At 72.9% G+C, this 57479-nt stretch carries 47 protein-coding genes, 3 pseudogenes and 1 riboswitch (2 of these 51 cut by a window edge); of the genes and pseudogenes, 18 read left to right on the top strand and 32 right to left on the bottom strand.

What is annotated here, in order from left to right:
- Both ACZ573_RS10225 and ACZ573_RS10220 read left to right on the top strand, forming a co-directional pair.
- Positions 1–1443: the 3' portion of an MFS transporter gene (locus ACZ573_RS10225; RefSeq protein WP_471301656.1), read on the top strand. 42 nt of this gene lie to the left of the window's left edge; only the last 1443 of its 1485 coding nucleotides appear in the window; its start codon lies beyond the left edge, outside the window; it ends in the stop codon at positions 1441–1443.
- A gap of 91 nt (positions 1444–1534) precedes the next feature.
- On the top strand, positions 1535–2329 hold the full coding sequence (locus tag ACZ573_RS10220) for a peptidoglycan recognition protein family protein (protein ID WP_471301654.1): 795 nt from the start codon (positions 1535–1537) through the stop codon (positions 2327–2329).
- A 33-nt stretch (positions 2330–2362) separates the two neighbouring features.
- Here the strand turns inward: ACZ573_RS10220 and ACZ573_RS10215 are convergent, their stop codons facing one another.
- The 8 genes and pseudogenes from ACZ573_RS10215 to ACZ573_RS10180 all read right to left on the bottom strand — a co-directional run bounded on the left by ACZ573_RS10215 (position 2363) and on the right by ACZ573_RS10180 (position 9344).
- Entirely contained in the window at positions 2363–2812 is a 450-nt protein-coding gene (locus ACZ573_RS10215; RefSeq protein WP_471301651.1) for a hypothetical protein, read from the bottom strand.
- Complete coding sequence (locus ACZ573_RS10210; RefSeq protein WP_471301649.1) at positions 2799–3269, bottom strand: Ohr family peroxiredoxin; 471 nt, start codon at positions 3267–3269, stop codon at positions 2799–2801. The genes ACZ573_RS10215 and ACZ573_RS10210 overlap by 14 nt, the downstream gene beginning before the upstream one ends.
- 75 nt (positions 3270–3344) lie before the next feature.
- A riboswitch (guanidine-III (ykkC-III) riboswitch) is annotated at positions 3345–3407 on the bottom strand.
- 74 nt (positions 3408–3481) lie between these two features.
- Entirely contained in the window at positions 3482–3676 is a 195-nt protein-coding gene (locus tag ACZ573_RS10205; protein ID WP_471301646.1) for a hypothetical protein, read from the bottom strand.
- Between the two features lie 291 nt (positions 3677–3967).
- The gene (locus ACZ573_RS10200; RefSeq protein WP_471301643.1) at positions 3968–5152 is read right to left on the bottom strand and encodes a vWA domain-containing protein; all 1185 of its coding nucleotides are present in this window, start codon (positions 5150–5152) and stop codon (positions 3968–3970) included.
- A 12-nt stretch (positions 5153–5164) separates the two neighbouring features.
- Positions 5165–6370: an AAA family ATPase gene (locus tag ACZ573_RS10195; protein ID WP_471301641.1), complete on the bottom strand. Its 1206-nt coding sequence runs from the start codon at positions 6368–6370 to the stop codon at positions 5165–5167.
- On the bottom strand, positions 6367–8064 hold the full coding sequence (locus ACZ573_RS10190; protein ID WP_471301638.1) for an ankyrin repeat domain-containing protein: 1698 nt from the start codon (positions 8062–8064) through the stop codon (positions 6367–6369). Before ACZ573_RS10190 ends, ACZ573_RS10195 begins: the two co-directional genes overlap by 4 nt.
- Positions 8061–9197, bottom strand: a complete 1137-nt coding sequence (locus ACZ573_RS10185) for a leucine-rich repeat domain-containing protein (RefSeq protein ID WP_471301636.1) — start codon at positions 9195–9197, stop codon at positions 8061–8063. The genes ACZ573_RS10190 and ACZ573_RS10185 overlap by 4 nt, the downstream gene beginning before the upstream one ends.
- Positions 9198–9271: 74 nt before the next feature.
- A pseudogene (locus tag ACZ573_RS10180) lies at positions 9272–9344 on the bottom strand.
- 387 nt (positions 9345–9731) lie between these two features.
- Here ACZ573_RS10180 and ACZ573_RS10175 point away from each other — a divergent pair.
- From ACZ573_RS10175 to ACZ573_RS10150, 6 genes are read left to right on the top strand one after another with little or no spacing between them, the layout of a single operon-like run.
- Entirely contained in the window at positions 9732–10790 is a 1059-nt protein-coding gene (locus ACZ573_RS10175) for a 3-oxoacyl-ACP synthase III family protein (RefSeq protein WP_471301634.1), read from the top strand.
- A gap of 9 nt (positions 10791–10799) precedes the next feature.
- Positions 10800–11654 (top strand): beta-ketoacyl-[acyl-carrier-protein] synthase family protein, encoded by an 855-nt coding sequence (locus tag ACZ573_RS10170; RefSeq protein WP_471301631.1) that lies wholly within the window; start codon positions 10800–10802, stop codon positions 11652–11654.
- 5 nt (positions 11655–11659) lie between these two features.
- Complete coding sequence (locus ACZ573_RS10165; protein WP_471301629.1) at positions 11660–13732, top strand: fatty acid CoA ligase family protein; 2073 nt, start codon at positions 11660–11662, stop codon at positions 13730–13732.
- Positions 13717–14877: an NAD-dependent epimerase/dehydratase family protein gene (locus tag ACZ573_RS10160; protein WP_471301627.1), complete on the top strand. Its 1161-nt coding sequence runs from the start codon at positions 13717–13719 to the stop codon at positions 14875–14877. The genes ACZ573_RS10165 and ACZ573_RS10160 overlap by 16 nt, the downstream gene beginning before the upstream one ends.
- On the top strand, positions 14874–18158 hold the full coding sequence (locus ACZ573_RS10155) for an amino acid adenylation domain-containing protein (RefSeq protein WP_471301624.1): 3285 nt from the start codon (positions 14874–14876) through the stop codon (positions 18156–18158). The genes ACZ573_RS10160 and ACZ573_RS10155 overlap by 4 nt, the downstream gene beginning before the upstream one ends.
- Positions 18155–18874 (top strand): formyl transferase, encoded by a 720-nt coding sequence (locus ACZ573_RS10150; protein ID WP_471301621.1) that lies wholly within the window; start codon positions 18155–18157, stop codon positions 18872–18874. The genes ACZ573_RS10155 and ACZ573_RS10150 overlap by 4 nt, the downstream gene beginning before the upstream one ends.
- A 79-nt stretch (positions 18875–18953) precedes the next feature.
- Here ACZ573_RS10150 and ACZ573_RS10145 read toward each other — a convergent pair whose 3' ends face one another.
- The 3 genes from ACZ573_RS10145 to ACZ573_RS10135 form a co-directional block, all read right to left on the bottom strand.
- Positions 18954–19154 (bottom strand): hypothetical protein, encoded by a 201-nt coding sequence (locus ACZ573_RS10145; RefSeq protein WP_471301618.1) that lies wholly within the window; start codon positions 19152–19154, stop codon positions 18954–18956.
- Between the two features lie 791 nt (positions 19155–19945).
- Positions 19946–20392 carry a hypothetical protein gene (locus tag ACZ573_RS10140; RefSeq protein WP_471301615.1) on the bottom strand — a complete coding sequence of 149 codons (447 nt, stop codon included), beginning with the start codon at positions 20390–20392 and terminating at the stop codon, positions 19946–19948.
- A 189-nt stretch (positions 20393–20581) separates the two neighbouring features.
- Entirely contained in the window at positions 20582–22027 is a 1446-nt protein-coding gene (locus ACZ573_RS10135; RefSeq protein ID WP_471301799.1) for an amidase, read from the bottom strand.
- A 132-nt stretch (positions 22028–22159) separates the two neighbouring features.
- Between ACZ573_RS10135 and ACZ573_RS10130 the strand changes: the two genes are divergently transcribed.
- Complete coding sequence (locus ACZ573_RS10130; RefSeq protein WP_471301612.1) at positions 22160–22753, top strand: TetR/AcrR family transcriptional regulator; 594 nt, start codon at positions 22160–22162, stop codon at positions 22751–22753.
- Positions 22754–22771: 18 nt separating this feature from the next.
- Here the strand turns inward: ACZ573_RS10130 and ACZ573_RS10125 are convergent, their stop codons facing one another.
- Entirely contained in the window at positions 22772–23716 is a 945-nt protein-coding gene (locus tag ACZ573_RS10125; protein WP_471301610.1) for a 5'-nucleotidase, read from the bottom strand.
- Between the two features lie 140 nt (positions 23717–23856).
- On the opposite strand from ACZ573_RS10125, the gene ACZ573_RS10120 reads away from it, so the two are divergent.
- The gene (locus ACZ573_RS10120; RefSeq protein WP_471301607.1) at positions 23857–24552 is read left to right on the top strand and encodes a hypothetical protein; all 696 of its coding nucleotides are present in this window, start codon (positions 23857–23859) and stop codon (positions 24550–24552) included.
- A 103-nt stretch (positions 24553–24655) separates the two neighbouring features.
- Here the strand turns inward: ACZ573_RS10120 and ACZ573_RS10115 are convergent, their stop codons facing one another.
- On the bottom strand, positions 24656–26011 hold the full coding sequence (locus ACZ573_RS10115) for a YhgE/Pip domain-containing protein (RefSeq protein ID WP_471301604.1): 1356 nt from the start codon (positions 26009–26011) through the stop codon (positions 24656–24658).
- Between the two features lie 140 nt (positions 26012–26151).
- On the opposite strand from ACZ573_RS10115, the gene ACZ573_RS10110 reads away from it, so the two are divergent.
- Complete coding sequence (locus ACZ573_RS10110; RefSeq protein ID WP_471301601.1) at positions 26152–26835, top strand: MerR family transcriptional regulator; 684 nt, start codon at positions 26152–26154, stop codon at positions 26833–26835.
- Between the two features lie 113 nt (positions 26836–26948).
- Here the strand turns inward: ACZ573_RS10110 and ACZ573_RS10105 are convergent, their stop codons facing one another.
- From ACZ573_RS10105 to ACZ573_RS10055, 11 genes and pseudogenes are all read right to left on the bottom strand, one after another.
- On the bottom strand, positions 26949–27764 hold the full coding sequence (locus tag ACZ573_RS10105) for an ABC transporter ATP-binding protein (protein ID WP_471301599.1): 816 nt from the start codon (positions 27762–27764) through the stop codon (positions 26949–26951).
- Positions 27761–28765 (bottom strand): FecCD family ABC transporter permease, encoded by a 1005-nt coding sequence (locus ACZ573_RS10100; protein ID WP_471301796.1) that lies wholly within the window; start codon positions 28763–28765, stop codon positions 27761–27763. Before ACZ573_RS10100 ends, ACZ573_RS10105 begins: the two co-directional genes overlap by 4 nt.
- Positions 28766–28860: 95 nt before the next feature.
- Entirely contained in the window at positions 28861–29847 is a 987-nt protein-coding gene (locus ACZ573_RS10095; RefSeq protein WP_471301596.1) for an ABC transporter substrate-binding protein, read from the bottom strand.
- Positions 29848–29910: 63 nt separating this feature from the next.
- Complete coding sequence (gene tsaD / locus ACZ573_RS10090; RefSeq protein ID WP_471301593.1) at positions 29911–30981, bottom strand: tRNA (adenosine(37)-N6)-threonylcarbamoyltransferase complex transferase subunit TsaD; 1071 nt, start codon at positions 30979–30981, stop codon at positions 29911–29913.
- Positions 30982–31050: 69 nt separating this feature from the next.
- Positions 31051–31539 (bottom strand): annotated as a pseudogene (locus ACZ573_RS10085) (ECF transporter S component); the annotation flags it as partial.
- 15 nt (positions 31540–31554) lie between these two features.
- The gene (locus ACZ573_RS10080) at positions 31555–34011 is read right to left on the bottom strand and encodes a SpoIIE family protein phosphatase (protein ID WP_471301590.1); all 2457 of its coding nucleotides are present in this window, start codon (positions 34009–34011) and stop codon (positions 31555–31557) included.
- A gap of 61 nt (positions 34012–34072) precedes the next feature.
- Positions 34073–35155 (bottom strand): PP2C family protein-serine/threonine phosphatase, encoded by a 1083-nt coding sequence (locus ACZ573_RS10075; protein ID WP_471301588.1) that lies wholly within the window; start codon positions 35153–35155, stop codon positions 34073–34075.
- 149 nt (positions 35156–35304) lie between these two features.
- Positions 35305–35394, bottom strand: a pseudogene (locus ACZ573_RS10070) (VOC family protein); the annotation flags it as partial.
- 222 nt (positions 35395–35616) lie between these two features.
- Complete coding sequence (locus tag ACZ573_RS10065) at positions 35617–36804, bottom strand: D-alanyl-D-alanine carboxypeptidase family protein (RefSeq protein WP_471301585.1); 1188 nt, start codon at positions 36802–36804, stop codon at positions 35617–35619.
- A gap of 174 nt (positions 36805–36978) precedes the next feature.
- Positions 36979–38403, bottom strand: a complete 1425-nt coding sequence (locus ACZ573_RS10060) for an amino acid permease (RefSeq protein WP_471301793.1) — start codon at positions 38401–38403, stop codon at positions 36979–36981.
- A gap of 222 nt (positions 38404–38625) precedes the next feature.
- Entirely contained in the window at positions 38626–39606 is a 981-nt protein-coding gene (locus ACZ573_RS10055) for a hypothetical protein (protein WP_471301583.1), read from the bottom strand.
- Positions 39607–40009: 403 nt separating this feature from the next.
- On the opposite strand from ACZ573_RS10055, the gene ACZ573_RS10050 reads away from it, so the two are divergent.
- The 5 genes from ACZ573_RS10050 (at position 40010) to ACZ573_RS10030 (ending at position 46122) form a co-directional block, all read left to right on the top strand.
- On the top strand, positions 40010–41449 hold the full coding sequence (locus ACZ573_RS10050) for an FGGY family carbohydrate kinase (protein ID WP_471301791.1): 1440 nt from the start codon (positions 40010–40012) through the stop codon (positions 41447–41449).
- Positions 41446–42870: an FAD-dependent oxidoreductase gene (locus ACZ573_RS10045; RefSeq protein ID WP_471301581.1), complete on the top strand. Its 1425-nt coding sequence runs from the start codon at positions 41446–41448 to the stop codon at positions 42868–42870. The genes ACZ573_RS10050 and ACZ573_RS10045 overlap by 4 nt, the downstream gene beginning before the upstream one ends.
- Entirely contained in the window at positions 42867–44066 is a 1200-nt protein-coding gene (locus ACZ573_RS10040; RefSeq protein WP_471301578.1) for an NAD(P)/FAD-dependent oxidoreductase, read from the top strand. Before ACZ573_RS10045 ends, ACZ573_RS10040 begins: the two co-directional genes overlap by 4 nt.
- Positions 44067–44772: 706 nt before the next feature.
- A complete protein-coding gene (locus ACZ573_RS10035; protein WP_471301575.1) occupies positions 44773–45282 on the top strand; it encodes a nucleoside deaminase in 510 nt (169 codons plus the stop codon).
- 93 nt (positions 45283–45375) lie between these two features.
- A complete protein-coding gene (locus tag ACZ573_RS10030; RefSeq protein ID WP_471301572.1) occupies positions 45376–46122 on the top strand; it encodes a lysostaphin resistance A-like protein in 747 nt (248 codons plus the stop codon).
- Between the two features lie 17 nt (positions 46123–46139).
- On the opposite strand, the gene ACZ573_RS10025 is transcribed toward ACZ573_RS10030, so the two are convergent.
- The 6 genes from ACZ573_RS10025 to ACZ573_RS10000 form a co-directional block, all read right to left on the bottom strand.
- Positions 46140–47819, bottom strand: a complete 1680-nt coding sequence (locus ACZ573_RS10025) for an alpha/beta hydrolase (protein ID WP_471301570.1) — start codon at positions 47817–47819, stop codon at positions 46140–46142.
- A gap of 61 nt (positions 47820–47880) precedes the next feature.
- On the bottom strand, positions 47881–49656 hold the full coding sequence (locus tag ACZ573_RS10020) for a SulP family inorganic anion transporter (RefSeq protein ID WP_471301567.1): 1776 nt from the start codon (positions 49654–49656) through the stop codon (positions 47881–47883).
- A gap of 13 nt (positions 49657–49669) precedes the next feature.
- Entirely contained in the window at positions 49670–52414 is a 2745-nt protein-coding gene (locus ACZ573_RS10015; RefSeq protein ID WP_471301565.1) for a cation-translocating P-type ATPase, read from the bottom strand.
- A 63-nt stretch (positions 52415–52477) separates the two neighbouring features.
- Positions 52478–53449 carry a polyphosphate kinase 2 family protein gene (locus tag ACZ573_RS10010; protein WP_471301563.1) on the bottom strand — a complete coding sequence of 324 codons (972 nt, stop codon included), beginning with the start codon at positions 53447–53449 and terminating at the stop codon, positions 52478–52480.
- Between the two features lie 31 nt (positions 53450–53480).
- Positions 53481–53798: a three-helix bundle dimerization domain-containing protein gene (locus ACZ573_RS10005; protein ID WP_471301561.1), complete on the bottom strand. Its 318-nt coding sequence runs from the start codon at positions 53796–53798 to the stop codon at positions 53481–53483.
- A gap of 158 nt (positions 53799–53956) precedes the next feature.
- The gene (locus tag ACZ573_RS10000) at positions 53957–54499 is read right to left on the bottom strand and encodes a MarR family winged helix-turn-helix transcriptional regulator (protein WP_471301558.1); all 543 of its coding nucleotides are present in this window, start codon (positions 54497–54499) and stop codon (positions 53957–53959) included.
- A 166-nt stretch (positions 54500–54665) separates the two neighbouring features.
- Between ACZ573_RS10000 and ACZ573_RS09995 the strand changes: the two genes are divergently transcribed.
- A complete protein-coding gene (locus ACZ573_RS09995; protein ID WP_471301556.1) occupies positions 54666–55730 on the top strand; it encodes an alkene reductase in 1065 nt (354 codons plus the stop codon).
- Between the two features lie 53 nt (positions 55731–55783).
- Positions 55784–56233 (top strand): ribosomal maturation YjgA family protein, encoded by a 450-nt coding sequence (locus tag ACZ573_RS09990; RefSeq protein WP_471301553.1) that lies wholly within the window; start codon positions 55784–55786, stop codon positions 56231–56233.
- Positions 56234–56255: 22 nt separating this feature from the next.
- Here ACZ573_RS09990 and ACZ573_RS09985 read toward each other — a convergent pair whose 3' ends face one another.
- Positions 56256–57404: an RNA polymerase sigma factor gene (locus ACZ573_RS09985; RefSeq protein WP_471301788.1), complete on the bottom strand. Its 1149-nt coding sequence runs from the start codon at positions 57402–57404 to the stop codon at positions 56256–56258.
- A gap of 8 nt (positions 57405–57412) precedes the next feature.
- Positions 57413–57479, bottom strand: partial view of a YciI family protein gene (locus ACZ573_RS09980; RefSeq protein WP_471301552.1) — the end only. Its footprint extends 341 nt past the window's final position; only the last 67 of its 408 coding nucleotides appear in the window; the start codon falls outside the window, past its right edge — the gene reads right to left on this strand; it ends in the stop codon at positions 57413–57415.

The raw sequence follows: 57479 nt of genomic DNA, 5'->3' as shown, positions 1-57479 counted from the left end.
ACCACGGGCACGGTCACCACAGCCGTGCCGGCCCGTCTCGACCGTCTGCCGTGGTCCCGGTGGCACTGGATGATCGTGATCGGTCTCGGTACCGTCTGGATCCTCGACGGTCTGGAGGTCACCATCGTCGGCAATGTCGCCGGCCGTCTCGCCGAGGAAGGCAGCGGCCTCGACATCACCGCCGCCCAGGTCACCGGTGTCGCAGCCGCCCTCTACGTGGCGGGTGCCTGCTCCGGGGCGCTGTTCTTCGGCTGGCTCACCGACCGCTACGGCCGCAAGAAACTCTTCATGGTGACCCTGGCCGTCTACCTGGGCGCGACCGCGATGACCGCGCTGTCGTTCGAGTCCTGGTGGTTCTTCCTCTTCCGCTTCCTCACCGGCTTCGGTATCGGCGGCGAGTACGCGGCCATCAACTCGGCGATCGACGAGCTGATTCCGTCCCTCTACCGGGGCCGGGTCGACCTCATCATCAACGGCAGCTACTGGCTGGGCGCGATCGGCGGCGCCCTGCTGTCCGTGGTGATGCTGGACACCGACATCTTTCCCCAGAACCTCGGCTGGCGCCTCAGTTTCGCCCTCGGGGTCGTCCTCGGCCTGGTCATCCTGCTCGTACGCCGGCACGTTCCGGAGAGTCCCCGCTGGCAGTTCATCCACGGCAGGGCGGAGGACGCCGAGGAACTGGTGTCCTCCGTGGAGCGACGGATCGAGGAGGAGAAGGGCGAGCGGCTCCCGCCGCCGGCCGGTGAGATCACCATCCACCAGCGCAAGAGCGTCGGCTTCGGTCTCATTGCCAGGACGGTCTTCGGCCGCTACCCGCGCCGCGCGGTCCTCGGCCTGTCGCTCTTCATCGGGCAGGCATTTCTCTACAACGCCATCACCTTCGGCTTCGGCACCATCCTCACGACGTTCTTCGACGTGCCGACGGGACACACCGGCTACTACTTCGCCGTGATCGCCGCCGGCAACTTCCTCGGCCCCCTGCTGCTCGGGAAGCTGTTCGACACGGTCGGGCGCCGGATCATGATCTCCTCCACGTACCTGCTCTCGGGTGTGCTCCTGTTCGGGACGGCCTGGCTGTTCGACCGGGCTTCGCTCACGGCGACGACGATGACGGTCTGCTGGTGCGTGGTGCTGTTCTTCGCGTCGGCGGGCGCCTCCAGCGCGTACCTGACCGTCTCGGAGGTGTTTCCCATGGAGACCCGCGCCATGGCCATCGCTTTCTTCTACGCCCTCGGTACCGCGGCGGGAGGGATCAGCGGCCCGCTGATCTTCGCCGACCTCACCGAGTCAGGCGTGGTCGGCGACACGGCGCTCGCCTTCCGGATCGGCGCCGCACTGATGTGCGCCGCCGGTCTCGTGGCGGCGTTCCTGGCGGTCAAGGCGGAGCGGCGCTCGCTGGAGGACATCGCCGAGCCCCTGTCGGTGGCGAAGCCGGCCGGGTGACAGCCGGATACGGCCGCTCGGGACACTCCCGGGGGGGTGCACGGTGTGTCTGCGCGACCGGCGGAGGGGCAGTCCCCTTCAATGGCGCCGCATGACCTTCTCCGCACTGCACCGGCCGCCCGCGCGCGCCGCCGCCCCGTACACCCGCCGGTCGGTCCTCACGGGAGCCTTCGCCCTGGCCGCCGCCACGGCACTGCCGCTCGCCACGGCCGGGCGGGCATACTCCGCAGCCACCCCGGACATCATCGGCTGCGCCGCCTGGGGTGCGCGGGCGGCGTCCGAACCCGTCGTCGTCCTGGACAACCGCCCGGAGCGGATCATCGTCCACCACACGGCGACGGCGAACGTGACGGACTACTCGAAGCAGCGCGCCTTCGCCCTCGCCCGCGCGATCCAGACGTACCACATGGACGCGCAGGGCTGGATCGACACGGGCCAGCACTTCACCGTCAGCCGCGGGGCCTTCGTGCTGGAGGGGCGCCACAACAGCCTCGCGGAGCTGCGCGCCGGCACCCGCCAGGTGCGGGCGGCGCACTGCGTCGGCCAGAACACCGTGTCGATCGGCATCGAGAACGAGGGCACGTACACCTCGCAGGACCCGCCCGCGGCCCAGTACGCGGCCCTGGCCGACCTGTGCGCCCACATCTGCGACCGGTACGGCCTGCCCGCGTCGGAGATCTACGGCCACCGCGACTTCAACGCCACCTCCTGCCCCGGCGACCACCTCTACGCTCTGCTTCCGATCCTCCGCAAGGACGTCGCCGCCCGCCTCGGCACGCCCGCGCCGGAGGAGGCGGTCGACCCCATCGAGGACCTGGTCCGCCAGGCCACCGGCCAGCAGGCGGGCCAGTACGCGGAATACCTCCCGGCCGGTCTCCTGCCCTGACGGTGCGCCCACGCCCCGGGCCACTGCCCGGGGCTACAGCCGCCAGTACGTACCGGCACGGGAATCGACATGCACCACGTGGCGCCCGACGCGCACCACGTGGTGGTCCGGGCCGGACCAGGAGCCGCAGGCGCCGTCGGCGGCGGGCAGCGGGGTCCAGATCTCCAGGAAGGTGCTGCCGTCCGGGTTGGTGCCCCGCTCGACGAGGTTCGCACCGTCCCACCGCAAGGTGCCGGCGTCTTCGCCGGGCTCGCCCGTGAGGTGGTGGAAGTGCACCTGGGAGCCGTCGAAGGACGTCGTACCGGCGAAGCCCCGGCTGTCGGCGTAGTACGGCCCGGCCTGCAGCCACACCACTTCGCGGTCCTCGACGAGAGGTCCGCCGTCACGGCTGATGCCGCGCCGCAGCCAGGCACCGTGCTCGGGCACCGGGACGCCCGGGCCGTCCGGGACGGGGCCGCCCGGGCCGGTCTCAGGCGCGGTCATCGGCGGCAGCCCCGGCCGGCTCGGCGGGCCCGTCCACGGCCAGGAGCGTCAGCGGTACGTTGCCGCGTACGGCCTGCGAGTACGGGCAGACCGCGTCCGCCCGGTGCAGCAGGGGCTGGAGGTCCGCCGCCCGCCACCCGGGCAGGCTGACGGTGAGCGCCACCGCGAGGCCGTAGCCCGCGGGCGTGTCCGTGGTGCCGAGCTGGACCTCGCAGGCCACGCGCGCCGTGGAGGCGTCCGCCCCGAACTCGGCGGCGACCTCCGCGAGCGCGGAGGTGAAGCAGGCGGCGAAACCGGCCGCGAACAGCTGCTCGGGGTTGGTGGTGCCGGGCACCCTCTTGCGCGGCGGGGCGAGGCGGACGTCCAGGCGTCCGTCGTCCGTGCGGACGGATCCGGTACGTCCCCCCGCGGCGTGCGCGGTCGTCCGGTACAGGCTGTGGGTGAGTGGCACGGTCATGACGTACGGCCCATCTTGCTCGACGAGTACGCTGCCCGGGTGCGGACAGCGGAGGGCGCCGCTCGTGCGGCACCTCGCGCGTCGTCGTGCGTAACCGGGTACGGCGCATCTCGTCCGGGGCCGTGGACCGGCCGCCGGACAATCTAGCAACGCGCTCCGCGATCCGGGGCCACCCCCCGCGGTGAAGTACCTCACCCACCACCGACCCGGGGTCAGGGCGCGTGGTGCTGGATGCCCCGCTGACCGGGTACCCGGGTCGACCTCGGAGCGCCCGAGCGGCGGTGGTGGTCGGCTCGCCGTCGGCGGCCCGGGAACGGGTTGCGCCGCACGGTGGCGCTGGGGGCCGCGATCAGCAGGCCGACAAGTGCGAGGACCGCGACGAGGATGAGCACGTTGACGAGGTTCATGGTCCTGCCTTTCGTCGAGTATTGACTGCCTGTCACTACAACTTGTTACCGATTCGCGGACTGTTAAACACAGAGGGTGACAAGACGTGTCGTCGAAGGGCGCGTTTGCGCTGCCGGTCCGGCAACATCAGCCGTGCGTCCGGGCATTGGCGCGGCGCGGGCGACGGCCGTCCGCCACCCACAGGGAACCGGGAGTTCTGCCGCGGGTGCCAGCAGCACCGCACTTGGTGCCTCGTCCCGCCAGGGACGGCAGGGCGGCGGGTGTCGTTCGTCGCCGTATCCCGGCCGGGATCACGTGGCCGGGTCGACGCGTACCGTCTCCACCCAGGACGGGGGCGCGGGCGGGGTGTTGCCGATCAGTGCGGCGATCAGCCGGCACGACGGTGTCTCGTCCGGCCACGGCGTGTACCCGTCGGTCAGCACGACCACGACGTTCGGCCGGTCGGGCAGGGCCAGGGCCGCACCGATGCCGACCCGCATGTCCGTGCCCCCGCCACCGGCCAGGGTCACCTCTCCGGCACTGCGCACCCGGGTCACGGCATGCACGTCGGCGTCGCACGCGAGGACGGCGACCCGGTTCCCGCCGACGCCCACCTCCCGCAGGACGCCGGTGACTTCGGCGAGGGCGGCCGCGAGGTCGTCCGGACCCATCGATCCCGAGGTGTCGATGACGACGGCCACCCGCGGCAGCGGCCTGCGCAGACTGGGCAGCACCACCCGGCCGCCGAGCGCGGGTGTCCGGCGCGAGGGGCGGCGGTACGTGTAGTCCACCGCGCCGGCCGCCCAGGCGGCGGCCTCGCGGACCGCTCCCGCCAGGGCCTGGCGCCAGTCGACGGAGGGCTCCAGAAGTTCCTCGGCCCACCGGGCCCAGCCCTCGGGGACCCGGCCCCGGGTGCGCCGGTGGGCCCGTACGGCCTCGGCGGTCTGCCGGCGCAGCGCCTCGGCCTCCACCGGGCCGACCCGGGCGGGGCCGCCGTCCTCGCCCAGCTCCCAGGGCCCGGGGGTGCCGTGCGCACCGGAACCGCAGTCCGGCCCGTGGGGCGTCGGGGGAATCGCCGGCAGGTACGTCTCGAACAGGCCGCCCGTGGGCAGGCCGTAGAGCCTGGGCTCCATCCGGCCCTCGGGCAGGACCAGCCCGTCGGCCAGCAGGTCGTCGTTGATCTCGCAGTCCTGGGCGATGTTGACCCGGACCGGATCGCGCTGGTCGGCGGCGGGCAGGCGCTCGGCCCGGCCGTGGTGGTCGCGCAGCAGGTGCGCCACCTCGTGGATCCACACCCCGGCCAGTTCGACGACCGGGGTCGCCTCGACGAAGGCGGGCGAGACGTAGCAGCGCCAGTGCCGGTCCACACCCATGGTGCGCACCCCGGCCGAGGCGACGACGGTCAGGGCGTACAGCGCGGAAGCGAGGTACGGACGGGTCTCGGCGGCCTTGTAACGGGCTGCCAGCAGCTTCGCGCGGTCCAGCTCCGGGCGCACGGCGGACCGGGCTCAGCTGCCGCCCGGCAGCGAGCCGGACAGCTGGAGCAGTTCCACGAAGGCGTCGATGCCGGCGGGCACCGGCCAGTCGAGGTCGCGCATCGCCGCGAGGTCGGCGGCGGCGCGCGCAGCGACGTCGGGCACGCCCGCGTCCACGGCCTTGGCGAGGACCGCCCAGCCCGCCTCCCACCGGGGGCGGGTGAGATCGCTCTGCACGGCCGCGACCACGGCGATGAGGAAGGCCAGCTGCCGGTCTCCGCGCTCGGGCAGGGCGAAGGCGTCCGGGTCGGCCAGCACCCGGTCCGGGTCGGGCAGGTCGAGGTGTTCGAGGTACGAGAGCAGTTCGATCCCGGCGGCCTCGCCCACGGCGCCGGTGAGCGCGGCTGCCAGCGCCTCCCGGCCCGTCGAGGCCGCGTACCCCGTGGCCAGCAGCCGCAGGGCCATCTCCCAGGTACGGGGGGAGGGCCAGCCGCGGCCCCGTCCGGCGGCCTCGGCCGGCATGTGGTGGACCAGGCCCGGCCGGGCGGTGAGGAAGCCGGAGACGGCGCCCCGGGCCCGGGCGACCGAACCGGAGGCCTTGGCGGGATCGACGGCCGGGATGGCCACCTCGGGCCAGGTGCCGGCCATGCCGCGGGCCACGGTGCGCGGGTTGTGCGTCCAGTCGAGGTGGACGAAGCGGTTCGCGAGCGGCGGGCTGAGGTGCCAGCCGTCCGCAGCGCTGGCGGGCGGATTGGCCGCGGCGACGATCCGTACCGCCGCCGGCAGTTCGAGGCTGCCGACCCGGCGCTCCAGGACCACGCGCAGCAGGGCCGCCTGCACGGCCGGCGGGGCGGAGGACAGCTCGTCGAAGAACAGCAGCCCGTGGCCGGTGCGGGCAAGGCGTACCGCCCAGTCCGGCGGGGCCATGGGGACACCCGTGGTGGCCGGATCCTCTCCGACGATGGGAAGCCCCGCGAAGTCGGAGGGCTCGTGGACGCTGGCGATCACGGTCTCCAGCCGCACGCCGAGCGCGGTGGCGAGCTGCTCCATGCCGGCGGACTTGCCGATGCCCGGCTCACCCCACAGGAGAACGGGCTGGTTGGCCGTCACGGCCAGTGCCAGGGCCTCCAGTTGCGGATTGGTGGCGGGTTCGGTGCGGGTGGCGCCCAGCCGGGCACCCAGGGCGTCGGCGGCCGCCAGGGCCCGGGCGGGCTGCGGGTGGGGCTGGGTCGCACTCACGCGTCGTCGTCCTCGTCCTCGTCGTCCTCGTCGTCCTCGTCGTCCTCGTCTTCCTCGCGGTACTCCATGTGTTCGTCGAACCAGTCGGCGCCGATGCCGGGGAACTCCTCGTCGACGCGGTCCTGCAGGAAGGCGAGGTCGGTGCGCCTGTAGCGGCGGATCACCTGGGACAGCGACAGTTCCATCTCGTCGGTGACGTCGATCCGGGCGCCGGCCGCCAGCAGGTCCCGGACCAGGTCCGCCGAGCCGCCCCAGTTCACCGCGGACAGCAACGGGGTGCGCTGCCCGCCGTCCCGTGCCTCCAGGTCGAGTCCGGCCGCCAGCAGCCGGGGCAGCAGCGCCTTGTGGTCGAGCAGGGGGAGGGTGTGCAGCAGGCCGCGGCCGCGGGCGTCGCGGATCCGGGGGTCCATACCCGCGTCCAGCAGCGCCACCACGCCCGGGGTGTCGCCATGCTGGATGCGCAGGAAGAGCTCGTGCCGCTGGGTCCGGAGGGCGCGCGGCAGCCGCCCCTCGCCCGTGGTCCAGCTCTGCTGCACGGCGAAGCACCCCGAGACCGCTCCGCCGAACGCCCGCATGGCACGCTCGCGTTGCTGCTCCTCGGGGGTGTGCGGTACGTCGAGTACGCCGTCTCGTGAGCGCACCTCGTGCCATGCGCCGCGGCAGCGCACCCGTACGGGCTTGCCCGTGTCGGGAGCGGGCGGGCGCACTGCCGGTCCGGCGGCCGGGAACAGCGCGGCGGACACCAGCGGGTGCAGCTCGTGCGGGGAGATCAGGCCGGCCCTGACCAGTTCGGGATCGGGGAGCCGCTGCCAGGCGTACCGGGGCAGGGCCGGGAGGGCGAGCGCCTCGGCCTGGTCGGCGATGCGGGCCCGGAGCCTGTCGGGACCGACGTGTTCCAGCAGCAGGTAGGAGCGCCAGCTCGCCGAGATCCGGTAGCGGTCGCCGGCTCCCGCCGCCATCAGCCGGGCCACCTCCGGTGCGAGCCGGCTGAGGTCGATCGGCATCCCGGCGAGGAGGGCCTTCGGGTCCGCCGGGCGCTGGTAGGGCTGCGGAGCGGGGACGCTCAGGTCGCATTCGATGCCCGCCGCCGCATAGGCCCCGAGCGTGTCCCCCGCGGCGCGCAGCACGGCGATCCGCTCGGCGAGGCCGTCCGGGTCGGCGAAGCGCGCGCCCAGCTCGGACGCGTGGCGGGCGTCCCAGAACGGCCGGGCCGCGGTCCAGTCCTCCGCGACGAAGCCGCGCCCGGTGTACACGTTCCACTTCTTCGCGGTGACCGGCGCGCAGTGCAGGCGCAGCCGCTGCGGGCCTTCGCTCATGTGGGGTGTGGTGACCGATAGGGTCGGACCGCCGGGGCCGCCGTAGGAGGCGAGCAGGATCCGCAGGTCGGTGGCGAGGGTGGTGCGGCCGCCCAGGTACCGGGGCAGGTGCCAGCGCAGCAGGTCCGGGGCGAGGTGCCGCAGGTCCTCCGCCACCGCCTCGGCCACGGCGGCGCCGTAACGGGCAGCGAGCTCGGGCAGTTCGAAGCCGACGTCCACGGCGGCGGCCTCGCAGGCCGCACGCCAGTCACCGGCCAGCCGGTGCGCGGTGGCTTGCTCGATCATCCAGTCGGGCACGGCGTAGCGGCGGATCCGCCGCCATGCCAGACGGTCCTCCGGCCGCAGGCCGCCGGGCAGTTCGGCGTTCTCCACGCTCACCGGTACACACTGCCGATGGCGCGCAGGTCCGGGTGGGCCGCGCGGGCGGGACGCAGCCGCTCGGTGAACGAGCGCTTCACGCGGCGGGGCAGGCCGGGACCCAGGCCGACGTACTCCAGCGGGCTGTCCGCGGGCACCGCCGCGAGCAGACTCTTCGCACCGCGCCCGGTGAGGCCGGTGTGGCGCAGCTCCAGCCGGCGCAGGGGGCTGCCGGGGAGGGCCGCGGCCAGGGCGTACGCCCCTTCGTCGCCGGGGTCGTTGCCGGGGGAGCCGAGGCTCCGCTCCGACATGGTCCGTCCGAGGTCGAGCGCTTCGATGCCGCCGAGGGAGGCGGCCAGGCTCCGCGCTCCGGCGGCGCCGATGCCGTTGCCGCCGAGCCCGAGACGGACCGGGTGGGCGGAGTCGGCCGCGGCGGAGGCGAGGGCCGCGGCGCCCTCGTCGCCGAGGTGGTTGGCGGGGACGTACAGCTCGCGCACCCCGGCCTCGCGTATCAGGGCGGCCAGCAGTGGGGCGGCGTCGGGGCCGAGGCCGTTGCCGCCGAGGAAGAGCCGTTCCAGGGGCTGCTCGCGCTCCAGCAGGGCGTCGAGCAGGAGGCGTACGCCGTCGGCGCCGATTCCGGTGTTGACGAGGTCGAGGGTGCGCAGGGCGGTGTTGCGGCGCAGCAGCGCGGCCACGGTGCGGGCGCCGTCCCCGAAGAGCGGGTTGCGCTTGAGCCAGAGGGCGCGGACGGTCGTGTCGTTGCCGAGTGCGCCGGCGAGGGAGCCCACCCCGTCGGGGCCGATCCGGTTGCAGCCGAGGTAGAGGGTGTGCAGCCCGTGGTCGCCCGTGAGGGCCTCGGCCAGGGTGCCGGCGCCCGCGTCACCGATGGCGTTGGTGCCGAGGAGCAGGTGTCTGGCGTGCGGGGAGGCGGTGGCGGCCGGCAGCAGGCGGGCCGCGCCGGCCGGGCCGAGCCCCTGCTTGCAGAGGTCGACGCGGCCGTCGGTGCGCAGGGTCCCGAGCGGGAAGGTCTCGTCGGTCTCGACGGGCCGGTCCGCGGCGAGGCGGGCGAGCAGCGGGTCGAGGCGGGCCGGGTCGGCCGGCGGCAGGTCGGGGTGCTCGATCGCGGGGCACCGTACGGGTGTCGGCTGTGTCATCACCACTCCACCGGTTTCATTCGCCGGTGCCCGGCGTCCATCACGACTTGTAGGGGGAACTGCGGAAGTAGACGCAAGACCGGTCGGATTCGAACCGACGTCCTCCAGCTCGATGCGTGGGCGCGACGACCTCTGCGCTACGGCCTTGCTGCCGGCGATCATACCCACTCGGCGGCCAGAAATCGATCACCAGTTTGGCCGGTCGGTACGTGCGCGAGGGTCACGTCCGTCACGCCCTGCAAGGTGGACCGAGTGGTTCCGGACAGGTTTTCGAGGGCGTGAGCCCCGCGGAGAGGGGCGGAGGCTCGGATTCTGCTTGACGTTGCGGCGATGGCGAGCGGCGACAAGTGGCGGCGAGTGGCCGATATTCGACCATATATTCCTGATTTGCGAAGCCCTGACACATCGTCGACATCTCCGTACGCTACGGTAACTTGACTGTCCGTTATTCCCCGGACGCCCATTGAATCCCTCTGTCAACCACCGCCCTGGCACTCCCATGCCCCGGGCGGACCGCCACGGAGAGCCACACACATGAGCACCACCGCATACAGCCGAATAGAAGCCTTAGGCGTCTGCCTTCCGGCCGCAGTCCAGACCACTCCGCAACTCGCCGCCCTGGTCCCGGGGCTGGGGGAGGCGGACATCGAGAAGATCACCGGAATCACCGAACGGCGCGTGTACGACCCCGAACCGGCGGTTGGCGAGGACTCGTTCGGGATGGCCCTGTCCGCCGCCCGGGACGCGCTGGAGTCCTCCCGCTACCGGGCCGCCGACCTCGACATCGTCATCTCGGCCTCGATCACCCGCTTCAAGGACGGCGGCCGCTTCACCTTCGAGCCGTCCTTCGCCGCGACGCTGGCCCGCGAGCTGGGCGCCCGCTCCGCCATCCACTTCGACGTCTCCAACGCCTGCGCCGGAATGATGACCGGCGTGTGGCTCCTCGACCGGATGATCCGCTCCGGCGCCGTGCGGCGCGGCCTGGTCGTCAGCGGCGAGCAGGCGACCCGCGTCGCACAGACCGCCGCACGCGAGATGACCGACTCCTACGACCCGCAGTTCGCCTCGCTGTCCGTCGGGGACTCGGCGGCCGCGGTCGTCCTGGACGTCTCCGCCGACGCCGCCGACCGCATCCACTACATCGAGCTGATGACCTGCTCCGAGTACTCCCACCTGTGCATGGGCATGCCCAGCGACCGCAACCCGGGCATCGCCCTCTACACGGACAACAAGAAGATGCACAACCGCGACCGGCTCAAGCTGTGGCCGCGCTTCCACGGGGACTTCCTGGCCAAGAAGGGGCGGACGTTCGCCGGAGAGGAGTTCGACCACGTCATCCAGCACCAGGTCGGCACCCGCTTCATCGACTACGTCAACCAGACGGCCGAGGCCGAGTTCGCCACCCCCATGCCTGACTCCCTCTCCGTGGTCGAGCGGTACGGAAACACCGCCACCACCTCGCACTTCCTGACGCTGTGCGAGCACCTCAGGTCGGGCGGCGCCCGTCCCGGAGCCAAGTACCTGCTGGTGCCGGCCGCCTCCGGCGTGGTCACCGGCGCCCTGTCCACGACGCTGACGAACGTGGGGGTCTGAACCATGGGCATGGTCATCACCGCAGCCGCAACCGCCCTGCCCGACGACACGGCGTCCGCCCCGGCCTCCGTCGTGGACCTCGCAGGCCGCGCCGCCCGCGGCGCCCTGGCCCGGGCCCGGGTGCCGGCCTCCTCGATCGGCGTCCTCATCAACGTCGGCGTCTACCGCGAACACAACACCTTCGAACCGGCCATGTCGGCCCTGGTCCAGAAGGAGGTCGGCATCAACCTCGACTACATCGCCGACCCCGAACCGGCCGCCGGCTTCTCCTTCGACCTGATGAACGGAGCCTGCGGCGTGCTGAACGCCGTCCAGGCGGGCCAGGCCCTGCTGGAGACGGGAAGCACCGAACGGCTCCTGATCACCGCTGCTGACGTGCACCCCGGCGGCGACGCGGACCGCGACCCCGACTACCCGTACGCGGACCTGGCCGGCGCGCTCCTGCTGGAGCGCAGCGCCGACCCCCGCGCCGGATTCGGGCCGGTACGCCACTACACCGCCGACCGGCCCACCGACGTCGAGGGCTACCTCGACACCGACACCATGGGCCGGCACGGGCGGACCACGATCACCGTCCGGCGTGAGCCGGACCACGCGCAGCGGCTGGGCGAGCTCGCGGCGAGTGCCGCCGCCGACTACGCGCGGGAGATCGGCATCGACCTCGACCGGACCCTGGTGATCGGCCCGTCCGCGACCGCCGACGGCGCCGGAGTGAAGGGCGAGCCGCACACCGCGGCGCCGGTCCTCGGCTACCTCCGGGCACTGGACGGCGTACGCCACGACGACCACGACCAGTTGCTGTTCGTGTCGGTCGGCGCCGGCCCCGGCGCGGCATGTGCCCTCTACCGGCCCGAGGGGTGGTGAGCCCCGTGCCGCAGACGATACCGGCCGGCGGCGGCCCTGCCGTGGAGCAGCCGGACACCGGCACCGACAGCGTGGCCGGACGGCTCGAGCGGAACGCCCGCGCCTTCCCCGGCAAGCCCGCCGTCATCCACCCCGACGGCCGCGGCGGCTACGCCACCCTCACCTACGGCGAGTTGCAGGAGTCCGTCGAGGAGCTGGCCCGAGGGTTCCGGCGTGCCGGGATCACCCGGGGCACCAGGACGGTGCTGATGGCCCCGCCCGGGCCGGAGCTGTTCGCCCTCTGCTTCGCGCTGTTCCGGGTCGGAGCCGTGCCCGTCGTCGTCGATCCCGGCATGGGCGTACGGCGCATGCTCCACTGCTACCGGGCCGTGGGCGCGGAGGCGTTCATCGGACCGCCCCTCGCCCAGCTCGTGCGCGTCCTGGGCCGCCGTACCTTCGCCGGGGTACGCGTGCCCGTCACCCTGGGCCGGCGCCGGCTCGGCCGCGGCCACACACTGGCCGCGCTGCGCGCCATGCCCGCGACCGCGACGTACGCGGCCGCGGAAGCGGCGGCGCCGGCCGGCGGGGACGACCTGCTGATGATCGGCTTCACCACCGGAAGCACGGGCCCCGCCAAGGGAGTCGAGTACACCCACCGCATGGCGCTGTCCATCGCCCGCCAGATAGAAGCCGTCCACGGCCGTACCCGCGACGACGTCTCCCTGGTCACCCTGCCCTTCTACGGGGTGCTCGACCTGGTCTACGGATCCACCCTGGTCCTGGCGCCGCTCGCGCCCGCCCGGGTCGCCCAGGCGGACCCGGCGCTGCTCGTCGACGCGCTGGAACGATTCCGCGTCACCACGATGTTCGCCTCGCCCGCCCTGCTGCGGAACCTGGCCGGGCACCTCACCGGCGCCGCCCGCGGCCGCCACCCGCTGCCCGACCTGCACTGCGTCGTATCCGGCGGGGCCCCGGTGCCCGACGCGGTCGTGGCCGCGCTGCGCTCCGTCCTCGACGAGAAGGCTCGGATCCATGTGACCTACGGGGCCACCGAGGTACTGCCGATCACCTCGATCGAGGCGGCCGAGATCCTCGGCGACGAGGAGACCGGCACGGGTCGCGAAGGCGGCGGTACCACGGCCGGTACAGCGGCAGCCGGTACCGCGGCCGGTGCCGCCGCGGGCGAAGGGACCTGCGTCGGCCGGCCCGTCCCCGGCACCCGCGTGGCCATCGCCCCCGTCACCGACGGCCCGCTGGCCCGCTTCGACTCCGCGACCGGCCTGCCGACCGGGCGCGTCGGCGAGATCCTGGTCCACGGCGACTCCGTCAGCCGGCGCTACCACCGGGCCCCCCAGTCCGACGCCGCGCACAAGGTGACCGAGGAACGCCCCGACGGCGAAGCCCCCCGTATCTGGCACCGGACCGGTGACCTCGGCCACCTCGACGCCGAAGGACGGCTGTGGTTCTGCGGGCGCTCCGCCCAGCGGGTCCGCACCCACCACCGGGACCTGCACACCGTGCGCTGCGAGGGAGTCTTCAACGCCCACCCCCTGGTCCGGCGCACCGCCCTGGTCGGCATCGGGCCGGCCGGCGCGCAACGGCCCGTCATCTGCGTGGAGACCGAGACCGGGGCGGACGGCACGGCGCTCGACGAAGGCGCGTGGACGAACCTGGTCGCCGAGCTGCGCACGATGGCCGGGGAACACGCCCCGACCACCGGCCTCCAGGAGTTCCTGCGCCACCCCGGCTTCCCGGTGGACATCCGGCACAACGCCAAGATCGGCCGCGAGGAGCTGGCCCGCTGGGCCGAGCGGCAGCAGGCCCGGCCCGCGTCGCCCGTGGGCCGGCGGGCGGCCCGGATCGTGCCGCTCGCCGGATGGGCGTACCTCGTCGGAGGGGCGGTGTGGGCCGCGACCGGGGACGTCCCCGACCTCCCGGTGCTGCGGTGGCTGTGGTGGATCGACGCCTTCCTCAGCATCGGCGTGCACGCCGCGCAGATCCCGCTCGCGCTGCCGCGCGGCCGGGAGGCCGGACACGGGACCGCCTCGGTGGTCGGGCGCACCATGCTCTACGGCGCGACCTGGTGGCGGGCGCTGTGAAGATCCTGGTCACCGGAGCATCCGGATTCCTGGGCGGGCACCTGGTCGACGGCGCCCTGCGCCAGGGCCACCAGGTCCGCGCCCTGGTCCGCCCCGGCAGGGACGCCGTACGACTGGGCTCCCTGCCCGGCGTCGAGGTCGTCACCGGCGACCTCACCGACGTCGGTTCGCTCGGGCGGGCGGCAGAAGGCTGCGAGGCGGTCCTGCACAGCGCGGCACGGGTCGTCGACCACGGCAGCCGCGCGCAGTTCGAGGCCGCCAACGTCACCGGCACGCAGCGGCTGCTGGCGGCGGCGCGGTCGGCGGGGGCCCGGCGGTTCGTGTTCGTCTCCAGCCCGAGCGCGCTCATGCGGGTACGGGAGGGCGACCGGCTCGGCATCGACGAGAGCACCCCGTATCCGGAGAGGTGGTTCAACCTCTACTGCGAGACGAAGGCGATCGCCGAGCAGCACGTACGGGCCGCCGACGGACCGGAGTTCACCACCTGCGCGCTGCGCCCGCGCGGCATCTGGGGGCCCCGCGACCACGCCGGATTCCTGCCGCGCATGGTCGACGCCATGCGTGCGGGCCGGCTGCCCGACCTGTCGGGCGGCAAACGGGTCCTGGTCTCGCTCTGCCACGTCGACAACGCCGTGGACGCCTGCCTGCGGGCCGCGCTCGCCCCCGCCGGGCGGGTCGGCGGCAAGGCCTACTTCATAGCGGACCGTGAGGAGACGGACCTGTGGCCGTTCCTGGCCCGGGTCGGAGCCCTCTTCGACTGCCCGCCGCCCGCCCCGCGCATCCCGCTCGTCCTCGGCCGCGGGCTGGCGGCGGCGGTCGAGACGGGCTGGCACCTGCGCCGCCGGGCCGCGGGACGGGGAGGCAGCGGGGGCGACGGTACGGACGCGGCCCCGCCGCTGAGCCGCTACATGATGGCGCTGCTGACCCGCTCGGCGACGTACGACACCGCTGCCGCCCGCCACGACCTCGGCTACGCGGCCCCGCGCACCCAGGCGGAGGGGCTGCGAGCACTGCGGGAGTGGGTGAACGAGGTGGGCGGCGTCGCCGCCTGGACCGCAGGCGGCCCGGCCGCTTCCACCGGCACCGCCGCACCGGGCCGCCACCCCGCACCCGACCACACCGAACAAGGGACCACGAAGTCATGACCTCCCATCAGGTCGATGCCGGTGTCGGTGCCGGTTCCGGCACCGGTTCCGGTGTCGGCACCGGTGTCCGCTACCGGCGTCCGGTGTCGCCCACCGAAAGCCTCTACCTCTCCGCCGGGGACGCCCGCGGAGCCATGGCCCTGCGCATCGTCGTCGAGGGCGACGGCGTACCCGCCCCCCAGGACCTCCAGGCGGCCCTGGCCCGGGCCGCCGAGTCGTGCCCGGGGTCACGGCTCGTGCGCGCCGGGGCGATGTGGAGCGCCGGGGGACCGCCGCCGCAGGCGCGGTACGACGTACCGCGCGCCGGTGCGTACGCCGACTCGGCGCCGGGCACGTACGCGCTGCCCGCCGGGCCGTCGCGGCGGACGGAGCCGCCGGGCTGCGAGGTGCTGGTCGTGCCCGGCGCCGACGGGACGGCTGCCACCACCGTCGTTTTCAGCGTCTCGCACGCCATGATGGACGGTCACGGCGCCCTGACCTGGGTACGGGAGGTCTTCCGAGCCCTGCGCGGCGAGCCCGCCCGGCCCGCGCTCGACGCGGACACCGACGCCGGGCTGCTGCGCCGGCTCGGCGGCACCAGGACGCGGCCGAATCCGACACCTCCCCGGCGCTCCCCGCTCGGCCCGGCCGACGGCGGCGGCCGCCCGCTCCGGACGCTGTGGCTGCGCCGCACCCTGCCCGGCCGCCATCCCGCGCTCACCGCCCGCCTCGCCCAGGCCCTGGCCGACGCCGCAGGGCTCGACACCCGCGTCATGGTCCCCGTCGACCTGCGCCGCCACCGCCCCGGGATCGCGGCCACGGGCAACCTGAGCCTGCCGCTGTTCCTGGACCTGCGCCCCGGGGAGGACTGGACGGCCGCGCACACCCGCCTGCTGACCGACCTCGCCGGGAACCGCGAACTCGCCGCCGGATTCGAAACGGCCCTCGCACCGCTGCCGCGGCCCGTGACCGCCGCTCTGCTGCACACCGCCCAGGCCGTGGCGTCCCGTACCGACCGTCACCTCGCTTCAGCCGTCGTCTCCCACCTCGGCCGCCTGGACCTGGCGGAGTTCTCCGGCGGCGGCTTCACGGCGTCCACGGCCTACGCGCTGCCGGTGCACGCCCCACTGGTCCCGCTCTCCCTGGTCGCCGCCGAGAGCGGCACGGCGACCGAGATCACGCTCGGCGTCCGCGGCGGGGGCCCGGATCTCGCGGACCGCGCCGCGCGGTTGCTGGACACGGTCCTGGCCGGCCTCGGAACCGAGGGCGCGGCCGCGGAGGTCCGCCCCGAGGTCCGGGCGGGGGCGGGTCCGCAGACCGCGTCTTCGGCGCACCTCCCGGTCGATGCGGATGCCGCGGCCATGGACCCCGCACCGCAGGCGGCCCACCGGGCTCCGGCCGCCGTCCCGGACCTGGCGGTTCCGGACCTGGCGGTTCCGGACCCGGCGGTCCCCGAACTCACCGTCGTGGACGCCTTCCGCGCCCAGGCCGCCCGCACCCCCGACGCACCCGCGCTCGACGGGCCCGAAGGCGTGGTCACGTACGCCGAACTCGACCGGCGCTCGGACACCGTCGCCGCCGGGCTCCGGCGGCGCGGCGCAGGACGCGAGGACCTGGTGGGACTGGTCGTCGACCGTACGTCCGCCGGCGTGTGCGCCCTGTGGGGCATCCTCAAGGCGGGCGCCGCCTACGTGCCGCTCGACCCCGGCCATCCCGGCGTACGGATCAAGGAGATCCTCCAAGGGGCCGGCGTCGGTCTCTGTCTGACCGGACGACACCTGGCCGAGGACCTCGCGCCCTTCGTACCCGGGACCCTGCTCGCGGTCGAGGACCTCCTCGACGGCCCTGCCCCCGGCCCGGACGCGGAAACGGAGGACGCAGCGGACGTACGGCCCGCCGATCTGGCGTACGTCATCCACACCTCCGGTTCCACCGGCCGCCCCAAGGGCGTGCAGATCGAGCACGGCAGCCTCATGGGATTCGTCCGCTGGATGACCGGCGTCTGCCAGGTCACCGGCCGCACGCGCTTCGGCTTCGCCTCCTCCTACGCCTTCGACATCTCGTGCTTCCCCCTCTTCCTGCCCCTGCTGGCCGGCGGAACGGCCGTCCTCGCCCCCGGCACGCCCTCGCCCGCCGCCCTGCGCGGGCTCGTCGCCGAGCACCGGGCCGACACCCTCGCGCTCACCCCCTCCCACCTCGCCCTTCTCGGCGGCTCGGGCAGCGGCGCCACAGGCAGCGGCCCCGCGCACCGCTTGCGCACCCTGCTGCTGGGCGGTGAGCCACTCACCCCCACCGCCGTACGGTCCGCGCACGCCGTCTTCGGGGCCGACTGCCGGGTGGTCAACGCGTACGGGCCCACCGAGGCGACCGTCGCCGTACTCGCCCACGCCGTTGACGGCGACGAGAGCGGCGCCACGGTCCCGATCGGCCTCCCCGGCCCGTACGCCCGGGTCGACCTCGTCACCGAGGACGGCGGGACCATCGGCAGCGGACCGGGCGACACCGGCCGCACCGGCGAGATCGTCGTACGCGGGATCCAGGTGGCCCGCGGCTACCTCGGTCCGTCCGACGGCCGTCCCTCACCCTTCACCACCGGCGCCGACGGCGTCCGCGCCTACCGCACCGGTGACCTCGGACGCCGACTGGCCGACGGGGCCGTCGAGTTCGCCGGGCGCATCGACGAGCAGGTGAAGATCGCCGGGCACCGGGTCGACCCCGCCGAGGTCGTCGCCGCCCTCGAAGCCCACCCGGCCGTGCACCGCGCCGTCGTCGTGCCCCGCCGCCGCCCGCGCTCCACGACGGCCGTGCTCTGCGCGTACGTACTGCCGCACGCCGGTGATCCCGCGGCGGGCGGGGACCTGGGCGGGGACCTGGGCGGCGCCTTGCGGACCGAGCTCACCCGGACGCTCCCGGCGTACCTCGTCCCCGCCCATGTCCTCGTGATGGACACCCTGCCGAGCACGGTCAGCGGCAAGGCCGATCTCGACGCCCTCCCCGACCCCTTCGCCCCCTCCACGCCGGTCGCACCGGCAACCGTCAGCGTGGAGGCACGTGTCAGGCACCACTGGGCCGAGATCCTCGGAGTCGACGGCGCGCTGCTGTCGGCGGACTCCGAATTCCACGCCCTCGGCGGTGATTCCCTGGCCCTCGTCGAGATGCTCAGCGCCGTCTCCGCCGACCTGCTGACCCCTGGTCAGGCCCAGCGGTTCACCGGCCGTCTCGACTGCCTCGTACGCAACCTGACGCTGCAACAGGTCTGCGAGCACCTGACCGCCGCCCGCGAGAAGGAGGTGTCCGCATGATCTTCGTAGGAGAGGGAGCCCTGCTCCGCCGCGCCGTCACCCACGCGGCCGGCCGCGGCCACCGGGTCGACCTGGTCTGCTCCGCCGACCCGCTGGACGCCGCGGCCGCCGACGCGCCCCACCTCGCGGGAGTGGACGTCAACGCCCACGCCGGCATGCTGGCCCGGGCCTGCTCCGACGGCATCGTCTGGTCCCTCAACAACCGGCAGATCTTCCGGGAGCCCCTGCTCCGGGCCGACGGCCTGCGCATCCTCAACATCCACAACGGACTGCTGCCGCGGCATCGGGGACTGCCCTCCGTGGCCGTCCTGTTCGCCCTGCTGCACGGCGACACGGAGTACGGCGCCACCGTCCACGAGGTCGACGCCGGCATCGACACCGGCCCGGTCCTGGCCGAACGCCGCTTCCCCGTCGGGCCCGAGGACCGCTACCACCAGGTCATGCTCCGCGGCATCCGTGCCTGCCAGGTGCTGTTCGAGGAGACCCTCCCGGCGGTCACCGCCGGAACCGCCCGCCCCGCACGCGCCGTGGCAGGGGCGCAACCGTCCGCGTACTACGGCCTGCGCGCCCTGGACCGGCTCGACACCTATCGCGACCACCCCGCCTACGCCCGCGCCACGGACCTCGGTCCCTTCGCCGCCCACGCACCCGAGATAGCCCGGGCGCTGTCCCGCCCGCCCTCGCTCAGCCCTCCCCGGCAGCGTTCAGGCGGGTGATCTCGGCGGCGTATGCGGCGGTGTGGACCGCCGAAGTACCGGAGACGTACAGTCCGGTGCCGACGGTGGCCGGCGGGAGTCACGCTCGACCGGCATAGCCGCTGCGTGGGCCGTCAGAGGCCGAACCGGGGAGGGGGGGCGGCCGCAGATATCGGTCCCAGATCAGGGCCTTGCGGTAGGGGCCGTCCCCGTCGCTGTCCTGCGGCCCGTCGAAGACGACCCAGTAGGCCAACTCTCCGGCATGCGCATGGGAGTGCTCGACGCGTTCGGGCGCTCCCATGTCGTCGATCGTGCCCAGGAACTCGTTCCGCCAGGGGGCGTGCCCCTGCCCATCACGTACGACAGCGACCCGACTGCCCGCAGCCAGCGCGCCGGCCGGCCACTCCTGGGGCAGGGAGCGGGCCCTGACGTGTTCGACGGCCTTTCGGTCAGCCGCTTGACGTTTGACGCCCTGCCTGAACTGGCTCAGCACGACTTGTCGAGTCGGTCCACGAGCAAGCGAAGCTCGCGACCTCGGCGCCGGGACATGCCGTGTATCACGGCATCCAAGAACTCCCGTGCTTCGAAGGGGCTTCCGCAGCATTCCCACACACCGCAGCCGCCGTCCTCGTACGCACTCCAGAGGCTGCGGTACGGGTCCCGCACGAACCCTCGCCACATCCGCACGGACTCAGCCGTGACACCAGGCCACAGGTAGTTCCGGCTCCGCTCGACCCTGGCAGCTTCGGCCAGAGCAGGCGCGGACAGGCCGACGACGGGGACGTGCTCGGTGAGCAGGTGCCGCGGCACCTGCTCGGCGCGGACACGCCCAGGCCGTCTACGCGGCATGGGCCTTTCTGTTGAACCTCATGCGCTGATCCTGCCAGAGACGGTGGCTCCGTGGCACCTGTATCGGGGATGCCGGCTTCACTGGAGACGAACCGCACCCGTGGTCATTCGACTGACCGGGGTCGGGCGGCAGCAGGCTGACTCCGGCGCACGAAAGTCGCCGGCTCCACGCCGGAAGACCGGAACGACGCGGTGCGAGCCCGTAGTCGGGTTCGCGCCGCGTCGTCCTGGTTCGGCTGGGGGTTACGGCAGCTTCAGCCAGGGGCTCTTGTTGGCCATGGTGGCGGTGTGGCTGCTGGTCCAGAAGATGGTCGTGTAGTTCCCGTAGGCCCGGCCGTCGCGGCCGTTGAAGTCGGGTGACGTGAGGTGCATGTTCGTCACGGCTCCCGAGGGGCAGTCGTAGATCTTCTGCGACATGATCCTCGAGCCGCCGGTCTCCAGCGTCTGGAGCATGATCTTGCAGGCGGGGTGCCCCGCGCGCAGGGTGACGTAGGCGTCGGGACGGCCGACGCCCGCCCTCGGGGCGCTGATACAGGACTTCCAGTCGACGTAGCTTGAGCCGAAGCCCTCCGAGTACTCCCAGCATCCGCCACCGCTCGCCGCGTTCGCGGCGGGAGCGAAGACCAGTGACGATGCGAGGATTCCGCCCGCGCCCAGGATGCCTGCGGCGACCCTAGTGATTTTTGACATGCTTGTTCCCCCAAGCTGTAACCGTCCGGTGACGGTTGGTCAAGATCGAAACTATGGGCACGCCCGGAAGGCTGTCCACCGACCGGGCCACCTTCGGAGGTGGATGTGAGGAAGCGGTGCCGCCACCGCCGGCCTGGTCCGCGACCGTTCAGTGGATGGCCCGGCCTGGCCGACGAGGCGCCGCCCATGTCATGGCCGCGTAACAGAACGGCGCGGACCGCACGCGCGCGGGTCGACCGGGGTGAGAACTCCGAGCCGGTCCTCGATCGCCTGCGCCGCCTCCAGGCACAGGTCCTCCCGGAACGCCCGCCCGACGACCTGGACCCCACAGGGGAGCCCGCCGGCCGTTCCGGTCGGTACGGCCACACCCGGTACGCCCACGAAGCTGGTCACGGTACACAGGCGCATCCCCGACCCGACCCGGTCCCTGCCCGGCCTGTCCCGCGACTCCAGCCCCGGCTCGACCGGCGGCTCGGTGAAGACCGGGCCGAGCAGCAGCGGGTACTCGTCGAGGAATTCGGCCCACGAGCGGCGGATGTTCAGCCAGGTGCCCATCAGTTTCATGAACGCGTCCGCGCTCACGGGCGGGGTCCGCTCCATCATCATCTCGACATAGCGGTCACCGCCCTTGCCGAGCAGCGTGCGCACGACCGGCCAGGTCGGGGCGAACTCGGTCACGACGATCCGGCCGTAGGTTTCGAGGGCCTCGTCCAGCCGCGGCACGTCCTCCACCTCGCGCACGTCGTAACCGGCGTCGCGGAGCGCGTCGGCCGCCGCCGCGACCGCTCCGCGCACCGTCGGGTGGACGCCGTGCCCGCCGGGGTCCGCCACGACCGCGACCTTCACGCGCCCGGGGAGCGGTTCGCCGTAGGCGGGCACCGGTACGGCGCGCGGGTCTCGCGGATCGGTTCCGGCCAGCACCTCGTAGGCGAGCCTCAGGTCGCCCACGCTCCGGGCCAGCGGGCCGTCGGTGACCAGCATCTGCGACGCGGGGCCGGGGTCGTCCGAGCCGAGCACGCGGTGGTCGGCGGGGAACCGGCCCGTGGACGGCTTCAGTCCGGCCACACCGCAGAACTGCGCCGGGATGCGCACCGACCCGCCGGAGTCGTTGCCGAGTCCGAGCGCCGCCATCCCCGTGGCGACGGCCACTGCGTCACCCCCGCTGGAGCCGCCCGGCGTACGGCTGCTGTCCCACGGGTTGACCGTGTCGCCGAACAGCTCGCTGCGCGTGTGCATCCCCGCCAGGATCAGGGTGGGGATGTTGCTGTGCCCGATCGGGATGGCTCCGGCCGCACGCAGCCGCGCCACCGGCGGTGCGTCGGCGGGCGCCACCAGATCGCGGAAGCGTTCCGTGCCGAACGTGGTCGCCGCGCCCTCGACGGCGGTGCTCTCCTTCACCGTGAAGGGCACGCCCGCGAGCGGCCCCAGCGCCTCACCGGCGGCCCGCCGGCGGTCCAGCAGCGCCGCGGCCTCGCGGGCGCGCTCCGCCAGGAGCTGAGTGACCGCGTTCACCTGCGGGTTGACCGCGGCGATGCGATCGAGGTGACTGTCGATCAGTTCCACGGCCGAAACCTCCGCGGTGCGCACGGCCTCCGCCTGTGCGGTGGCCGGCATCTTCCACAGGGCGTCCTGCATGGCCCCACCTCCCTCGTCCATGTACTGATGCGCTTGCATCGGAACCGAGCGTACCCATGGATCCGATACGAGCGCATCGATTAAGCTGCGCTGCGAAGCGGAGCACTGTGGAACAGGGAGGTGGCGGCCGGTATGCCCAGGCAGGTCGATCACGAGAGCCGACGCCGTCTCATCGCCGAGGCCGTCTGTCATCTCGCCGACGAGCGCGGGCTGGAGGGCGTGACCCTGCGCGACGTCGCCGCCCGCGCGCAGGTGTCGATGGGAGCCGTCCAGCGGTGCTTCCGCACCAAGGAAGAGATGCTCGTGTTCGCTCTCGGGCACATCGGCGAGCGGATCGGTGAGCGCGTACGGGCCCGCCTCGTCCGGAGCCCGGCCCAGTCCGCCGGCACCGCCCTGGGCCACGCGGTCACCGAGATCTCACTGCTGCGGGAAGAGCACCGCGCCGAGGCCAGGGTCTGGCTCGCCTTCGTCGCGCAGGCGGCTGTCAGCGAGGCGCTCGCAACAACGCTGAAGGCGAACTACGCGGCCCTGCAGGAGGCGTTCACCCGCCTCATCTCGGAAGCACGCGAGGGTGCCGGCCGCGTGGTGCCCCTCGATCCGCAGCGCGAGGCCCGCACGCTCCTCGCCCTGGCGGACGGTCTCACCACCCACGTCCTCGTCGGCCACCTCACCCCGCGAGAGGCGTACGAAGTCCTCCACGCGCACCTGGCCGGCCTCTGGGAGTGACCGGACCGGCCCCGCCGCTCAGTCCGTCGCGGCAGGTGGTGAATTGATCAGTCCGAAGGGTATGTGGACGCTCGGGGTGCCTTGGGCGGTGCCGTCGAGATGGGCGACCTGGTCGTCGAAGAAGATGTGCGGGTCGAGGGCCTTCATGACCGCGGCCTTGTCGATACCGCCGAGGAAGAAGGCGTCGTTGACCCGCAGCCCCCACGTCTTGAGGCTCAGCAGGGCGCGTTCATGAGCGGGGGCGTCCCGAGCGGTGACCAGTGCCACGCGGAGGCGGGGCCGGTACGCGCAGTCCTCGCGGCGCCGCTCCTCCTCGAGGTGCTGGATGCGGTTGATGCCCGCCAGGAAGTCCCGTAGCGGTCCCGGATCGTGAGGGACGGCGGCATGGCCGACCTCGTACGCGCGGAACGCGTCGATTCCGCCGCTCTGGTAGACCTGCTCGGCCGTGTCGCTCGCCACCACTCCGTCGAAGTCGAACGCGATGCGGAGTTCGGGGTCGGTCTCGTCGTCGATCCGCCCCGTTCGCAGGACGTGTCCCGCAGGCAGCCCGGCCGCGACCGCGTCCCGGACGTCAGGCCCGTCGGCCGACAGGAACAGTGACATGTTGAGCGCCGGCATGAACGGGTGCGCCGGACGGCCCTGCCGGAAGACCGCCCGGCTGATCGGCAGGTGGTGCGCCTTGATCGAACGCATGACACGCATCCCGGTGTCGGGGTCGTTGTGCGAGAGGATGATGACCTCGACCAGGGGGTCGGCCTGGTCCGCGAGGTCGTTCAGCGACAGCAGGCGTCTGACGAAGGGGAACGCCACTCCCTTGGCCAGCGGTTCGTCGACATGGGTCTCCTGGTAGGCCCGGTAGGCATCCTCGCCCCGCTCCCGGAACACCGCGTCGCAGTCGGTCAGGTCGAACAGGGCGCTGGAGGCGATCCCCACCACCAGGCGATCGGACAGGTCGTACCTCATGGCGCCCCCTGCCGGCACATGTGCAACGTCGGGAGGCTTATCACCCTTTGGCATATGCGGGAAACGTCTTCCGGTCCACCGTTGCCTACGGGGCCGCCGCGTGTCAGTGGATCCGAACTGCCGCCGATAGTGTGATGGGCATGAAGATTCATCGTCCGGGGCGGCCGCAGGACCTTCCGGAAGCGAGTGTGTTGTGGGCGCGCTGGGCCGCGCTCGCCGCGGCGACCTGGAACGCCGAGGAGGAGAAGGAACGCTTCCGGTACGGCTACTGGCTCGACGGCGACGGCGACAACGTCCTGCGGTACGACGACGGCGCGTGCAGCCGGTGGGTGCTGACCCGGGCCGCCGGCGGCCGCGCCGTGCTCTTCGGGCAGGACGATTCCAGCAGGGTCGGGCAGTACCGGCCGCCGATCGATCTCCTCGCCGGGGCGCCCGGGTGGGTGCGCGATGACCGCTTGCACGACCTGCTGGAGCAAGGAAGGGTCGAGTGCGTCTACTGGTTCGAGGACGGTTCCTGGCACCGTGCGCCGTACCCCGACGACCTTCATGACGACGGGCTCGACTGCGGGATCGGCCACCTGACCTCACGTGACCTCGCCGTCGACGCGATCTGCGCGCTGTTCGAGTTCGACGACGACTGCGAAGGCGCCGTGGAGGCCTGTGAGCAGTTCCTCGACCACGCGGAGCGGGGCACCGTCACCGGCGCGGTCGTGCGCTCCTTCGCCGATGAGGTCTTCCGGATCCGGACCGAGTACGAACTGCTCTGGCCCAAGGTCCCGCTCGCCCGCTCGGAGGCGGACCTGGCCGCGATGACCGCGCTCGTACGCCGGCGCTGACCGGCGGGCCCCCTGGCAGCCCCGCCCCGCTCGCGCGTCCGGTTGTGGTGCACGGCCGGTGGTACGCGCGGGCGGGGCGGGTGTGCCGCGGTGAGAGGCCGTATCAGGCCGTGGCCGGGGCGGGGGTCTCCGGGGACTTCGGGGGCTCAGGGGTCTCGGCGGGCACCTCGGAGACGGGCCCGGCGTCGGGGTGGGGGATGCGGTGCAGACCCTTGCGGTCGTAGAGGCGGGTGACGGCGAAGCCGAAGATCAGCGCGGCGACGAGGGCGACACCCATCGAGGCCCAGGCCCGGGTCAGGCCCGCGTCGGCCTGGGCCCCGTAGTAGAGGAGGGAACGCAGGCCCTCGGTGATCTGGCGCAGCGGCTCGAACTCGGCGAGGGCGCGGAAGAACCCGGGGAGTGCCTGGACGGGCACGGTGGCGCCGGAGGACGGTACGGCCATCGCCACGAAGACGATGGTGGCCAGGAGCATGCCGGGCGTGCCGAAGGCGGCGAACAGGGCCAGGCTTCCGATGCCGACCACCGCGATGGTGGCGACCGAGTAGAGCCACAGCAGGCCGAGGTGGGAGGCGTCCATGTCGAGGATGCCGACCGTGGCGACCTCGACCAGGGTGCCCATCACCACCGACAGGCCGAGCATGAGCGCGATACCGATGGCCAGGGTGCGGACGCGGCTGGTGTGCTGAACGGGTTCGCGCTTGCGGATCGGGCCGAAATCGGTGTGCAGGTAGCCGAGCGCGGTGTCGACCTGGGAGTTGACCACGTTGGCGCCGAGCATGCCGCAGACGACCAGGACCAGTGCGTAGTAGAAGGCGCTCAGGCCCATGGCGCTGCGGGAGCCGACCGGATGGCCGTCGGCGACGTTCACGGTCACCGGGTCGGCCAGCTTGAGCTGGGCAGCTGTCGGGAGGGGGGTCTTCTGGGCGCCCGCCTGCTTGAGGAGTTCCTGGCCGAGCTGGGCGGAGGCGGCGTGGGCGGCCTTCTGGGCGGCCTGGGAGGACATGGAGGAGCCGATGCTGCCGGCCGCCTGGTTGGTCAGCACGGTCAGGGTCGGCGGGGCGGCCTTGCCCTGGGGCGCGGGCTGCGGGGCGGTGAGCCCGGCCACCGTGGCGGAGTAGTCGGCGGGTATGACGAGGGCGCCGAAGACCTTGCCCCGGCCCAGGCGCTTGTCGGCCTCCTCGCGGCTCACGACCTGCCAGTCGATGCTCTTCTCGCCCTCGGCGGCCTTCTGGATGCCGGAGACGACCTGCTCGCCGAGGTTGACGTGGCGGCCGTTGATCTCCGCCCCGCTGTCGCTGTTGACCAGGGCCACGGGCAGGTCGCGCAGGTTGCCCTTGGGGTTGACGTTGCCGCCGACGTAGAGCAGGGCGAACACCATCGAGACCACTGCGGCGATGAGTCCCGTTCCGATCCACAGCTGGGGTCGGCGGAGCACGGAGGGGGGCGTGGGATGAGGCATCGATTCTCCGGTGCGGCTGCGTTCCTAGGGCTGGATACTTATGGTATCCAGTTACTGGATAGTGGCAGTATCTTGCTGTGGTGTCCAATCGCCGACACCCGATGCCGGATGCCGGACCGCATGACCAGCAGGGAAGCCGTATGAAGATCTCGGAGCTCAGCCGGCGGACCGGCGTGCCGGTCGCCAGCATCAAGTACTTCCTGCGACAGGGACTGCTGCCCGCGGGGCGGGCGACGGCCGCGACCCTGGCCGAGTACGGGGAGGAGCACGCGCAGCGGCTGCGGCTGATCAAGGCGCTGACCACGCTCGGCGGCCTGTCCATCGCCACCACCCGTGAGGTGCTCGGGGCCGTCGACCAGGCCCACAGCTCCGAGAGCGCCCTCGGAGCGGTCAGCTACGCGCTCCCGGTGCCGGTGGCGGCCCAGGGCGCCGCGGGCCAGGAGGAGGAAGCCGGGGCCGACGCGGCCGCCGGTGCCGAGGTGGCCGGCCTCCTCACGGAGCTGGACTGGCAGGCACCCGTCACCTCACCGCACGTGAAAGGACTGACGGCGGCGCTGGAGGAACTGCGCCGGCTGGATGCCCAGTACGCCCCGGGAGAACTCGCCGCCTACGCGAGGCTGGCGGAGTCCGTGGCCCGGCTGGACCTGGAGCGCGCGGCCGGCCTGGACGACCCCGTGGCCCTGGCCGAGCGGGCCGTCATCGTCTTCGCGATCTGCGCCCCGGTCTTCGAACTCCTGCGGCGTCTCGCGCAGGAGGACCAGGTCCGGCGCCGGGTCGCCGGCGCCGTCCCAGGCGGTGGCGGCGGGGCCGCGGCGCCCCGGTAGCGCGCGTACGCAGGGTGCTCACGTACGTGCCCGCCCCCGCGGGATCGCAACGGGCGGACAGCGCTCAAGGGACAAGCGCTCAAGGGGCCGGACCGCGGTCCGTGGGCCGGGCGTCAGCGGCGTGCTTCGGGGACGACGGTGACCTGCGGGATCCCGGTGCCCGGATGCCGGGACACCTCCGCGTCGACACGGTAGACATCGGCCAGCAGGTCCCGGGTGAGGACCTCTTCCGGTGTTCCGGTCGCGACCACACGGCCGCCGTCCAGCACACAGATCCGGTCACAGAAGGACGCGGCGAGATTGAGGTCGTGCAGGGCGATCACGGCGGTGACCCCGACCCTCCGGACGAGCCGGAGCGCGTCGAGCTGATGGCGCAGGTCCAGGTGGTTCGTCGGCTCGTCCAGCACCATCGTCCCGGTGCGCTGGGCCAGCGCACGGGCGATCAGCACCCGCTGCTTCTCCCCGCCCGAGAGGCGGTCGAACGGCGCGTGCGCCAGCGCGGCGACATCGAGCTCCTCCAACGAGCCCATGATGATGTCGCGGTCGTCGGCGTCGTCGCCCGCGAAGGCGCGCTTGTGCGGGGTGCGTCCCATCGCCACCACTTCGCGGACGGTGAGTTCGAAGTCGCCCGCGGTCTCCTGCAGGACGGCCGCGAGGCGCTGCGCGAGCCGCTTGCCGGGCATCCGCCACACGTCCTCGCCGTCCAGCAGGACGTGTCCGGACGTGGGGCGCAGCACCCGGTAGAACGTCCGCAAGAGCGTCGACTTGCCCGCGCCGTTGGGACCTACGAGCGCCAGCACCTCCCCGGGTGCCACGCGCAGGGAGACGCGGTCGACCAGGGTCCGGCCGTTCACCACGACCGTGACGTCCTCGGCGTCGAGGGCGCCCGGCCCGGACATCGTTCCGCCGGTCGTCGTTCCGCCGGTCATCGTGCCGCCTTCCGTCGCATCAGCCAGAGGAAGAACGGTCCGCCGACGAGGGAGGTCAGGATGCCGACGGGTATCTCCTCCGGGCTCATGAGGGTGCGCGCGCCGAGGTCGGCGGCGATCAGGAAGCTCGCGCCGAGGAGAGCCGCGGCGGGCAGCGCGCGGCGGTGGTCGGCGCCCACCAGCAGGCGCACGACGTGCGGCATGATCAGCCCGACGAAGCCGATCTGGCCGCTGACCGCGACGATGGTGCCGATCATCAGGGCGACCAGGGTGAACAGGGCGCCGCGGAAGCGGTGGACGTCCAGCCCCAGCGCCGCGGCCGCTTCCTCCCCGGCCAGCAGCAGGTTGAGCGACCGGCACACCCCGAGCAGGACGGCCGTGCCGAGGAGCACGGCGCCGACGGGGATCCATACCGTCGTCCAGGTGGTGCCGGCCAGCCCCCCGAGCATCCAGCGCAAGGCCGATTGCGTCTTCTGCGGGTCGTCGGAGGTGACGATCAGGAAGCTGGCCACAGCGGACAGGACCTCGGCCATGGCCACACCCGCCAGCACCAGCCGTACGGTGGTCATCCGCCCGCCGGAGCGCGCCAGGAAGTACACGGCGACCAGGGCGGCCAGGGCTCCGCAGAACGCCGCCACGGGCAGTGAGAACATCCCGAACAGGGTCACGTGGAACACGAGGACCAGGACCGCGCCGACCGACGCGCCGGACGAGATCCCCAGCAGCATCGGATCGGCCAGCGGATTGCGGACCAGGGCCTGCAGCGCCATGCCCGACACCGACAGGCCCGCGCCCACCACGCCGGCCAGCAACACCCGGGGGAGCCGGACGTCGACGACGATCGTCTCGCGGACCGGAGTCCAGTCCGGTGCGGCGAGGACCGGGTGGATCCGGTGCAGCAGGATCCCCCAGACCTGGTCGGCCGGGACGCTGATCGAACCGATCGCGATACCGGCCGTCGCGGTCGCCGTCAGCAGGACGCCCAGGGCGACGAGCAGCAGGGCGTAGGGAACGGCCCGGCGGCGGGCCGCGGTTACCGGGGTCCTCGCCGGAGCGGCGACCGCCTCGTCCGCCTCACCCGCAGCCGTCAGCCCGGTCACCGGAACCGGTCCGGGTGGATCTGGCGGGCCAGTGACTCCACGGCCGCCGGGACGCGGACACCGAGCACGGTCGACGACAGCGGAAGCACCGCGAACCGCTGGTTCTTGATCGCGGGGACGTCCTTCAGTGCCGGGTTGGCGAGGAGGAACCTCTTCTTGTCCTCGACGGGCTGGTCGCCGTAGTCGTAGATGACGATGACCTCGGGGGCGCGCTCGGCCACCTGCTCGAACGACACGTCGCCGAAGGCCTTGTCCACGTCGGCGAAGAGGTTGACCCCGCCGGCCCGCTCGATCAGCTCGTTGCCGATGCCCTTGCCGCCCGCGGTGAAGGCGGTCTTGTCGCCGCTGTCGTAGACGAAGAGTTTGGCGGGGGCGACACCGGCCAGTTTGCCGTCGACCCGGTCCAGGGTGCCGTGCAGCTTGTCCACCTGCTCCTCGGCCCGGTCCGGTACGCCGAAGATCTTGGCGACGGTGCGGATCTCCTCGTCGACGGTGGCCATGGTCACCGGCCCGGCCGGGCACTCCTCGATGTTGAGATGGGTGTTGACCCCCGCCTTGGTGAAGGCGGTACGGCTGCGGCCCTCCTTCTCGTCGAAGGTGGAGCCGAACCCGCCGTAGACGAAGTCCGGTTCGGCGGCCAGCAGGGTCTCCAAGGACGGGTACCGCTTCGACAGCACCTTCACCGAGTCGAAGGCGGCCTGGTACTCCGGCAGGATCTTGTCGTCGAGATAGCCCGTGCCCACCATCGACTTCTCCAGCCCGAGCGCCAGCATGACTTCCGTAGCGTGCTGGTTCAGGGACACCGCGCGCTGCGGCGGCCGCTGATAGGTGCTCTCCACCCCGCAGTTGGACACCGTGACGGGGAACCCTGCCGCCCCGGGTCCCGATGCGGCGGTGCGGTCCTGGGCCTTGCCGCCGCAGGCCGGGACGAGCAGCACGGCGGCCACGGCCAGGAGCGAGGACAGCGGGCGTGTGCCCCTCATGTGGTGGGTCCTCTCAGGGGGTCTGTCGGGTGGTCACGGAACCTCGCGGAACTTCGGGGAAGTTCACGCAGCGGCGACCGGCGGGGCGGGGAGCGGGGTCAAGGAGGCGTACTCCAGCGGTGCGGACGGATCGACGGACACGTCCAGCGGGGCCGGCTCCGCCCCGGAGCGGACCAGCAGGTCACCGACGGCCGCGATCATGGCGCCGTTGTCCGTGCACAAGGTCATGGGCGGAACGCGCAGTTCGATGCCGGCCGAGGCGCACCGGCGCTCCGCGAGGGCCCGGACCCGCGAGTTCGCGGCCACACCGCCGACCACGATCAGCGTCTTCACCTCGTACGCGCGGCAGGCCGCGAGAGCCTTGCGGGTCAGTACGTCCGCGACCGCCTCCTGCAGCGCGGCGGCCCCGTCGGCCACCGGCGGCTCCTCACCGCGCTGCCGGTGCTTCTCGGCCCAGCGGGCCGCGGCCGTCTTCAGCCCGGAGAAGGAGAAGGCGTACGGGTCGTCCCCGGGCCGGGTCAGCGGGCGCGGGAAGGCCACGGCCTTCGGATCGCCGTCGCGGGCGGCCCGGTCGATGGCCGGACCGCCCGGATAGGGCAGGCCCAGGATCCGGGCGACCTTGTCGAAGCACTCGCCCGCCGCGTCGTCGAGGGTGTCCCCGAGGTGCAGGATCGGCTCGCGGACCAGGTCCCGGACCAGGAGGAGCGAGGTGTGGCCGCCGGAGACGATCAGCACCACGCACGGGTCGGGCAGCGGCCCGTGCTCCAGGGTGTCGGCGGCGACGTGCCCGGCCAGGTGGTGGACGCCGTACAGCGGCACCCCGGCCGCGTACGCCAGCGTCTTCGCCCCGGCCAGGCCCACCTGCAGTGCGCCCGACAGGCCGGGCCCGGTGGTGACGGCCACCGCGTCGATCTGGTTCAGCCGCAGCCCTGCCTGGCCGAGGGCCTGCCGGACGACCGGGTCGAAGGCGTGCAGGTGCGCGCGGGCGGCGATCTCGGGCACGACGCCGCCGAAGCGGGCGTGCTCGTCCATGCTCGACGCCACCACGTGCGCGAGCAGTTCGCCGTCCCGCACGATTCCCGCGCCGGTCTCGTCGCACGACGACTCGATCCCCAGCACCACTGGTCCGCTCACTGCTCTCCACCTTTTCTGCGCATGCACCGCAACTGCGAACTATATGCAATAAAGCGGGGGCCGATCCGGTCAGGGGCGGGCCCCGGGCCGGAAGCGGACCGGGGCCTCGAAGCGGGCCTTGCGGGCGGCTCGGCGGAAGGTGGTCAGGACGGCCGGTCCCGCGAGGGTGATGCAGAAGAAGTTGGTGACGGCGCGGCCGGTGTCCCAACCCAGGGACGTGGCGAGGTCGAAGGCGAGGTAGCGCTGGAACTGCTCGGTGAAGGGCAGGCCCGGCAGGTACGCGATGGAACTGTCGGGGTCGAGGGAGAAGTGCCAGAAGGAGAGGTTGAGGAGGAAGCCGAAGAGATAGCCGGAGACGGAGCCGTAGAGGGCGAGCATGGCGATCTCGCGGCGGCCCGAGGCCCTCGGGAGGAAGCCGGCGAGCATGCCGACGAAGGCGCAGCCGAACATCTGGTACGGCATCCAGGGCCCGACCCCGCCCGTGATGAGGGCGGAGGCGAACAGCGAGGTGCAGCCCAGGGTGAAACCGAAGCCCGGGCCGTAGACGCGGCCCGCCAGGCTGCGCGCGGGGCGTCAGGAACCGCGGCGCCAGGGGATCTCGGCCCACACCTGCTTGCCGCCGCTGAGCGGCACCGAGCCCCAGGCCGCGGCCGTCGCCTCCACGATGAGCAGCCCGCGGCCACCGGTCGACTCCCAGCTCACCCAGATCGGTTTGACGGGGCTGCGCGGCGACGCGTCGTTCACGGCGATCCGCAGCCGGTCCGCCGACAGGGTCAGATCCATCCCCACCTCGCCCTGCGTGTGCGCGATGGCATTGGTGACCAGCTCGGACACGACCAGCAGCGCTTCGTCGAGCTCCTCCACCACGCCCCAGGACCGCAGGACGCGCGCGGTGAAGCGGCGCGCGTGCAGGACCGCGTTGGGCAGCCGCCACACCGTCCAGTGGGCCCGCATCGGCCGGTCCCCCTGGCCGTCGTAGCGCAGCAGCAGCAAGGCCACGTCGTCGTCGCGCCGGCCCACGCCGACGACCAGCTCGTCGGCGACCCCTCCGACGTCGACCGGGTCGGCCGCCGCGAGGACGTCGCACACCCGCCGCATGCCCTCGTCCAGCGACAGTCTGGCGGACTCGACCAGGCCGTCCGTCAGCAGCATGAGGAGGGAGCCGGGGACCAGCCCCGCCTCGGTCATGGGGAATTCCGCTTCCGCGAGCACTCCCAGCGGAGGCCCGCCCTCGACCACCATCTCCTCGGCGACGCCGTCGGGATGACGCAGGATCGGCGGCAGATGGCCGGCCCGGACGACCCTGGCGATTCCCTCCTCCATGTCCAGGTCCACATACCCGCAGGTGGCGAACAGATCGGTCTCCATGCCGACGAGCAGCCGGTTGGCCCGCGCGACCACCACATCGGGCGGGTGCCCCTCCACCGCGTAGGCCCTGACCGCCGTACGCATCTGGCCCATGATGGTGGCGGCCCCCGCGCTGTGCCCCTGCACGTCCCCGATGACGAAGGCCACATGCCCGTCACGGAGCGGAATGACGTCGTACCAGTCGCCGCCGACCTCGAGTCCGGCGGTCGCGGGCAGGTAACGGGCGACAGCGACCCCGCCCGGCAGCTCCGGGAGCTTACGGGGCAGCAGGCTGCGCTGGAGCATGGTGGCGAGTTCGTGACCCGCGTCTAGCGCGTGCGCGCGCACCAGCGCCTGTCCCACCAGCCCCGCGGTCGCGGTCAGAAGCGACCGCTCCTCCGGTCCGAACCGGTGCTCCTCGTCCCACCCCACCAGACACACCCCGACCATCCGGCCGTCGGCGGGCAGCGGCAGCACCGCGAGGCCACCGGGCCCGACGCCCAGCAGGCCGGGCTCCAGAGCCGCCCCCGGCGGCCAAAGACTCAAGTGCCCGCCACGCAGCGCGCTCTGCAGGGTGGGCAGGTCACTGAGCGCCACGTCGGGCCACTCGGACCGCCATTCCGAGCGCCAGACCTCGGGCCAGGCATCGGGCTCCGGAGGAGCGAGAGCGGTGACGATGAGGCGTTCGGGCTCCAGTTCGCCGACCGCGACCCGGGATGCGCCGAGCGGCTCGCGCAGCGCGGCGACCACCAGCCGGCTGACCTCCCGGATGGTCGCCGCTCCCGCCAGGGTGGCCGACAGCCGCTGTACGAGGGACACCTCGTCGGCGCTGGGCCGCAGATAGGTGGCATCGGCCACCACACCCAGGACGCGCCGCGGCGTACCCTCCGCGTCCACCTCCACGCGGCAACGCAGCCCCAGCCAGCGCAGCTCGCCGTTCGGGCGGCGGATACGGAACGCCAGCTGCTGTCCGGCGGCGGCCAGCCGGTTCGGTTCCACGATCGCCATCAGCGCGGGCATGTCGTCGGGGACGGCGCAGGCGAGCAGGGTCTCCACCTGCCCGTCGAACTGCCCCGGAGGCAGACCGAGCAGTTCCAGCACGTGCGCGTGGGCCTCCATACGGCCGGTGCTCAGTTCCAGGATGAAGGCGCCGCCCTGGTCGGGCACCAGCGACTGCCCCAGATGGGCCTGCGGGGACTTGCGTCCGGAGAAGCGGGCGGCGACCGATTCGAGTCCCGTGGCCACCTGGTCGGCGTAGAGCTCCAGCAGGCTGCGGTCGTCGGCGCTGAAGCCGTCCCCGGCCTGCCCGGCGACGACCAGGCACCCGAGCTCCTGGTCGTCGTACCCCAGCGGCAGCGCGCCCAGCGAGATCCTGGCCGGAGAGTTGGGCGGACCGCCCCGCACCCGGGTGGGGAAGTGGTGGGGGTCCTCCTCGATGAACGCGGCGAGCTCCTTGGGCGCCAGCCACAGCGGGCGGCCGGAGCGGAAGGCATTGGCGGCGGGCGAATGGCCGGCCACGGCGAGGATCGCCGGCAGTCCGTACAGGACGCCGCGGTTTCCGGTCAGCTCGGCGAGATGGAGTTCCCTGCCCTCGTCGGCGACCACGTAGACAGCGGCGAGCTCAGCCCCGCAGAACGAGAAGCGATGACTGGTCACTGTCCGTACCACCTCCTCCCGGGGCATCTCGCCGACGGCCTCACTCCATGCTGTCGCGTCCGGGACCGTCCGGGCGACTCCACGGGCACTACGCCGGACCTCCGGCCGGCCGGTGCCCCTCGTCCTCGCACCGGTCGACCACGAGGATCGCCGCGTCGTCAGCCAGGCGGTTCTCGGTGTGGCGGAGCAATGCCTGGTGCAGGTCCTCCAGGAACGCCTCCCGGCTGTGGTCGCGCATGGTCACCATGGCCCGGGCCAGGTCGAAGAAGGTGTTGTCCGGGTCGCGGGCCTCGATGACGCCGTCGGTGTACAGGAGCAGCCGGTCCCCCCGTGCGAACGGATAGCTGTCCGCCCGTCCGGGGGGACCGCTGACGAATTCCTCCAGACCGAGCGGCGGCAGGTCGGTGGTGGGCATCAGGGGCTGGACCGCGCCGTCGCACAGCAGCAGCGGCGGCGGATGGCCCCGGTTGATCACGTCGATACGGGGGCCGTCCGGGATCTGGGCCACGAGCGCCGTGACGAAGTCTTCCAGGAGGGCGTCTTCGCCTTCGGCCGCGCCCGCGAGCGCCGCGTCCCGCCGCAGGGCCGCTCCGCAGTGGTGGACGACCTCCACCAGGTCGTCCTCGTAGTGCGCGGACTCCCGGAACGCGCCCAGCACGACCGCGGCGGCCCGTACCGCGGGCAGGCCCTTGCCCCGGACGTCGCCGACGATCATCCGGACCCCGTACCGGGTCTGCACCACGTCGTACAGATCGCCGCCGATCTGCGCGCCCGTCTCGGCCGCCAGGTACATGCTGGCCACCCGGACGGGACCCAGCCGGGCCGGCACCGGCCGCAGCAGGACGTCCTGGGCGGCGGTGGCGATCCGCTGGACCTGGTCGAGCTCGCCCTCCTGGCGCGCACGCGCGGAGCGGCTCGTCATGAAGCTCGCCGCCGTGACCAGGAACAGGGCGAGGAAGTTCGTGTAGACCTGCTGGCTGCCCCACGCGCCGTTGTAGCTGGCGGTGGTCACGCTGACACCGACGGCCACCGCCGCCGCCGCGAGCGTGCCCCTGGGGCCCATCGTCACGGCGGCCAGCGCGGGTGTCGCGACCAGCAGGGGACCGGTGTACAGGCTGTGCAGGGGCGTGAACTCGACGAGGAGCACCATCAGGGCGATCGCGAAGGGCACGCACTCCGCCAAGACGAAAAGGACCTGGTGGTGGCCGTCGGCTCGCGGTCCCGGAGGCGAGCGCAAGGGCGCTCTCATGAGTCCAGACTGCCTCGCCCGCACCCGGGGCCGCCACTTAGGTCCACCGCGATCGCAGCCGTCCGGCCGCAGCCGCGGACCGGAGTGAGGACCACGAAGTCGGCGTTCGACGGGTCGAGGCAGACGGCGAGCCGGCCGACGCCTTCCGCGTCCTCGGGCCCCTGTCCGAGCACAGTGCCGTAGAAGGCCGCGGCCGCGAGGACGTCGGGCACAAGGCAATCCTCATGATCACCATCGACTTCGCACCCGGTTCACCCTGTTGGCTCGACCTCGGGGTTCGCGGGTCCTGTACGACGCCAGCCTGGCAGCGGACCCCGCCCCACGCGCGCCGACCGCAGGCCGCCGGCCTCGGGTGCCGGATCCCGGGTACGGCGCGCCGTGGGTCACGGCAGGCTTCGGCGGCGTCGCACGACGGCTGCCCCGGCCAGGGCCGCCACCGCGGCGAGGAACGCGGCCGACAAGCCGTAGACCATCGGCGCACCCACGTGGACCCGGTCCGGCGTGAGGGCGCCGGCGGCGACGGTGCGCGGCGCCTCGGGCGTCTGCGGCGGCGCCGGAGGGTCGAGCGACCCGACCGGATCCACGTGTCCTGCCGCGGCGAATCCCCAGTCCAGCAGGGACCGCGCCTCCTCGTACACGGCGTTCGCGCCGCCCCACTGGGGGTTCATCACCGTCGCCACCAGCGTCCGGCCCTCCCGGCGGGCGGCCGCGATCAGCGTGAAACCCGCCTGGGAGGTGTAGCCGTTCTTGACACCGATGATCCCCGGGTACCGGCCCAGCCCGTCCTGACCGGTCACCAGCCGGTTGGTGTTCTCGATCCCGTACGTCCAGGTGGGACTGCCGTCGGTGTGGGTGCCGCCGGGGAAGCGGGCGTCGGCGGTCGCCGCGTACTCGGCGAATGCGGGGTCGGCGAGGCCCGTACGGCCGAAGACGGCGAGATCGTAGGCCGAGGAAGCCTGGCCGTCCGCGTCGAAGCCGTCCGGGGATACCACGGTGGTGTCCCGCGCCCCCAGGGCACGTGCCTTGGCCTGCATCTGCGCCGACGTGACGTCCCAGCCGCCGTTCATCCCGGCCAGCACGTGCACGGCGTCGTTGCCCGAGCTGAGGAAGACACCCCGCCACAGGTCGGCCACCCGGTAGGTGTGATCCGCGGACAGGCCCACCGTGCTGCTCCCCTCCGGCACGTCGTCCAGCTCGGCCTCGGTGACCGTGTGCCGGCCCGAGCCGGGCAGGTGGGGTAGTGCCGTGAGGGCGAAGAGGGTCTTGAGGGTGCTGGCCGGCGGCAGTCGGCGGTGTGCGTCGTGGGCCGCGAGCACCGCACCCGTCCCGGCGTCCGCCACGAGCCATGACAGGGCGGACACGTCGTCCGGTAGCGCGGGCGCCCCCTGCCGCGCCCGTACATGGGTCCCGGACCGGTGCAACAGCGATGCGTCGACGGCCGAGGCGGGCCGCGGCGGCAGCGGCTCGGCCGGCGTGGTGCCGGCGGCGGCCGGAGCAAGGAGGACCGATGCGCCGATGGCGAGAGCCGCGGCGCCCGCGCCGGTCCTGCGCCCAGAGGATCTGATGCTCATTCACCCAGCGTAGAAATGCATCGGGCCGCGCGCAGCGACGTGTACGCCGACCGGCGGTAGGCCGGGGCCCGGTCCTCGCGGGGGCAGCCCGCCGAACCGGGCGGGGCCGGCCGCCGCTCACCGGGTGCCCGTGGGCCGGGTGCGAGCGCGGCCGGCCGGGGCGGCCGGGCCGGGTCAGACGATGTCTTCGGCGATCTCCGCCTGCTCGCGGGCGTTGCCGTAGGCCGCCGGGGTGCCGTACGAGCGGCGGGCGACGTACCACCAGACGCTGGCCAGGACCAGGACCACCGCCAGGGCGATCACGGCGTAGTTCATCGAGTCGATGGTGACGGGGGACTTCTGCGGCAGGCAGAAGAGGACGGTGACGAGCGCCACCCAGACGACGGCGATCCAGCCGACCGGCTTGCTCCAGCGGCCCAGGTTCCAGGGGCCGGGCTCGAAGCGGTGCCCGGCGCGCAGGCGCAAGTAGATCGGGATGGCGTAGGCCGGGGTGATGCCGATGACGTTGATGGCGGTCACGGCCCCGTAGGCGGTGGCGGAGTACAGCGAGGGGAGGGCCAGTACGCCCGCGACGACGACGGAGAGCCAGACAGCCGGCACCGGCGTCTGGGTCCGGCCGCTGACCTTGCGCCACAGGGCGGAGCCGGGGAGCGCGTTGTCACGGCTGAACGCGAAGACCATCCGGCTCGCGGCGGCGACCTCGGCGTTGCCGCAGAAGAGCTGCGCGACGATGACGACGAGGAGCAGGGCGGTGGCCCCGCCGGAGCCCAGCGCGTCGATGAAGATCTGGGCGGGCGGGACGCCGGTGGCGCTGCCCTGGACGGCCGCGTAGTCCTGGATGGCGAAGGTGAGGCCGGCGAGCAGGGCGAAACCGGCGACCCAGGAGACCCAGATGGCCCGGACGATGCCCTTGGCGGCGGAGACGGAGGCGTCCCTGGTCTCCTCCGAGAGGTGCGCGGAGGCGTCGTAGCCGGAGAAGGTGTACTGGGCGAGCAGCAGGCCGACGGCCGCCACGTAGAACGGGTTGGCCCATCCGGTGTCGTTGACGAACTCGGTGAAGACGAACGAGGCCGACCGGTGGTGGTCGGGGATGAAGGCCAGGGCGCCGACGATCACGGCGACGCCGCCCAGGTGCCACCAGACGCTGATGGAGTTGAGCACGCTGACGAGGCGGACCCCGAAGAGGTTGAGCGCGGCGTGCAGCAGCAGGATGCACAGGAAGATCAGGAACGTCGAGCCGGGGGTGGGCACGAACCCGAAGCGGAGGTTGAGGAAGGCGCCGGTGAACAGGGCCGCGCCGTAGTCGATGCCGGCGATGGCGCCGAGCAGGCCGAGCAGGTTCAGCCACCCGGTGTACCAGCCCCAGCGGCGGCCGCCGAGCCGGTCGGCCATGTAGTAGAGCGCACCGGAGGTGGGGTAGGCACTGGTCACCTCGGCCAGGGCGAGACCCACGCAGAGGACGAAGAGGCCTACGCCGACCCAGCCCCACAGCATCACGGCCGGGCCGCCGGAGCCCATGCCGAAGCCGTACAGCGTCATGCAGCCGGAGAGGACGGATATGACGGAGAAGCTGATGGCGAAGTTGCCGAAGCCGCCCATCCGGCGGGCGAGGACGGGCTGGTAGCCGAGTTCCCTGAGGCGCTGTTCCTCGTCCTGCTGGGGTGGAGCCTTGCGGTCCTGGCGGGCTGCCCAATCGGTTCTGGACACGGCGGTACCTCCGGGGGTCTGTGAAGCACGGGGACGGTGGAGCCTGGGGTGCGGGTGCGGCCTGGGTGGTGCGGGTGGAGCGAGGGCCGGCGCCGTGGGGGAGGGCGGCGGGGGTCAGTTCCGGCCGGCCAGGCTGCGGGACCTGGCCTGCAGGAACACCTCCTCGGCCAGAGCGCGGTCGGCCGGGTCGCGGGTCCGGTGGGCCCACGGCAGGGTGGTCCAGTACGGGCCGATGGCGTCGAAGACCCGGGCCGCCTCGTCGAACTGGAGGGCTCCCCACAGGGCATGGGCGAGCTGGTTCAGATCCAGCGGGGAGGCGTGCGGCAGATCGGCGTGCTCGAACCAGGTGCCCAGGGCGTGCAGGGCGTCGCGGACGGCGTCCTCGGCGACCCAGTGCAGGTCCAGGGCCCGCTCCTGGCCGCGTTCGCGGCGGTAGCGTTCGACCCGTACGTAGAGCGGCAGGACGTGCACGGCGGATCCGGGCGGGGCGGAACCGGACGCCCAGTGGACGAAGTTGGCGGCCTCGGAGAGCGGCCCGGGCGCGCCCGCGTACACGAACTGGAGCATGCGGTGGTAGGCCTCGCGGTTGTGCGGGTCGCGCTTGTCGACCTCCGCGAGGATGCCCCAGGGGCCGGTGGGCAGCATGGGACCGGGCGGTGCGACCCGGTGCTCGGCCATCTGGCGCTGCTCGTCGAGGAGGGCCAGGGCGAGCAGGCACACCCAGGGCACGGGGTCCGCGGGGCTGATGCCGGCGGCCTCCCGGCAGGTCGCCCAGGCTTCCTGCCACAGCTCGCCGGTGCGGGGGTGTCCGGCGCGGTGGGCGCGGACGGCGCGTTCGACGCAGACGCGCGTGTGCATCACGAGTGCGGCCACGCTGTGCGGTTCCTCGGCCCGCCAGGCCTGGACCACGTCGGAGCCGGCGGAGACGGCGGCGAGGACCTGGGTGCGCTGGGTCCACAGCCCCCAGTTGTCGGTGCGTTCGAGTAAGCGCGCCATGGAGACCCAACGGCCGGTGCGCAGGTCCTGGGCGGCGGAACGCAGCTCCTTGTCGTGGCCGGCCGGGTGGTAGACGGGCCGGAAATCGCTGCCCGCCATCACCTCGTCCCGGTCGAGGGGCGGCGGCCCGGGCGGGCGCGTTCTGCGGTGGTCGTGATCATCAGTCCTCGGATCGCATGGAAGGTGGGTCCATCCGGCCGCCGGCTGCCGCGTTGCAGCCGTGCCCGGTGCCAGGGATGCGTGAACCATGCGAGAACTGTTCGTCGAACCCCCGCCGTTGACCCACGGTCGATGTCGCTGCCCGTTGATCGGCGATCACTATATGGCGATCAGGAGCATACGCATCCAGATCCTTGTTCGAACGTAAGTATCAAGCCACGATCAGCATATGAGTATGCGTCAGTGCCGGGCGGCGGCTCCGGACGGATCTTGACGGGTGACGTCGGCCGGTGCAGGCTTCCGACCGATGTCCGATCAAGGCGACACCAGGGACGGAGTGGTGATGACGGGCCCGGTGCTCGCTGTCGATCAAGGCACCTCGGGGACCAAGGCACTGGTCGTCTGTCCGGTACGCGGGGTCATCGGCTCCGGATCCGCCGCCGTACGGCCCCGCCATCTGCCGGGCGGCCGGGTGGAGGTCACCCCCGGCGAGCTGCTGGACTCGGTCGTCGACGCCGGGCGCGCCGCGCTGGCGGCGGCGGGCGAGCCCGTGGTGGCGGTGGGCCTCGCCAACCAGGGCGAGACCGTTCTGGCCTGGGACCCCGCGACCGGGGAACCCCTGACCGACGCGATCGTCTGGCAGGACCGGCGCGCCGAACAGCTCTGCACCGAACTGGCCCCGCACGCGTCCTTCCTGCGGGAGAGGACCGGCCTGCCGCTCGACCCGTACTTCGCCGCCCCCAAGATGGCCTGGATACGCCGCCACCTGACCCGGCGCGGCGTCGTGACGACCAGCGACGTCTGGCTCGTGCACCGCCTCACCGGCGCGTTCGTCACCGACGCGGCGACCGCCGGCCGCACCCAGCTGCTCGACCTCGACACCACCCGCTGGTCGGACGTGGCACTCGACGCCTTCGGCCTCTCCGGTGAGCGGCTGCCGGAGGTCGTCGACGCGGACACCCGCGTCGGCACCACCACCGCGTTCGGTCCCGAACTTCCGCTGACCGGACTGCTCGTGGACCAGCAGGCCGCGCTGCTCGCCCAGAGCGTGACCGAGCCCGGCACCGCCAAGTGCACCTACGGCACGGGCGCGTTCCTCCTCGCGCAGACCGGCCCGCGCCCCCTGCGCAGCACCTCCGGACTGGTCGGCTGCGTGGCCTGGCGGCTCGCCGGCCGGACCAGCTACTGCCTGGACGGGCAGGTGTACACCGCCGCCTCCGCCGTGCGCTGGCTCACCGATCTCGGCGTGATCTCCGGCGCCTGCGACATCGACACCGTGGGCGGGCGCGTCCCGGACGCGGGCGGCGTCACCTTCGTCCCCGCGCTCGCCGGCCTCGCCGCTCCGTGGTGGCGGGGTGACCTGCGGGGCTCGGTCACCGGTCTGGGCCTCGACACCACCGCCGGGCATCTGGTGCGCGCCCTGTGTGACGGCATCGCCGCCCAGGTGGCGGAGCTCGCGGACGCGGTCGCCGCGGACCTCGGCGCCCCGCTCGCCGCCCTGCGCGTCGACGGCGGGCTGACCCGTTCCGCGCTGCTCATGCAGACCCAGGCCGACCTCCTCGGGATCCCCGTGGAGGTGTCGGCGCTGCCGGACGTCACCGCGCTCGGCGTGGGCGCCGTCGCCCGCCTCGGGCTCGATCCCTCGCTCACCGTCGCCGAGGCAGTCCCGCAGTGGAAGCCGTCCGCCGTCTACGAGCCGCGGGCCGGCGCGGCGGAGGCGACGGAGCGCCGCGCACGCTTCCGCGCGGCCGTCTCGGCCCTGCTCGGCGACGCACCGGCATGACCGGCACCACCGGTACCGCAGGCGGTGCCGTGACCACCGGCGGCGCCCTGCCCGCCGGGGAGTACGACGTGACGGTCGTCGGCGCCGGCGTGGTGGGCACGGCGATCGCCCGCGAACTGGCCCGGCTCCCGCTGCGGATCGCCCTGGTCGACGCGGCCGACGACGTCGGGGACGGCACCTCGAAGGCCAACACCGCCATCCTGCACACCGGTTTCGACGCGGTGCCCGGCTCCCTGGAGTCCCGGCTCGTCCGGGAGGGCCACCGGCTGCTCTCCGCGTACGCCGACGCCGCCGGCATCCCGGTGGAGCCGCTCGGGGCGCTCCTCGTCGCCTGGGACGAGGAGCAGCTCGCCGCACTGCCGGGGCTCGCGCAGAAGGCCGTACGCAACGGCTACCGCGCGGCCCGGATCGTCCCGGCCGCGCAGGTGCGGGCCCGCGAGCCGGAGCTCGGACCCGGGGTGCTGGGAGCGCTCGAGGTGCCGGGGGAGTCCATCATCTGCCCCTGGACGACCACGCTCGCGTACGCCACGCAGGCCGTCCGCACCGGCGTCGACCTCCACCTCAACTGCCGTGTACAGAACATTGCTTCGGCCGAAACGCATACCCTGGCCACGAGCCGGGGCCCGCTGCGCACCCGGCACCTGGTCAACGCGGCCGGCCTGTACGCCGACGAGATCGACCGGCTCCTCGGCCACGCGGACTTCGCCGTGACGCCCCGGCGCGGCCAGCTCATCGTCTTCGACGAGCTCGCCCGCGGCCTGGTACGGCACATCCTGCTGCCCGTGCCGGGCGCCCTCGGTAAGGGGGTGCTGGTCTCGCCGACGGTGTACGGGAACGTGATGCTCGGCCCGACCGCCGAGGACCTCGACGACAAGGCGGACACCGGATCGACCGACGAGGGGCTCGCGCTGCTGCGGGAGAAGGGGCGGCGGATCCTGCCGGCCCTCCTGGAGGAGGAGGTCACCGCCGTGTACGCCGGCCTGCGGGCCGCCACCGGCGAGGACGACTACGCGATCCGCGCCCACCCCGCGCAGCGGTACGTCACCGTGGGCGGGATCCGTTCGACGGGACTGACCGCCTCGATGGCGATCGCCGCCCACGTCGTGGAACTGCTCGCAGACGGCGGCCTGCCGGTGGCCGGGGCCCGGGAGCCGGAGCCCGTGCGGATGCCGAACCTGGGCGAGGCGTTCCTGCGGCCCTACCGCGACGCCGAGCTGATCGCGAAGGACCCGGAGTACGGCCGGATCGTCTGCCACTGCGAGCGCGTGACGCGCGGGGAGATCCGCGACGCGCTCGCCTCGGCCGTCCCGCCCGCCTCGCCGGACGGCCTGCGGCGGCGCACCCGCGCACGGGCGGGCCGCTGCCAGGGCTTCCACTGCGGGGCCGCCGTCCGCGCGCTGTTCGAGGAGGCCCGCGGATGAGCCGGGACCGTACGGTCGACGTCCTGGTCGTCGGCGCCGGTCCCGCCGGACTGGCCCTGGCCGCCCGCCTCGCCCGCGCGGGCGCGGGCCACGTCGAGGTCCTGGAGCGCGAACAGGACGCGGGCGGCGTGCCGCGCCACTGCCACCACGGCGGATTCGGGGGGCCCGTACTCCGCCGGCTCACCGGACCGGCGTACGCACGGCGGGCCGTGCGGGCGGCGACGGTGGCCGGGGCGACGGTCCGTACCGGTGTCAGCGCCACCGGCTGGGCCGGCCCGCAGACCCTGGAGACCACGAGCCCGGCGGGCCTGGAGCGGATCACGGCCCGGGCCGTCGTCCTCGCCACCGGCGCCCGCGAGCGCCCCCGCAGCGCCCGGCTGGTGCCGGGGTCCCGGCCGGCGGGCGTGCTGACCACCGGGGAGCTGCAGCAGTCGGTCCACCTGTACGGCCAGGACATCGGCCGACGGGCCGTCGTGGTGGGCGCCGAGCCGGTGGCCCGGCATGCCGTACGCACCCTGCGCCGGGCGGGAACGGAGGTGGTGGCCGTGGTCACGGAACGCTCCCGCGGCGCCGCCGTGCCGGGAGTTCCGCTGCTCACCGCCACGACGGTGGTCGAACTGCGCGGCCGGGGGCGCCTGTCGGGCGTGGCCGTGCGCCACGCGGACGGCCGCCGCGGGGTCCTCGCGTGCGACACGGTGGTCTTCACCGGCGACTGGATCCCCGACCACGAGCTGGCGCGCCGCGGCGGCATCGCCGTGGACACCGGCACCCGCGGTCCTTCCGTGGACGGGTCGTTCCGTACCTCGGTGCCGGGGGTCTTCGCGGTCGGCAACGCCCTCCACGGCGTCGAACGCGCCGCCACCGCGGCCGCGGAGGGCGCCGCCGCCGCGGCCCCTGTCCTCGCCCACCTCTCGGGTGCGCCGTGGCCGGAGCCCGGTCCACCGCTGGTCGTCCGGGCCCCGCTGCTGTGGGTGGCGCCGAACCGGCTCACCGACATCGGGGGGCGGCCGCTGCTGCTGCTGCGGTCGGGCGAGCCGCTGACCGCCCCGGTGCTGACGGCCGCCCAGGACGGGCGGCTCCTGTGGCGACGGCGCTTCGCGGTCCGGATGACGCCGTCGCGGTCGCTGAGACTCCCGCCGGGGTGGACCGACCGGGTCGACCGGTCGGGCGGTCCGGTCGTGCTGGGCATCGGCTGACGGCGCCCCCGCCCAGCGGACGCTGCCGGGCGCGCACAAGCTCGTCATCGACGAGGGCAACGACCACTACCGCGGTTTCGCCGACGCGGTGACCAGGCCAGCGCGGCGCCGCATCCGGATGCCGGCGCTCTCGCCAGCCCCGTGACGCTCCAGATGGAAGACGTCGACTGATGATCCCCAGGAACTCGCCGTCCGCGTCCCCGCTCTGCGTGACCACCGCCACGCCCTGCTCGGCCTCGGCGCCCTGTCGATCCCGCACTCGACCGCGTTCAGGCTTCCGCTGGACTATTGACCAGAGGTCATGTCACGCCCTGGAGAAGGGTTTTGTAGATCTGCACGAAGAGTAGGTTTCAGCCAGGGTACGTTTTCATGTCTTCCGTCCCTGCCTGACTCCGCTCGCTTGCCTGTGTACTCCTTCACACACGATGCAACGAAGCGGGGGAGAGGGAGCCTTGAGCGAGACGTTGTCCGTCCGGCTGCTCGTCAGGGCCTGGCTCGATCCAGGCGTCACCGTCCTGCCCCGCACCCCGGTCGCACCGGAGCACATCGCCGGCCGTCAGCCGTAGCGATCTCCCGCGGGTCCCGCCGACCGCGCCGATCCCCGGACACCGGCCCCGAAGCGGCACCCGCGAGACCCACCTGTCGCCCCTGGCCCATGTCCCGTACGGGCAGAACACCAGGGAATACCCCCACCGTCTCCCAAGGAGTGACCGTGACCGCGCACACCCAAGAAGTGAACATCCAGGACCTCAAGCGCACCTGGCTGGACGAGGCGATCAGACTGGCCACGAACAGCGTGGCGAACGGCGGCGGGCCGTTCGGCGCCCTGGTCGTCAAGGGCGGTGAGATCGTGGCGATCGGGAACAACCAGGTCACCTCCACCCTGGACCCGACCGCCCACGCCGAGGTGACCGCGATGCGTGCCGCCTGCCAGGAGCTGGACACCTTCTCGCTCGAAGGCTGCGTCTTGGTGACCTCGTGCGAACCGTGTCCGATGTGCCTTTCGTCGGCGCTGTGGGCGCGGGTCGACCGGATCGTCTTCTCCGCCGACCGCCACGACGCCGCGGTGGCGGGTTTCGACGACCGCAAGTTCTACGACCTGTTCGAAAAGCAGCCCGCGTCGAAGTGGCCGTTGGCGATCGAGCACCTGGACCTGCCCCACCGTACGGCGCCGTTCGACGCGTGGGTGGCCAAGACCGACCGCATCGACTACTGAGACAGCGGTTCGCGGCGGCGCTGCCCCATTGCCGACGGCCGGGCGTGCAAGATGAACCCGACTGACCTGTCGTCATGACCGAGGTGGGTTCGCATGCCCCGCAGCACCGCTGATGACGCCGGGCGGCGACACCTTCGGCTCCCGCGACGCATCGGTACCTGGCCGGCCGTGGGAGTCGCGGTGGCCGTCCTCGTCGCCGCCAACCTGGCCCTGCACCGCTGGACGGGCCTGTGGGGCCTGGTGACGGCCGTCGTGGTCAGCGGCCTGCTGCTCGGTGTGCTCCGCTGGGCCGGCGGCACCCTCGCCGACGCGGGTCTGGCTCGGGGCACGCTGGCCCGCGGTGCCCGTTGGGCACTGGTCCTGATCGGCCTGGTAGGCGTCGTCTACCTGGCCGGGGCCCTGCTGCCGGCCACCAGGGGGCTGTTCGAGGACCGGCGGTACGAGGCGATGGACGGCGGCGAGGTGATGCTCCGCGCGTTCGTGCTGGTGCCCGTCGGCACGGTCCTGGTGGAGGAGATCGCCTTCCGCGGCGTGCTCTACGGCCTCGTGCGGCGCGTCCGCGGGGCGCTCCGTGCGACCGCCGTGTCGAGTCTGCTGTTCGGGCTGTGGCACGTGCTGCCGTCGCTCCACCTGGCGACCGCGAAACCGGCCGTGAACTCGGCCGTCGGCGACTCCGGGCTCGGGGCCGTGCTGGCGGTGCTGGGCGCCGTGCTGTTCACGGCGGCGGCCGGCGTCCTGTTCTGCGAACTGCGCCGCCGCAGCGGCAGCCTGCTGGCTCCCATGGGACTGCACTGGGCGGTCAACGCCTTCGGCTACCTCGTCGGGTACCTGCTGCGCTGACCGGCGGTGGGGTGGGATCACTTCTGCGGCGAGACGATGCCCTTCAGCTCGTTCAGGTCCTGCGCGGTGAATCCGCCGGGCCGCATGACATCGTTCCAGGCGTCGACGTACGCGGCCTTGTACGTGTGGCCGTGGCCGTCCGGTACGCCGGTCGAGAACGGCAGGTCGGCCGTGACCTGCCAGAAGGTCACGAACGGAATCCAGACCATGGATTCGAGCACGTCGGAGCCGGGCCGCTCCCCGATCCAGTCGGGCTCGGTGAGGGCCAGGCTCGGGCTCCACCAGACGATCGGGTCGGACGGGTGCATCAGGTAGAGCACCCGCGGGCCGTCCCACGGCCGGTCCGCCGGAGGGGTCCCGGTGGCCGGGTCGTCGGTGAACCGGACGGTCCGTCCCTCCCGGTAGACGGGTTCGATCTCGGGACTGCCCGCGTCGCGGTGGTCGCTGAACTCGCGGAACAGCGTGTTGAAGTTGGGCGGGCCGGCGAACACGGTGCCGGCGGTGCGGTTGCGCAGGTCGGCCTCCCCGCTGAAGGCCGTCTCACCGCCGAACGACCCCAGGCTCTCACCCGCCACGAACAGGCGCGGGCGCCGGTCCGCAGGCAGCTTGGACCATGTGTCGTAGACCGCGTCGAAGAGATCGCGGCCGGCCGCGCGCGCCTTGGACTGGTCCACCAGGTACGACATCCACGACGGCAGGTACGAGTACTGGATCGCCACGGTGGCCGCGTCGCCGTTGCCCAGGTACTCGAACGAGTCCACAGCGGCGGGATCGACCCAGCCGCTGCCCGTGGTGGTCATCACGAGCAGGTTCTCGCGGGTGAAGCCGCCCGCCCGTTCGAGGTCCGCGACCGCCCGGGCCGCCCGGGTCTCCGTGTCGTCGGAGGTCTCCAGCCCGGCGTACGCCCGGATGGGCTCCTGCGCCGTACGGTGGGTGAACGCGCCGATCTCCTGGGCCGAGGGTCCTCCGTCGGCGAACGCCCGGCCCTCCCGGCCCAGTGAGTCCCACGGCACCAGCGAGCCGGGCCCTCCCGAGCGCAGCGCCGACGTGGGCTGGTGCACGCCTTCCGGGGTCTCCGTGTCACGCAGCGAGAAGGCCTCGTTGGACGCGTTCACGAAGCCGTTCAGCAGCAGTCCGGAGAACGCGGCCCACGCCAGGCCCGCCACCAGGAGCCAGCCGACCACCCGCGCCGCGCGCCTGCCGATCCAGCGCCCGAGCAGGCCGGCGGCCCGGTGGTACAGGGCCCGGAGCCCCCGCCCGGCCAGGAGCAGGAGCAGGAAGACGAGGGCGGCGACGAAGGGGCAGGCGACGGTGAACAGGACGTTGTAGTCGGTGACCCTCATGAGCAGCCGGATCTCGTGCTGCCAGTACTGGCCGAGCCCGAACGAGACGCCGAACAGCACCACTGCGCTGACGATCAGGACGAGCCGCGACCGGCGCGAGGGGCTGCGCGCGTCCCGGTCGGCGAAGGCGCGCCACACGTAGGCGGCGACCACGCCCAGCCCGTAGCCGATGGCCGCGCTGATGCCGCAGATCAGGCCCTGGAGTACGCCGCCGCGGGGGAGCAGTGACGGGGTGAAGGACAGGCAGGCCAGGAGGAGCGCGCCCCAGCAGCCGGGCAGCGTCAGGCGGCGCAGCAGGCGGTGCCTGCGTACCGGTTCGTCCTGTGCGGGAGGTTCCGGCGGGTCCTGGCTCATGGCGTCCTCCACGGCCATGGTCCTCTGGCCCCGCCGGTCGTGCCATCCGGGGCGCGGGCCGTCATTTCGGGCCGGCGGGCGGGGGATCGGCGGCCTCCTCGGGGCCCGGTGCGGACCACTGCGCTCCGGTGCGCAGCCGGAAGGCGGCGACCGCAGCCTCCACGGTGGGGAAGAAGTGCCGGGGGTCGATGGTCCGGGTGAGTTCGTACCGCTCGATCTTCCGTCGCACCGGGTCCTTGAGCTCGGCGAACACGAGGTGCACACCGTCCGCGTTGAGCGCCTCGTCGAGCTCTTCCAGCATGTCGGCGGCGGTGGTGTCCACGTCCGTCATCGGCTCCGCCGCGACCACGATCCAGCTCGGCCGCGGGTCCGCCCCGGCCAGCCGTCTGACCTCGTCCCGGAAGGTCTTGGCGTTGGCGAAGATGAGCGGGGCGTCGAACCGGTAGATCACCAGGCCCGGCAGGTGCTCGGCGTGCGGGTACGAGCGGATGTCGTGGTAGCCCTCCAGGCCCGGGACCCGCCCCAGCACGGTGTCGTACGGCCACCAGGTCCGCCGGAAGACGTTGAGTACCGACAGGGCCACGGCGATGGCGATGCCGGGCAGCACGCCGAGCAGGGCCACGCCGGCGAAGGCCGCGCAGCAGAGCAGGAATTCCGCCCGGCGCTGCTGCCAGAGCCGCACGGCCCCCGGGATGTCCGCGAGGGACAGCGACGCGGTGATGACCACGGCCGCGAGGGCCGGCTGGGGGAGGTCGCGGAACAGACCCGGAGCCACCACGAGCATGAGGACGATGAGCGCCGCCCCGACGACCCCGGTGAGCTGGCTCCGGGCCCCCGCCCGCTCCGCCACCGCCGTCCGGGAGCCGCTGCTGCTGACGGGGAAGCCCTGGAAGAGGGCGGCCGCCAGGTTGGCCGCACCGACGCCCGCCATCTCCTGGTTGCCGCGGACCTCCTGGCCGGTGCGGGCCGCGAAGGCGGACGCGTTGGAGATCGTGTCGGCCAGCGAGACCAGGGCGATGCCCAGTGCACCGCCGAGCAGCGGCGCGAGGTCGGCGAGCCCCACGTCGGGGACGGTGAACGGCGGGAAGCCCTCGGGGAGTACCCCGACCAGGCCCACGCCGTGCTCGTCCAGATCGAAGACGGCGGCCGCGGCGATCGCCAGGACCACCATCACGAGCACCGCGGGAACCTTCGGCAGGAAGCGCTGCAGGACCAGGATCAGGACGATCCCGCCGAGGCCCACGGCGGCGGCGGCCGGTACCACCGCCCCGTCGGCGATCATCCGCACGAGGCCGGCACACTCGCCGATCAGGTTGTCCGCCTCGACCTTGAAGCCGAGCAGCTTGGGGAGCTGGCCGATGAGGATGGTCAGGGCCAGGCCGTTCATGTAGCCGATCATCGTCGGTTTGGAGATCAGGTCGGCGATGAAGCCGAGCTTCGCCACCGAGGCCAGGATCATGATGGCCGCCACCATGACCGCGAGCATCGACGCGAGCGCGACGGCCCGGTCGGGATCCCCGCCGGCCGCCACCAGGGGCAGTACGGTGGCGGCGATCATCGGACCCAGCGAGGAGTCCGGGCCCAGCACCAGGATCCGGGACGGCCCGAACACCGCGTACCCGAGCATGCAGAGGATCGTCGTGTACAGGCCGGTGATGGCCGGCAGGCCCGCCAGCTCGGCGTAGGCCATGCCCTGCGGCACCAGAAGCGTCGTCAGGACGACTCCCGCGACCAGGTCCTTGGGCAGCCACTCGCGCCGGTAGGACGACACCGCGCGGATCCCGGGAACCGCCCGGAAGCGGGAGAGCACCCCGTGGCCGTCGTGCCGGGTGGTCATGGAACGGCCTTCCTCACGCGGTACTCGACGCGGTACTCGACGAGGCCTTCGACCGGCGGGCCACGAGCTTGCCGAGTTCCCACACGAGCAGGAGTACGACGGCGGCCAGCAGCGCCCAGCCGAACTGCCGCGCGTCGATCTCGGTCGTCCCGAGGACGCGCTGGAAGCCGTCCATCTGGGTCACCAGCACGGAGAGCACGAACTGGGCCAGGGCGACCCAGTTCATCTGCCTGCTGTCGAACGTGGACGTCGTCAGCACGGAGTCCGTCTCGCTGCGGCACTCGAACGCCGCCACGATCAGGCAGAGGGAGAAGGCCGTGAACGCGATCGACCGGCCGATCTCGACGTCGCCGAAGTGCCTCTCGCCGAGCGTGATCAGGCCGAGCAGGAGGACGGTGATCGCCAGCCCGCCGAGCCCGACGGTGACCAGTACGGGGCGGGTGAGCACCGATTCTCCGCGCGGACGCGGCCGGCGCCGCATGAGCCCGGCGCTCTCCCGGTCGAAGCCCAGCGCGAAGCCGAAGGAGGCGTTGACGACGAAGTGGATCCACAGCACCTGCGGCGGGGTGAACGGCTCACCGGCGGCGATGTTGAAGACGGTGGCTCCGAGGAACGTCAGCACGAACGTGACCAGCAGGAGCAGGACGAACCGGATGTACTTGGTGAGGTTGTCGTAGATCGTCCGGCCCTGCTCGACGGCGTAGACGATGGTGGCGAAGTTGTCGTCGGAGAGGATCATGCGGCCGGCGTTCTTGGCCACGTCCGTGCCGCTGCCCATGGCGATACCGATGTCGGCCGCCTTGATGGCGGGAGCGTCGTTGACGCCGTCCCCGGTCATCGCCACGACCTCGCCCTTCTTCTTCAGCGTGTTCGCGAGCAGCACCTTGTGCTCCGGGGCGACCCGCCCCACCACACCGATCCCCTCGATGCGGGCGAGCTGCTCCTCCTCGCTCATGGCGGCGAAATCGGAGCCCAGAACGGCCTCGCCGGGGATCCCGATCTGCCGGGCGATCGCCGCCCCGGTGGTGACGTCGTCCCCGGTCACCAGGCGGACCCGGATGTGCGCCGCCTGCGCGGCGGCCACCGCGGCCTTGGCCTCCTCACGGGGCGGATCGACCATCCCGACGAGACTGGTCATCCGCAGCCCGGTGACGTACGCGAGCAGGTCGCCCTCCGGATCGAAGCCTTCCGGGTCCAGGTCACGCATGGCCGCGGCCATCACCCGCCGCCCCTCGCCGCCCATCCGCCCGCTCTGCTCCTCGGCCCGGCGGAGCAGAGCGGCGTCCCACGGGACGGTCTCGCCCGCCGCGAGCGCGGTGGCGGCCCGCGCCATCACCGCGGGGGCCGCTCCTTTGACGAAGCAGCGCACGACCTGCCGTCCGGAGTCGTCGACCGCCGAGTGGAAGGTGGCCATCAGCTTGTACTCGGGGTCGAACGGCAAGGTGGCGAGCCGGGGGAGGGCGTCCCGGGTGGCGTCGGTGTCCAGGCCCGCCTTGTGCGCGAGCACCAGCAGCGCCCCCTCGGTCGGATCGCCCACCACCTCGCCGCCCACCAGCTTGGCGTCGCTGGCCACCACGTACGGCAGGATCGCGTCCTCGATCCCCGCGGCGGACCCGGCGGCGTGGTGGACCTTCCCCGCGAGTCCGTAGCCCGTGCCCGACACGGTGTACCGGGCGGTGGGGCTCAGCACTTCGACGGCCGTCATCTGGTTCATCGTCAGGGTGCCGGTCTTGTCCGAGTTGATCGCCGAGGTGAACGCCAGCGTCTCCACCGACGGCAGTTCCTTGACGATGGCGTTCCGCTTCGCCAGGTTCAGGCTCCCGACGGACAGGATCGCCTGGGTCACGGTCGGCAGGGCCTCGGGGATGGCCGCGATGGCCAGCGAGACCGCGCTGACGAACAGCACGTCCCAGGCCTGGTCCCGCTGACGCCCCAGGGCGAACATCACGATCATGGTGAGGCCCGCCGCCCCCGTGATCCACAGGGTCAGCCGGTCGAGCTCCTTGGTCAGCGGCGGCACTTCCTTCTCGGTGGCCGACAGCATTCCGGAGATCTTGCCGAGCTCGGTGTCCGCGCCCGTCGCGGTGACGATCATGAGGCCGCTGCCATGGGTGACCGGGGTGTTCATGAACGCCGTGTTGGTCTGGTCGCCGGGCGACAGCCGGCCGCCCTGCAGCGGGCCGGTCTCCTTCGCGGCGGGAACGCTCTCGCCGGTCAGCGCCGACTCGTCGATCTGCAGGGCGCTGGCCTCGATGAGACGTCCATCCGCCGGCACCTGATCGCCGGCGGAGATGAGCACGACATCACCGCCGACGAGCTGTTCGGCGGGGACCTCGGCCTCCCTGCCGTCCCTGCGCACCCGGGCCGTCGTCTTCATCATCGACTTCAGCGCGTTCATGGCGCTCTCGGCCTTGCCCTCCTGGCGCAGGCCCACGACCGCGTTCAGCAGCGTCAGCACGATCAGCAGGATCGCGGTGGTCCACTCCTGGATGACCAGCGAGACGATCGCCGCGGCCACCAGGACGATCTGCATGTAACTGCGGTACTGGGCGAGGAAGCGGCGCCAGGCCGGTGTCCGCTGCTCCTCGGGCAGGGCGTTGGGACCGTGCGCTGCCAGGAGTTCCGCGGCCCGCGCCGCGGACAGGCCGGTCGCGGGATCGGCACCGAACGCCGCCACGACCTCTTCGGGGGAGCGCGCGTACCAGCCGTCCCCGGCAGCCCGGGGCGGCTGCGCCACGGAATCCGACCGTACCGTCATGGTTGTGCCTCCGATCCGGGGCCGCGGACGCGTCCGGGCCGGCCGCGCGCCGTCCGCGGGCCGCTAGCCACGCTTCTTCTGCGGCTTGCCCTTCGGCTTGCCGTGCCGGGCGGCGTACGGATCGACCGGGGCGCCGGCCGGAGCCTCCCGCTCCAGGCTCCGCTTCGTGACGAGGAGATCCTTGCGGGCCTCCTCGCCCACATCGGGGTACTGCGGATCGATGTCCATCAGGGTGTGGGCGAGGACCGCCGCCGCGCAGATCCGTGCGAACCACTTCCGGTCCGCCGGCACGACGTACCACGGCGCCCACTTCGTGCTCGTGGCCGACAGCATCTCGGAGAACGCGTGCTGGTACTCGTCCCACCGGCGCCGCTCGCGGACGTCGGCGGCGGAGAACTTCCAGTTCTTCTCCGGCAGGTCGATCCGCTTGAGGAAGCGGGTGCGCTGCTCCTCCTTGGACAGGTTCAGGAAGATCTTCACCACCTTGAACCCGTTGTCCGTGAGGTAGTGCTCCCAGCGGTTGATCTCCCGGTAGCGCCGGTCCCAGATGTCCGGCCCGAGCACGTCCTCGGGCAGCTTCTGCCGCAGGAGGACCTCGGGGTGGACCCGTACGACGAGGACCTCCTCGTAGTGCGAGCGGTTGAAGATGGCGATCTCGCCGCGTGCGGGCAGCCGCCGGGCGTAGCGCCACAGGTAGTCGTGGTCGAGTTCCTCGGAGGAGGGCACCTTGAAGCTGCTGACCCGTACGCCCTGGGGGTTGACGCCGCTCATCACGTGGCGGATCGTCCCGTCCTTGCCTCCGGCGTCGAGCGCCTGGAGGGCGACCACTACACCGTACGTGTCCTGGGCGGCCAGCCGCTCCTGGTACTCGGCGAGCAGCGATATGCCGGTCCGCAGCAGCTCGATCCCGTCCCGCTTCTTCATGCCGGCCTTGTAGCGGGGATCGAAGTCCCGTTCCAGATGCACCTTCGAACCCGGTCGCACCCGTAGCGGCTCGATGAAGTCCGCGATGCGTTCGGCTCTGTCGTCGGACATCAGCGCTCGCCCCTTCCCCGGGCCCCGGCGGTCACGGCCCGTCCCCCGCTGTGTCCGGGGTGCTCCCGGTGACGGCGGCGAGCGCCTTCCGGGACCGGCGTTCGGCCAGGATCGGGACGTACCTCCTGACCCTGGCCTGCCGGAACGCGTCGTACGCGGCCTCGACCGTCGCCTCGACGGTGTCCGCGTCGACCGAGGGGAAGGCCGCCTTCAGCCGGGCCACGGTGGTCCGGACGGACGCGAGTTCCTCCGGGGTGGGTGACCGCTCTTCCGGCGTCCGCGCCCTGGGATCTTCCATGGCGGGGGAGGTCCCGGTCCGTTCCGCGCCCTGGAGCGTTGCAGGTGCCATATCCCACGACCTTCGGACCGCCGGTCCGCGCATGCCGACATCAGGTGAGGGTGTTCGTCATGGCGATTCTCTGCCAAACGAGACAAGATCGCCCATTGGGTGCGCGAATGCGGGAAGACGGGTCGTACGGCCGGGCCCGGCAAGGTCCGGTCACAGCACTAGCAGCCGCCCGGGTTCTTGTAGGCGGCATCGCACTCCGCGCCGGCGCCGCGGGCGACCTCCGTGCACAAGGTGGCTTCGACCTTGCCCAGGAGGCGGGTCAGTTCGGCGCGTTCGGCGGCGTCCAGGCCGTCCAGGGTCTGGCGTTCCAGTTCACCCCATGCCCTGCGTACCTCGACCAGGAGTCCGCAGCTGGCGTCTGTCGCCTCGACCAGGGAGGCCCGCCCGTCCGAGGGGTCCGGGCGGCGCCGCACGTGGCCGGAGAGCTCCAGGCGCTGGAGCATCTTGGTCACCGTCGAGGGGTCGAGGCCGACCGCCTTGATCAGCTCGGACTGTCGCACGGCCCCGCTGTCCCAGAGGTGCATCATCAGGAACTCCTGCCCCGGATGCAGCCCCAGGTCCCGCAGGACCCGGCCCGCCGCGATCCGGTGGAGCCGGGAGACCCGGCTGATCGCATGACTCACCGGGCCGTCCAGCACCGCACTCGGCACCGCCGCGCACTGCGCGGCGGAGCGCGGCTCCTGTACGGATTCCGCGGTCATGGAAGCGCTCCTCATGGTCGGTCCGGCAGATCTCCGGCGGATCTCGGGCAGATCCCCCGAGTGGATTCTACCGTCCGCCCCCATTTTATCTTGGTCGGCCAAGTAATGAGGTACGCTGCCTCTCGCAGTCAATCATTGGCCGACCAATTATCTCTGTGGGGCAGACATGACCAGCGCCTTCGAACCGGTCCACGTGGCCGGCGCCACCCTCTCCAACCGGATCGCCCTCGCCCCGATGACCCGCAGCCGCGCGGGTCAGGGCGGCATCGCGACCAGCCTCGTCGCCGAGTACTACACCCAGCGCGCATCCGCCGGTCTGATCATCACCGAGGGGATCCAGCCCTCCGTCGTCGGACAGGGCTACCCCTTCACCCCCGGCCTGCACAGCGCCGAGCAGGTCGCGGCCTGGCGCGAGGTCACCGACTCCGTGCACGCGGCGGGCGGCCGGATCTTCGCCCAGCTGATGCACTCCGGCCGCATCGGCCACCCGACGCTGCTGCCCGACGGCCTCGTCCCCGTGGCCCCGTCGGCGGTGGCCGCCCAGGGCCAGCTGTTCGCCGGCGACGGCATGAAGGACTTCGTCACCCCGCACGAACTGACCGGGGCCGAGGTGCGGCAGACCATCGCCGACTACGCGCAGGCCGCCCGCAACGCGGTCGAGGCCGGCTTCGACGGAGTGGAGCTGCACGGGGCCAACGGATACCTGATCCACCAGTTCCTGGCCCCCGGCTCGAACCTGCGCACCGACGAGTGGGGCGGCTCCACGGAGAACCGGATCCGCTTCGCGGTGGAGGTGGTCAAGGCGGTGGCCGCCGCCATCGGCGCCGAGCGCACGGCACTGCGCGTCTCGCCCGGCAACACGTACAACGACATCTCCGAGCCCGACCCGCAGCCCGTCTACGAGGCCCTGGTCAAGGAGATCGACGGACTCGGCCTGGCCTACCTCCACGTCCTGGAGCACGCCCCCGAGGCGCGGGAGGCCACCCTCGCCCTGCGCAAGCAGTTCTCCGGACCGTTCGTGCTGAACCCGGCGACCGAGGGCCCCACCGACCACCGCGCCCTCACGCTGATCGAGGACGGCGTCGCCGACCTCCTCGCCTTCGGAGCCCTCTTCCTGGCCAACCCGGACCTGCCGGAGCGCCTGCGCACCGAAGGCCCGTACAACACGCCTGACCCCGCCACCTTCTTCGGAGGCGACGCACGCGGCTACACGGACTACCCGACCCGGTAGGGGCCCGCCCGGGCGGGTGCGGGCGGTCCGGAGGGGGCCGGCAGTATGGCCCCGTGAATCCCTTACCCCGATGCCGTGACAGCGCCCCCGCCCCCGGCCTGCGGCGGACCCGGCTGGTGGCGGCCGCGGCCGCGGTGGTGACCGTCGGTGCGGGGCTGGGACTGCGGGCCCTCGCGGCGGGGAGCACGGCGAAGTACGGGGGAGACGCCCTCTACACCGTCCTGCTGCTGACCCTCGTCGTGCTGGCCGCGCCCCGGCTGACACCCCTGCGGGCGGCCGGTACCGCGCTGGCCGCCAGCTGGGCCGTCGAGTTCCTCCAGCTGACCGCCGTACCCGCGGAGCTCTCCCGGCACAGCACCGTCGCCCGCCTGGTCCTCGGTTCCACCTTCAACGCACCCGACCTGTTCTGGTACGCGGCCGGCGCGTCGGCGGCCTGCCTCCTGCACACCGGGCTGCGCCGGCCCCCCGACCGGCCGGCCGCCCTGGTCGACGGCGGGACGTGACGGCTCGGGCGGGCGGCGCCGGTCAGGGGGACCGGCGAGCGCTGTTCAGCCGGGCGGCCTGCCGCACCAGGTGATCGCGCTCGGCGAGGTTGGGCGCCTTCCGGGCCGCCTCGGCGTACAGCCGCGCCGCCGTCACCACGTCGCCGTCGCGCTCGTGGAGGTACGCCGCCACCGCGGTGTGGCGGGGCAGCGCGTCGTCCAGCGCCGCGAGCGCCGCGAGTCCCGCCCGCGGCCCGTCGGCCTCGCCGACGGCCACCGCGCGGTTGAGCCGCACGACCGGGCTGTCCGTCAGGAGCACGAGCTCGTCGTACCACTCGACGATCTGCACCCAGTCGGTCTGCTCGGCGGCGGGCGCGTCGGCGTGGAGCGCCGCGATGGCCGCCTGGGCCTGGAACTCGCCCAGCCGGTCGCGGGCGAGAGCCGCCTGCAGGATCCGTACGCCCTCGGCGATCGCCCCGGTGTCCCACCGGCCGCGGTCCTGCTCGGCGAGCGGCACCAGACTGCCGTCGGGCGCCGTCCGGCCGGCGCGCCGGGCGTGGTGGATCAGCATGAGGGCCAGCAGCCCGGCCACCTCGGGGTGGTCGACCCGGGCCGCGAGCTGCCGGGTGAGCCGGATGGCCTCGGCGGCGAGGTCGACGTCGCCCGAGTAGCCCTCGTTGAAGACCAGGTAGAGCACGCGCAGCACGGTGGCGACATCGCCGGGACGGTCGAACCGTACGCCGGAGACGGTGCGCTTGGCCCGGCTGATGCGCTGCGCCATCGTCGCCTCGGGCACCAGGTAGGCCCGGGCGATCTGGCGGGTGGTGAGCCCGCCGACGGCGCGCAGCGTGAGCGCCACCGCGGACGACGGCGTCAGCGACGGGTGGGCGCACAGGAAGTACAGCTGGAGCGTGTCGTCCACCGCGGGCGCCGGCCCGGGTGGCGGCTCCTCGTCCACGAGGTCCTCACGCCGGCGCCGGGCGGTGTCCGCCCGGGTCGCGTCGAGGAACCGCCGCCAGGCGACCGTGACCAGCCAGCCCTTCGGGTCCCGCGGAGGGTCGGCGGGCCAGCTGCGGACCGCCTCGACCAGCGCTTCCTGGACGGCGTCCTCGGCCGCCGCGAAGTCGGCTCCGCGGCGGACGAGGATCCCGAGCACGCCCGGCGTGAGGCTCCTGAGCAGGGCCTCGTCCATCGGCGAGGTCATTCCGTGATGGTGGGCGGCGCGGCCAGGAACGGGCGCAGTTCGAGCCACTCGTGGATCGGCTTC

Source organism: Streptomyces sp. NPDC040545, assembly GCF_055595065.1.
Note: the sequence above shows the minus strand (reverse complement) of the source record. Positions and strands in the feature narration are given on the sequence as shown.

Coding starts and splice junctions, on each gene's coding strand:
- ACZ573_RS10215 (WP_471301651.1), bottom strand. CDS start 2,812: ATGACCGCGCCTGAGACCGGCCCGGGCGGCCCCGTCCCGGACGGCCCG.
- ACZ573_RS10080 (WP_471301590.1), bottom strand. CDS start 34,011: ATGCCCCGGGAGGAGGTGGTACGGACAGTGACCAGTCATCGCTTCTCG.
- ACZ573_RS10130 (WP_471301612.1), top strand. CDS start 22,160: ATGCCCAGGCAGGTCGATCACGAGAGCCGACGCCGTCTCATCGCCGAG.
- ACZ573_RS10210 (WP_471301649.1), bottom strand. CDS start 3,269: ATGACCGTGCCACTCACCCACAGCCTGTACCGGACGACCGCGCACGCC.
- ACZ573_RS10030 (WP_471301572.1), top strand. CDS start 45,376: ATGCCCCGCAGCACCGCTGATGACGCCGGGCGGCGACACCTTCGGCTC.
- ACZ573_RS10220 (WP_471301654.1), top strand. CDS start 1,535: ATGACCTTCTCCGCACTGCACCGGCCGCCCGCGCGCGCCGCCGCCCCG.
- ACZ573_RS10135 (WP_471301799.1), bottom strand. CDS start 22,027: ATGCAGGACGCCCTGTGGAAGATGCCGGCCACCGCACAGGCGGAGGCC.
- ACZ573_RS10205 (WP_471301646.1), bottom strand. CDS start 3,676: ATGAACCTCGTCAACGTGCTCATCCTCGTCGCGGTCCTCGCACTTGTC.
- ACZ573_RS10095 (WP_471301596.1), bottom strand. CDS start 29,847: ATGAGGGGCACACGCCCGCTGTCCTCGCTCCTGGCCGTGGCCGCCGTG.
- ACZ573_RS10045 (WP_471301581.1), top strand. CDS start 41,446: ATGACCGGCACCACCGGTACCGCAGGCGGTGCCGTGACCACCGGCGGC.
- ACZ573_RS10025 (WP_471301570.1), bottom strand. CDS start 47,819: ATGAGCCAGGACCCGCCGGAACCTCCCGCACAGGACGAACCGGTACGC.
- ACZ573_RS10020 (WP_471301567.1), bottom strand. CDS start 49,656: ATGACCACCCGGCACGACGGCCACGGGGTGCTCTCCCGCTTCCGGGCG.
- ACZ573_RS10110 (WP_471301601.1), top strand. CDS start 26,152: ATGAAGATCTCGGAGCTCAGCCGGCGGACCGGCGTGCCGGTCGCCAGC.
- ACZ573_RS10145 (WP_471301618.1), bottom strand. CDS start 19,154: ATGGGAGCGCCCGAACGCGTCGAGCACTCCCATGCGCATGCCGGAGAG.
- ACZ573_RS10175 (WP_471301634.1), top strand. CDS start 9,732: ATGAGCACCACCGCATACAGCCGAATAGAAGCCTTAGGCGTCTGCCTT.
- ACZ573_RS10050 (WP_471301791.1), top strand. CDS start 40,010: ATGACGGGCCCGGTGCTCGCTGTCGATCAAGGCACCTCGGGGACCAAG.
- ACZ573_RS10005 (WP_471301561.1), bottom strand. CDS start 53,798: ATGGCACCTGCAACGCTCCAGGGCGCGGAACGGACCGGGACCTCCCCC.
- ACZ573_RS10010 (WP_471301563.1), bottom strand. CDS start 53,449: ATGTCCGACGACAGAGCCGAACGCATCGCGGACTTCATCGAGCCGCTA.
- ACZ573_RS09985 (WP_471301788.1), bottom strand. CDS start 57,404: ATGGACGAGGCCCTGCTCAGGAGCCTCACGCCGGGCGTGCTCGGGATC.
- ACZ573_RS10170 (WP_471301631.1), top strand. CDS start 10,800: ATGGTCATCACCGCAGCCGCAACCGCCCTGCCCGACGACACGGCGTCC.
- ACZ573_RS10140 (WP_471301615.1), bottom strand. CDS start 20,392: ATGTCAAAAATCACTAGGGTCGCCGCAGGCATCCTGGGCGCGGGCGGA.
- ACZ573_RS10040 (WP_471301578.1), top strand. CDS start 42,867: ATGAGCCGGGACCGTACGGTCGACGTCCTGGTCGTCGGCGCCGGTCCC.
- ACZ573_RS10105 (WP_471301599.1), bottom strand. CDS start 27,764: ATGACCGGCGGAACGACGACCGGCGGAACGATGTCCGGGCCGGGCGCC.
- ACZ573_RS10000 (WP_471301558.1), bottom strand. CDS start 54,499: ATGACCGCGGAATCCGTACAGGAGCCGCGCTCCGCCGCGCAGTGCGCG.
- ACZ573_RS10125 (WP_471301610.1), bottom strand. CDS start 23,716: ATGAGGTACGACCTGTCCGATCGCCTGGTGGTGGGGATCGCCTCCAGC.
- ACZ573_RS10155 (WP_471301624.1), top strand. CDS start 14,874: ATGACCTCCCATCAGGTCGATGCCGGTGTCGGTGCCGGTTCCGGCACC.
- ACZ573_RS10120 (WP_471301607.1), top strand. CDS start 23,857: ATGAAGATTCATCGTCCGGGGCGGCCGCAGGACCTTCCGGAAGCGAGT.
- ACZ573_RS09995 (WP_471301556.1), top strand. CDS start 54,666: ATGACCAGCGCCTTCGAACCGGTCCACGTGGCCGGCGCCACCCTCTCC.
- ACZ573_RS10055 (WP_471301583.1), bottom strand. CDS start 39,606: ATGGCGGGCAGCGATTTCCGGCCCGTCTACCACCCGGCCGGCCACGAC.
- ACZ573_RS10185 (WP_471301636.1), bottom strand. CDS start 9,197: ATGACACAGCCGACACCCGTACGGTGCCCCGCGATCGAGCACCCCGAC.
- ACZ573_RS10115 (WP_471301604.1), bottom strand. CDS start 26,011: ATGCCTCATCCCACGCCCCCCTCCGTGCTCCGCCGACCCCAGCTGTGG.
- ACZ573_RS10015 (WP_471301565.1), bottom strand. CDS start 52,414: ATGACGGTACGGTCGGATTCCGTGGCGCAGCCGCCCCGGGCTGCCGGG.
- ACZ573_RS10150 (WP_471301621.1), top strand. CDS start 18,155: ATGATCTTCGTAGGAGAGGGAGCCCTGCTCCGCCGCGCCGTCACCCAC.
- ACZ573_RS10065 (WP_471301585.1), bottom strand. CDS start 36,804: ATGAGCATCAGATCCTCTGGGCGCAGGACCGGCGCGGGCGCCGCGGCT.
- ACZ573_RS10060 (WP_471301793.1), bottom strand. CDS start 38,403: ATGGGCGGCTTCGGCAACTTCGCCATCAGCTTCTCCGTCATATCCGTC.